This window comes from Flavobacterium arsenatis, assembly GCF_031456785.1.
Classification (GTDB): Bacteria; Bacteroidota; Bacteroidia; order Flavobacteriales; family Flavobacteriaceae; genus Flavobacterium; species Flavobacterium arsenatis.
Window position 1 is genome coordinate 1 of sequence record NZ_JAVDVI010000009.1, and the last position, 57,671, is coordinate 57,671.

Sequence of the window (57,671 nt, forward strand, 5' to 3'; positions counted from 1 at the left end):
GTGGTTTCCGACTGCGAAAATGGAGAGCAATTCATGGTGGATGTAAATGTGACCAGCTTGGGAACTGCATCTTCGGTTACCGTTTCGGACAACCAGGGAAGCCTTCCTCAAAGTGCAACTGCAACGGGAGTGCTAAGTTTCGGACCTTATCCTAATGGAACAGGTGTTGTCTTTACAACAGCAAACGATGATGATGCAACTTGTGTTTGGACGAGTGCAGCTATAAATCAGCTTGCATGTCCTCCGGCAAATGACTCATGTGCTAATGCCATTGAACTTACTCCAGGAGTTGCATTTGCTGATTATGCCGTTGTAGGATCAAATACCAGTGCCACTAGAAATGCGGCTGATCCAATTCCAACATGTGATAATTTTAATTTTACTACCAATGGTAAAGATGTTTGGTATAGTGTTGTAGCCCCTGCTTCAGGATCATTAACATTTGAAACCAAAACAAATGCAGGTACCATACTTACCGATACAGGTCTGCAGGTTTACTCAGGAACATGTGGATCAATTGTTTCACTTGGATGTAATGAAGACGATGGAGATGGTTTCTTTTCCAAGTTAACGCTAAATAATTTGACTCCTAATGAGGTTCTTTTAGTGAGAGTTTGGGGATATAATGGATCTTCGGGAACATTTATGGTTTCGGCTTACCATGCTTCTTTGTCAGCATCTGAATTTGAAGTAAGCGGATTGAAAATATATCCAAACCCAGTTAGAGATGTGTTGAATTTGTCTTACAATCAGAATATATCTAATGTTGAAGTGTTTAATATGTTAGGACAACAGGTAATTGCTAAATCTGTTAATGCTACTAATGGTCAAGTTGATATGTCGCATTTAGCAACAGGAACTTATTTAGTGAGAGTTGCAACTGATAATCAAGTAAAAACTATTAAAGTGATAAAACAATAATTTTAAAATAATAATTTTTATATAAAGCCACCGGAAGGTGGCTTTTTTATTTATTAAATTGTAAAAAGAAGGTTTTTAGGTTTCTTGGTAACGACTGTTGTTTTTAAAACAATATTTGTTTAACCTCAGTATTTTTTTAAAAATATTTTTTATTTGTTAATGATGTGACAAAAGAATAATAAAACACATTTTGAGTTTTATTAATATTGTTTACTGTAATATTGTTTTTTTTTAACGAAAAAAATAAAAAAATAAATTTTATTTTAATTGGATTTTTAATCAACATCGGTAGGATACACTAAATTTATGCCGATAACAAAAACCATTTTTCATTATGAATAAAATTACTTTCTCACTGTTGCTATTTTTAGCAATGGTGTCGGGGACTTATTCCCAAGTCCAAATTGGAGAGGGAACCAATCAGGCCCAAAACCTTCCTTTCGAACCTTATTATGAGTATACGTATGCTCAAACCATTTATCTCGCAAGTGAAATAAATGCCTCGGGTTCTATCACCGCTATCAAATGGTATTATTCAGGCGAAAGTACTTTGCCAAATAGCCAAGGATTAGTTATTTATATGGGACATACTGACAAGGAAACTTTTGATACCGATATAGACTTTGTTGGTATTGGAGATTTGACACAAGTTTATTCGGGAGGTATTACAATACCAACACCAGTAACTCCAGGATGGGTAACTATTACACTAACTACACCATTTGCTTATGATGGCACGAACAATTTAGTAATAGCTGTAGATGAGAACTTGATTGAGTATGATTTTGGTGCTGATGATTTTCATAATACGGCTGTTTCAGGAGAACGCTCAATTTATGCATATTCTGATACTGTAAATTTTGATCCAGCAGACCCTTCAAATAATCAAGGTGCAAATGATGGTTTCACTAGAGGAACTGCTGCATTTATTCCTAATATAATTTTTGAAGGAATTCAACAAGAATGTGCCAATCCATTGGGTCTTGGCGTTAATAATTTAACAACAATGTCGGCTGACTTAAAGTGGGCTTTGAATCCTTCCACTACTCAATATAACGTACAATACGGTGATATAGGTTTTGAATTGGGGTCGGGTATAGGAACAGGAACAGGAGTTGGAAACCCATATTCAATCTCCGGACTCAATGCTCAAACGGAATATGAATTTTATGTTCAGGCATCATGCGAAAGTACCACAAGTAACTGGTCTGGTCCCTTTAAATTCACAACACCTTGTGATGCAATCGGAGACTTTTTTGAAAACTTTGATCAAGTAACAGAAGGCGATTTGCCAGATTGTTGGTCAAAAGTTGTCAATTCAGCAAATGAGTATGCTTATGTAAATCTTGTTAGCTATGATTCTTTCAGTCCTACCAAGCATATTGAAATGGGGAACTCTGATGATAATAACGCACAGTTATTGTTGGTTTCACCAAACATACTAACCTTTGATGACATGAGGGTGAAGTTTAGAGCTTTTGGTAATGAGACAGGATACACAGTGCAGGTTGGTACAATGAACAATCCAGCCGATCCTTCAACATTTGTGATGGTTGGAGAGCCAATTACCTTGACTAATTCTTATCAGGAATTTAACAGAACTTTAGATGGTGCCGCTGGAAATTTTGTAGCCATTAAGCATGGTTTAGGAGGGAATTATAGAACAGTTCATATAGATGATTTTATTTTAGAACCTGTTCCAACCTCTATTCCAGAATGTGTTGATGATATAAATGTTACACCAAATGATAGTTGTGGTAATTTTGCTTCTCTTTTTGAATGGGCCTCTGCGGAAGGTGCAGATGGTTATAGATTATCTATCGGAACAACCTCTGGAGGAAATGAAGCAATCAACAATACTGATTTAGGAAATATAACAACTTATTCATTCGTTGGAAACTACAATACGACATATTATTATACATTAACTGCCTATAATGCATTTGGTGATGCCACGGGTTGTTTTACCGATAGTTTTATAACGGCTCCAGATGGGTGTTATTGCGAATCTATTCCTGATCCAGAATCAAACAACGGAGACGGTATTACAAACGTTAGAATCGGGTTCACTGATTTTTCAATCGAAAATGTTACTTATTCGGACAATAGTGAGATTGAAACTGTAGATTTGCCTCAAAACGTTACCGCAAATGTGCAAATTACTTTCGAAACAGGTACTACTTTTGATACCCACATTTGGATCGACTTTAACGACAGCTACACATTTGAAGAAAATGAAAAGGTTTTCTCTGGTACTTCTAATGCCACTAGCCCAACCATTTTAAATGCAGTCTTTCAGGTAGCAGAGGATGCTCCTTTAGGAAACCATAGAATGAGAATCGGAACTGCTGATTATGGTCAAAATATTCCCGACCCATGTTATAATGGTTGGAATGGTATTACATTAGATTTTACCGTTAACATTGTACCGGCTCCAAGCTGTTTGCCTCCAACAAATCTATCTGCAAATACTATTCTATCTAATACGGTAAATTTAGCTTGGGATTCTAATGCTACAAACTTTAATGTTGAGTATGGAGAAGGAATGTTTTTACCGGGTGAAGGAACACTGGTGCAAAATATAACAGATACAACTTTGGGTCTCACTATTTTAAACGCTAATACAGCTCACCAATTTTATGTTCAAACCAATTGTGGAGAAGGATCCCTAAGTCCATGGGTAGGACCATATTCATTCACAACAGCATGTGATCCTTTTGGTGATTTTGAAGAAGATTTCTCAGTGGAGAATTATGTTGAGGCTCCTGAATGTTGGACATCAATTATTGAATCAAATAGTATTTATCCTTATATTGAAGTTTCTCCATGGAACGGTAATGTAGAGCTTTTTAATTCAGACGATGCTAACGCAAATCTAATGCTTATAACGCCAATACTCACAGACTTGCCTAATGGAACTCATAGGATAAAATTTCAATCCTATACTTATAGTAGTGAAACAGCATTAATTGTAGGGACATTGTCTGATCCAGCAAACCCAAGCTCGTTTACTCCAGTTTCAACTATTCCATTTTCAGGCGATGGTGTTAATACTGAATATATAGTTCCCTTTTCATCTGCAACGGATCATAATTATGTAGCTTTCAAACACGGAGGTGGTGGATTATACAAGAGTGTTTTTATTGATAACGTAATTTGGGAGCCAATTCCAACTGTTGTGCCTTCTTGTGCAGAGGAGATTAATATTACGGTAAATCCTAATTGCGGAAATTTTGCCACTTTGTTTGAATGGTCTGAAGTAGAAGGTGCAGATGGCTATAGAATTTCAGTTGGAACAATTGAAGGAGCAACTGATGTTATTGACAATGAAAACGTTGGAAATACAACAGAATTTGATTTTACTGGAAACTTCAATACTACTTATTTCTATACCTTCACTCCTTTCAACTCTGTGGGAGATGCAGTTGGATGTACAGGAGGAACTTTCACTACTACAGAAACAGGATGTTATTGTACATCGGTGCCAACAAGCGTTGATGGTGAAGGTATTACTAACATTCAATTTGGTAATACGGATTTCCCAAATCAAAGTTTATACACTGATAATACTGGGCAAGGTAGCATTAATGTTGTTCAAGGAGAATTAACTAACCTTCAAATTACTTTTAACACCATTACTGATTTTGGTAGTAGTTATGGATATGACACTAATGTTTGGATAGATTTTAATAATGATTTTGTATTCGATAATGAAACTGAATTAGTGTTTAGTGGAGAATCTGAAGCTGTAAGTCCAACAATTTTTGACGCTTCTTTCACAGTTCCAGCAGATGCGGCTTTAGGAGTTCACACAATGAGAATCGGTTCTGCTGATGGAGGTCAGTATGATCCAAACCCATGTTATTCAGAATCTTATGGAATGACAATTGATTTCAGTGTCAACATACAAGAAGGGTTATCAGTACATAATTTTGATAGCACTAACTTAAAAGTCTATCCTAACCCAGTATCTAATATTTTGAATCTTTCTTATACTCAAAACATTACGAATGTAGCAATATTCAACGTTTTAGGGCAGGAAGTAATTACTAACAATGTAAATGCTACTCAAGGTCAGATAGATATGTCAGATTTGGCAAGTGGTACTTATTTAGTGAAAGTTACCGCTGGTGACCAAACTAAAACAATAAAAGTATTGAAAAAATAAGTTTTTAATTAATCAGTTTTTTAAAGCCACCTTCGGGTGGCTTTTTTTATATATGCTTTATCTTTGTTAAAAATTATAAACATGTTTTTCTCTCTCGTAATTCCTGTTTTCAATCGGCCAGACGAAATAAATGAACTACTGGAAAGTTTGGTTTTGTCTGATTTTAAAGAAGATTTTGAAATTGTCATAGTCGAAGACGGTTCAACAATTCCTTGTAAAGACATAGTTGATGCTTATCAAAATAAATTAAACATCACTTATTTTTTCAAGCCAAATTCTGGTCCCGGCGATTCTCGTAACTTCGGGATGAGAAATGCAAAAGGCGACTATTTTATTATTTTCGATTCAGATTGCATTATCCCAAAACACTATTTAACAGAAGTTTCAAAAGCTTTAAACGCTAAATATGTAGATTGTTTTGGAGGTCCGGATAAAGCTTTGGATAGTTTTTCGGATGTTCAAAAAGCAATCAATTTTGCAATGACTTCTTTCCTAACAACAGGAGGAATTCGAGGTGGTTCGGAGAAGTTGGATAAATTCCAGCCTCGAAGCTTCAATATGGGAATTTCAAAAATTGCTTTTCAGAAATCGCAGGGTTTTGGAAACATTCATCCGGGCGAAGACCCAGATTTATCCATCAGGTTATGGAATTTAGGTTTCGAAACCCGATTGTTTCCCGATGCTTATGTCTATCATAAAAGAAGGATCGATTGGTCTAAATTTTACAAACAGGTCAATAAATTCGGGAAAGCCCGACCTATTTTGAATACTTGGTATCCAAAACACAACAAACTAACTTTTTTCTTTCCAACCGTTTTCATACTTGGATTTGTGGTTTCTTTGTTGGGTTTGATAATCGGATTTCCATTTTTAATTTATGGATATGGGCTGTATTTCGTGCTTTTATTTCTATCTTCAATCATAGCAAACAAAAGCTTGAAAATAGCAATACTATCAATAATTGCCGTAATAATTCAATTTTATGGCTACGGAATTGGCTTCTTGAAATCTTTCCTATTGGTTCAAATGTTGAAGAAAAAACCTCAAGAAGTTTTCCCAGAATTATTTTTTAAAAAATAAAAAGATGACAAAAATAATTGGACTAACAGGTGGAATTGGAAGCGGAAAAACAACTGTTGCAAAACAATTTGAAGCACTCGGTGTTCCTGTTTATATTGCAGATAGCGAAGCCAAAAAAATAATGGATCTTCCAGATACGATCCAATTGATTAGGAACGAATTCGGAAATTCAATTTTTGAGGATGATATCTTAAACCGCGAAAAACTAGCCAAGATTGTCTTCGAAAATCCTGAAAAACTTCAAAAACTAAATGGTATTATTCATCCTTTAGTGAAAAATCATTTTCTGCAATGGTTTCAAAAAAATAAAAATGCTGATTTTGTAATAAGGGAAACCGCCATTTTATTTGAAAGCGGAAGTTATAAAGACTGTGATAAAATTATTTCCGTTGTGGCTCCTTTAGAAACAAGAATTGAAAGAGTTGTCAAAAGAGATGATTCTGATTATGAATCGGTTATGAAAAGAGTCCAAAACCAATGGACAGACGAAATGAGAACTGCAAAAAGCGACTACATCATTGAAAACATAAATCTTGAAAACACTATAAATCAAGTCAATATACTCTACAAAGAATTGAAAGATATGTAAAAAACAGGAAAGATGTTAATGTTTGGTTAATGTATTAATAGACCAAGTGTTAAAATGTTAATTTTGTGATGTATGAATAAGACATTGTTTCGATTGTTGGTTTTTTTGATGAGCCTATCCCTAATAGGAATTATTCTTGTACAATTGTATTTAATTAATACATCTTTCAAGAACAATGAAGAGCAATTCAAATATCATGTTAAACAAGTTGTAGGCAATGTAGCCGATAATTTGAAAGAACAAGAAGCCTACACGATTCTTAATCAATACAATATTTTAAAGGAAACCAAAGGTAAAGACCCAACAGAAACCGAGTTATTGGATTTCATTTTGGTTCAGAAAAACAGGGTTACCAATAAGACTATAATTTATTCAAACAGCATAACGTCTGAAGATTATAATATAAATCTTTCGTTCTTTGATAAAAAAAGCGATTCCTTGAAAAAAGTTCAGAGTTTTGTTTCAAAAAGCAAAACTGAAATCTATTCCGGGAACTCAATTGATAAATCGGACATCCAGCACAGTACAGTTCCTGATATTACAATTCAGCAATCCGGGAGCATGGAACTTTTGGATAAGGCTCAATTTGAAATATTTTTCAAGGCCATTACCGAAACAAAACCGTTGAAAGACAGGATAACAAAGGAAAAACTACAACAAATGCTCAAGAAAGAATTGAAGCTATATGATGTAGAAACACCTTTCGAATTTGGGATTTACAGCAACGGTCTTGCAACAAAAATTAAATCCGATAAGTTTAAGTTTGATAAAAGTTCAACTTTTTCAATACCGGTTTTTGGTGATACCGACGGAAAAAGCAAGTTTCAATTGTTGGTAAGTTTCCCTGAAAAGAAGAAATTTTTATTTTCAGAACTGATAGGAATTACAACTTTATCAATCGTTTTTACGTTAATAATTATAATTGCATACAGCAGTGCATTGAACCAATTAATCAAGCAACGTCAGATTTCCGAAATCAAAACCGATTTCATCAACAATATGACGCACGAATTCAAGACACCAATCGCAACAATAAATCTGGCTTTGGATGCCATAAAAAATCCAAAAATCATCGAAGATAGGGAAAAGACACAACGCTATCTTCAAATGATTCGGGACGAAAACAAACGAATGCATGCCCAGGTCGAAAATGTGTTGAGGATTTCAAAACTCGAAAAAAGAGAATTGGATATCAGCAAGGAATCAACCGATATTCACGAAATTGTAGAAGATGCAATCGAACACGTGAACCTCATTATCGAAGACAGGCAAGGTGTCATAAACACACACTTTGACGCAAGCAGAAATACCGTTCTTTTAAATGATGTTCACTTTACAAACGTAATCGTAAACATCTTGGACAACGCCATAAAATATTCGCCAGACACACCAATCATTGATGTTTATACAGAAAACGTAAAGGATTTTGTCATCATCAGAATAAAAGACCAAGGAGCCGGAATGGGCAAAACAGCCCAAAAAAGAATTTTCGAGAAATTCTACCGGGAACACACAGGAGATATACACAACGTTAAAGGGCATGGTTTAGGACTTGCCTACGTGAAGAGAATAATAGACGACCACAACGGTCAAATTGCTGTAGAAAGTGAAAAAGGGAAGGGTAGCACCTTCATAATCAAATTACCCTTAATAAATTAAGATATGGAAACTGAAAACAAAAAAATCCTTTTAGTAGAAGACGACCCCAACTTCGGATCAATTTTGAAAGATTATCTAATCTTGAACGACTTTGAAGTAACGCTTGCTAAAAACGGAATGGAAGGGTTTGAAAAGTTCAAAAAAGACACATTCGATTTGTGCATACTTGACGTAATGATGCCATACAAGGACGGATATACGCTTGCAAAAGAAATCAGAGAAAAAAACAAAGAAGTGCCAATTATTTTCCTAACAGCAAAGTCAATGAAAGACGATGTTTTGAAAGGATATAAAGTGGGTGCCGACGATTACCTCAATAAACCATTCGATTCAGAAGTTCTATTGATGAAAATCAGAGCCATCATTCAAAGAAAAGCATCCGAAACAAAAACCGATGCAACTAAATTTGAATTCCAAATTGGAAATTTCCATCTCAATTCAAAACTTCGTTTCCTAACCTTCAAAAAAGAAGAACCAATAAAACTATCTCCAAAAGAGAACGAATTATTGAAAATGTTAGCCATCTACGAAAACGATTTGATGCCAAGAGAGCTTGCACTAACAAAAATCTGGAGAGACGACAACTACTTCACATCAAGAAGTATGGACGTCTACATCGCCAAATTAAGAAAATATTTGAAACTGGACGAAGAGGTAGAAATCCTCAACATCCACGGAGAAGGATTCAGATTGGTCGTAAAAAACAAACCTGCAGTATCAGAATAAATCACAAGAAGCTTCGAGAAATCGGAGCTTTTTTTTGCTTTTTTCAGAAGCTATTTCCAGCTTTCCGTTACAAGCTTTTGCTAAAAAAAACTTTTTTTCTAAGAACTTGCAGGAGCTTCCGCTGGTCGCTCTGCAACTTCAAGAAAAAATAGTTTTTTTTAGCAAAAGGCTTTCCACTACAATCTGGGCTAGTGAAGTTGATTGCTATTAAACACGAATTGCACTAATTTTCACAAACCGATTTGTGAAAATTAGTGCAATTCGTATGATGGATTAATTTATTTAAACCCCAATTCCAAAGCAAAGCAAGCCTTTCCTTCTTTCAAAATCGCAAAAACACTTTTATCCTCCACTTGAAATTCATCAATAGCAACTTCGTCATCCAACATCAATTCCTTCATGAAATTCATATCAATGCTCGAAATTTTCTGCTTCAAGATGGTCTTGTAATCTACCAAATCTAAACACCATTCAAGATATTTCACATTATTAACGTGATTCACAATATCCAGATCTGATAGCACGACCTTTCTTTGATTGATGTTTTTCATCTCCTCATACAACTCCACTTTCTTCACCCTTCCCGAAGTTGAAAGAAGATCAGGGAATTTCTCAAAATGTTCGTGAGGCAAGGCCAAACCTTCTGGTCTTCGGATTTTAGTGTTGAAAACCGCCCAAAAAGTTTCACAGCCAATCAGTTTTTTATCCCCAACATAAACCTCCAAAGCCCTAACCGAACGCGAATTTTCTAGTGAAATAATCCAGGTTTTTACGGTTACAACATCACGCCATTTTGGTAAAGCTTCAATTTCCAGTTTCATCCTGCTCAAAACCCAAGCCTGGTTGAATTCCTGCATATCGTTAAAGCTGATTCCGCCAACTTCAGCATGATCGCCAGCCGTCAATTGCAGAATATTGCACAAATCAGTGTATTTCAAATAACCGTTTGGAGTGCATTGCGTGAAATTGATTTCCCAGTCCTTGCTGAAAACAGAAGTGAAATTTGAGGCTATTGGCATTTTATGTGTTTTATCGTTTAATGTATTTTTATCCCAAGAGTAAATTGAACTTGTTTAGATTTTCCAAAATAATCTTCATAAGCTTGATTGGTCATAATCTTATACTGCGAATTTATGTAATGAATGCCTATAAAAAAAGCAAAATGTTTATTCATGGCATAATCTGTAATCAACCCTATTCTAAAATGTTCGCCATATTGATTTGCGTTTCTTTCAGATCTCCACCTCTGTCTTATATAATTGTATCCATATCCTAAAGATGGAGCTATCATAAAATGATTATTCAATTTAAAATCGTAGGAAAGAGCTCCATGGATACTGGTGCTATTAGTAGTTTTGAAATTGCCCGCTTTTGAAATATCATCAACACTATAAAAAGCTTTTTCAAAACCACCAGTAAATCTAATTTTTTTATATTCTAAAAGGCTCAAGCTTGTTCCGATACCGCCATCGGTTGAATGTGCATCAGCCAACATGTGATCGCCATATTGGTTTGGTAGAATATAATATACCCGAGAAACAACATTAAAAAGCAACTGTCGGCCTTTTTTTGGTTGAAACTTTTCGGATCTTATAGTGTCTGTTTGTGTTTCTGTTTCAGTTTCTTGAGCAAAGTTTTGTAATACAAATGAAAGCATCAATAATGTAAATATTTGTTTCATGTCTCGATTAGTTTAGGGCACATTTATATTTCAATTAAAACTCTAATTCGTAGATTAATGGATCGTTTCCTATAGAAACATTCACGGAATATTCCGTTAAAGTTGAGGGATGGGTTCCATAATGTCGGAGAGAATAAAAGATGGTAAAAGTTTGATTTTTAAGAATATTATAATAGGTTTCCGGATAATAATATCCTTCTTCCTCGTCGTCTTCATTGTAATTTACAAACTCTTCGATAGAAATAGCATTGATTTCAAGACTTTCAAGAATAACATTTTCACTTACCTGATTTAAGTTAATTCTAAAACTAGTAATGTCTTCATTCTTAAATAGCATTATACTTCCTAAATTTAATTTGTAATCTTCAAAATCAGATTCTTCAATATTTGATATAACTTTGTTTTGATAAATGTTTCTATCAGGATTTATACTCACACTAAAAGTACCTCGACGACTCCGAGATGGAAATATCTGAATTGAATAACCGTTTTTATCAGTGTTTTGATTAGAAATATTATCATCACCAGCATCAACTTCAATTTTAATTCCTTCCAAAGGATTTCCGTCTTGATCTACAACTGTTGTTTCTGCTATGAATCTTCTTTTTCCCTCATATTGAATCTCGCAAGACAAGGATAGTAACACGATGAGCAAGCAAATAATTCTTTTCATTTTGAAATTGATTTTATTTAGAATAGTAGGCATTTTGTTTTAGTACTTGTGAAAACAAAAGTTAAGTACCGCATTTAAGATGATAGTCAGCTGTTTAAGTTGCGTTAAGAAATTGTTGTGTTTATGTAGTCAATAATTTCTTGTTGGTATGTTTTATAATCAAACCACTTCGTTTTTTCAGTTCTTTTGAACCACGTCATTTGACGTTTTGCAAATCGTCTTGTATTTTTTTTAATTTCTTCAACGGCAAATTCTAAAGAAAAATCGCCATCAAAATAACTGAATAATTCTCGATAGCCAACAGTTTGAAGCGCATTCAAATCTTTATTAGGAAATAGATTTTTAGCTTCTTCCAATAAACCAGCTTGCATCATTAAGTCAACACGAAGATTAATTCTGTCGTACATTTCTTGTCTATCCGCTTCTAAACCAATAATAATTGGAGTAAAATTTCTAGTATTTTTTTTCTGATTTAAAAAGGAAGAATAGGGTTTCCCAGTTCCGATGCAAACTTCTACAAATCGCATCATCCGTTGAGGATTTTGCAAAGTTTGCGGATTTTCGTTTGAAATTTTTGTGAAATAATCTGGGTCTAATTCCTGTAGTTTTTGCTGTAAATAGTCAATTCCGAAGTTTTCATAATTTTGATTGACGTCTTCGCGAACAGAATTGTCGATTTCTGGAAAATAATCGAAACCTTTCAAAATGGCATCAACATACAAACCTGAACCGCCAACAAGAATTGCATAATCATTGGTTTGGAATAATTCATCTAGTTTTGAAATAGCTTCTCGCTCGAAATCGCCAACGGTGTAATTTTCAAAGATAGACTTGTTTTGGATGAAATGATGTGTTGCCGAAGTCAATTCATCATCTGAAGGAACAGCAGTTCCGATTTTCATTTCCTTGAAAAACTGACGCGAATCGCACGAAATGATTTCGCAGTTGAAATGATTCGCCAATTTGATGCTCAATGCAGTTTTGCCAATTGCTGTTGGGCCAATGATGGTGATGAGATGCTTCATTACCGCAAATTTAATTTTTTTGAGGCAGTTGGTTGTTGTTTTTTGCAATAATGTTTTTCGAAATGCCTAATGATATTTTTCTAAACTAGATAGTCCCGTCCCGAAACTTCAGCATCAGGAGAAATCCTTTTTTTTCAATAGCCTTGGGTTTTAACTTGAGGCTATTGAAAAAAAAGATTGAAACGGATAGCTGGAAAATCCTTCTGAAAATTGCTAATTACCAAAAAAGAACTAACTTGTCGTAAGTTTTTTAAAGTATCACTAAATTTGACAACTGATTTTTAACGAAATACCACTATATGTACAATTCAAAAATAACGGGACTTGGCTATTATGTGCCAGATAATATTGTTACCAATGATGATTTAAGTAAAATTATAGAAACCACTGACGAATGGATTCAGGAACGGACCGGTATTCAGGAACGAAGGCATATTGTTAGAGGAGAAGACACGACGACAACGATGGGAGTGAAGGCGGCGAAAATTGCCCTCGAACGTTCTGGTGTTGCCAAAGAGGATATCGATTTTATAATATTTGCAACCTTGAGTCCGGATTATTATTTTCCAGGACCAGGTGTTTTGGTACAGAGGGATTTGGGTCTGAAAACCGTTGGAGCTCTTGATGTCAGGAACCAATGTTCGGGTTTTGTATATGCGGTTTCAATTGCCGATCAATACATTAAAACAGGAATGTACAAGAATATTTTGGTGATTGGTTCCGAAGTGCATTCGGTTGGTTTGGATATGACCACCCGAGGACGTGGCGTTTCAGTAATTTTTGGAGATGGAGCAGGAGCGGCAGTTTTGAGTCGTGAAGAAGACAATTCAAAAGGAATTCTTTCAACACATTTACATTCAGAAGGACAACATGCCGAAGAATTGATTGTAAAAGCTCCAGGAATGGGCGGTCGTTGGGTGACGGATATTTTGAATGAGGAAGATAAAGCGAATGACGAAAGTTATTTGCCCTACATGAACGGGCAATTTGTTTTTAAGAATGCCGTAGTTCGTTTTGCAGAAGTCATCAATGAAGGTTTACAGGCTAATAATTTGGAGGTTTCGGATATTGACATGCTGATTCCGCATCAGGCAAATTTGAGGATTTCGCAATTCATCCAACAAAAATTTAAATTGACCGACGATCAAGTTTATAATAACATCCAAAAATACGGAAACACAACTGCTGCTTCTATTCCAATTGCTTTGACTGAAGCTTGGGAACAGGGGAGAATCAAATCGGGTGATACGGTTGTCTTGGCTGCCTTTGGAAGTGGTTTTACTTGGGGAAGTGTGATTATGAAATGGTAGTTTTTAAATTCCAAAAAACAAATAAACTCCAAATATCAATCTTTTAAATTCCAAACCTTTTCGACTTCTGGAAAGGTTTTGAAAAATTGAGATTTTAGGAATTGGTATTTATTTTTAGGAATTTGTGATTTGGAATTTTTTATTGTTTGATGATTTTCTTAATAATGGTCGTTTCGTCAGAAAACAATTTTATCAGATACACACCACTTTCAAAATTTGATAGGTCGATCGTTTTTGAATTTTGAATCATACTAATTTTTGCTCCTAAAATGTTGTAAACTTCTATTTTATGAAGGTTGACTTCGGCTCCAAACGTTCTATTGACTTTCAAGGTATAAAAACCAGGGGCACTTGTTAACGGATTTAGGATATACATTTCAGAAAATTGATGCTCTCTTCCTTTACCATTATCGACTTTAATAGATTGTATATCTGAAGCTGTTAAGATTTAAATAATTTTTGAATACTTTTAATTTAACATTTTATTAAATTAGGCGATAGGTTAAAGTAAAAAAGAAATGATGTAATTTTGTCAGCGAATGGACAAATCATTAATGAAACAGTTGCTTTCTTTTTTCGTATTTTTCTTGTTGGGATGTGTGAAGCTTTCGGCCAACACAGCTAACAATTTTGAAATGATTGCAACCGATACTTCAGATACGGTAGCCGAGTATAATTATTCTCACGCTTTATTGATTCCTCAGCATTTTATCTTTACTTCCGTTCACACTACTTTTGAGTCCAACTACAGAACGGTTTATGCCACCGATAACGAAAAAGTAGAGGAGGAAGAATCCATTACTACAAAAAAAGCAACAAGTGTTGCAACATTCCCTAAAGTTCTTTATTCAGAACAAGTTGTAGCTCTTCAGCTTACGCCTAAAAAAGAAATTTCGTCAAGGAATTATTTCGTTTATTTTTCTTCTAACACTATTCAAATCCTATTCTGTACTTTCCGGATTTGATTTCCCTTTCTTCACGCAAAGTAAAATACTGAACCTTTGTTCGGCTATTTTTCGATGCCCTAAATCGGTTTGCATTCGTCAAGCGGATTTATTGGTGTAGGACTTTCGTCGTACATCTTTCCCAAAAATTTAAAAAATATATCGTTTAAAATCATAAGAATTATGAAAAGAATACTCATGTTGATGAGCCTTTGTGCCTTGCTGTTAAATGCAAGTTGCAAGACCGAGCATAAAGAAAAGGAAAAAGAAGAACAATTTTTAGTGACCAATCCAATCAGGAAAGATACCGTTGTCACCAAGGATTATGTGTCGCAAATTCAAGCCAGCCGTCACATTGAATTGAGGGCTTTGGAGCGTGGTTATCTGCAAAAGATTTTTGTAGATGAAGGACAATTTGTAAAGCAAGGACAGCTCCTTTTTCAAATTATGCCAAAATTATATGAAGCCGAAATGGAAAAGGCCAAAGCCGAAGCCAGTTTTACCGAAATCGAATACAATAACACTAAAAAATTGGCCGAGAATAATGTTGTTGCTCCAAACGAGCTGGCAATGGCAAAAGCCAAATTGGATAAGGCGAAAGCCGAATTATCGCTGACACAAGTACATCTCGAATTCACACAGGTGAGAGCTCCGTTTGATGGTATTGTCGATCGCTTCAATGTTCGATTGGGGAGCCTTGTTGAAGAAGGCGATTTGCTGACCAATCTTTCCGACAACAGCAAAATGTGGGTCTATTATAATGTTCCCGAAGCCGAATATTTGGATTTCAGGCAGAACCAAAAAAGCGATTCCAAACCTGTTGTGAAATTGCTAATGGCCAATAATCAATATTTTGAAAATTCTGGAATTGTAGAAACCATCGAGGCCGACTTCAACAGCGAAAATGGAAACATCCAGTTCAGGGCTACATTTCCAAACCCGAAAGGTTTGTTGCGTCATGGCGAAACCGGAAATGTTCATGTGACCTTGCCTTTGAAAAACACTTTATTGATTCCGCAGAAAGCAACGTTTGAGGTATTGGACAAGAAATATGTTTTTGTAGTCGATAAAAACAACACCATACAATCACGTCAGGTTACGATTGAAGCTGAAATGCCTCACATTTTTGCCATAAAATCAGGCCTTTCTGAAGGTGACAAGATTCTTCTCGAAGGTTTGCGATTGGTTAAAGAACACGACAAGATCAAATATAAACTCATAGCTCCTCAAACCGTGTTGTCTAATTTGGAACTTTATGCTGAGTAATCGCATTTCCTTAAAAAAAGAAAACCATGTTTAGCAAGTTTATACACAGACCCGTTTTTGCGATCGTGATATCCATCATCATCGTTTTTGTTGGCTCCTTGGCCATCAAGCAACTGCCTATCTCGCAGTTTCCACCGATTGCACCTACAACGGTGAATATCTTCATAGCCTATCCGGGTGCCAGTGCCGATGTTTTGGTCAAATCAACCCTTATCACACTCGAAAATTCCATCAATGGAGTAGAAGGAATGCGCTACATCGCCACCGATGCCACAAGTGCAGGAGAAGCAACTTTGAGAATCATATTCGAGCCCGGAACCGACCCCAACGAAGCGGTTATTCGTGTCAAGACAAGGGTAGATCAGGTAATGCCACTCTTGCCCGAACTGGTGCAACGAGAAGGCGTTGTCATTACGCCAATCCAACCCAGTATGTTGATGTACGTGAATCTTTATGCCAAGGATAAAAGTATGGATGAGAAATTCCTCTACAATTATGCAAGTGTGAAGATGATTCCAGAAATCAGCCGAATCAAAGGTGTGGCAAGGTCTCAAATCTTAGGAAGTAGAACCTATGCCATGCGGGTTTGGTTGAATCCAGACCGAATGAGGGCCTATAATATTTCTGTTGATGAAGTCATGAAAGCTTTGGGCGAACAGAGTATCATCGGTCGTCCGGGAAGAATCGGACAGAGTTCGGGTATTGCCGCCCAATCGCTAGAATATGTGCTGACGTATAAAGGAAGGTTCAACAAACCCGAAGAATATGAAAATGTGATCATCAGGGCGAATTCAAAAGGACAGAGCATCCATCTGAAAGACATCGGGAAAGTAGAACTAGGAAGTGAATTTTTCGACATCTATTCCAACCTCGACGGACATCCTTCGGCAGCGATTGTTTTGAAACAAAATTATGGCAGTAATGCAAGCGATGTGATCGAAAGCGTAAAGGTCAAACTGGAAGAAATGAAGGAAACTTTCCCACCTGGAATGGATTATAAAATCAGCTACGACGTTTCGCAATTCTTGGATGCTTCCATCGATCAGGTAATCGATACCTTGCGGGATGCCTTCATCTTGGTAGCCTTGGTGGTGTTCATCTTTTTGGGTGATTGGCGTTCAACATTGATTCCAATTTTAGCCGTTCCCGTTTCGCTTATCGGTGCCTTTTTTGTCATTCAATTCTTTGGACTTTCCATCAATCTAGTAACGCTGTTTGCCTTGGTATTGGCAATTGGTATCGTGGTCGATGATGCCATAGTCGTGGTCGAGGCAGTCCATGCCAAGTTCGAGGAGTTTCCGCACATCTCGCCTTACAACGCGGTTAAAAAAGTATTAGGTGAAATCAGTGGCGCCATCATTGCCATCACAGCGGTTATGGTTTCGGTATTCCTTCCCATCTCTTTTATGACGGGACCTGTAGGAACTTTTTACAGGCAATTTTCCATCACGATGGCAAGTTCCATCGTAATTTCAGCTTTGATTGCCTTGACGTTGACACCAGTTTTGTGTGCGATGTTATTAAAAAACAACCACGGAAAACCAAAGAAAGGTAATCTGCTGACCAAAAGTTTGGATGCCTTCAATAGAATGTTTGACCGATTAACAGGCAAATATGTAATACTCCTAAAAAAGATTGTCAGCAGAAGATGGCTTACTTTCGGAATCCTTTTGGCTTTCTGTGCCGGTATCTTTTTTGAAAACCAAATCCTGCCTTCCGGATTTATTCCGAGTGAGGATCAGGGAACCATTTATGCCATCATCCAAACGCCTCCAGGAGCAACATTGGAACGCACCAACCAAGTATCGCAAAAACTGCAAAAAATATGCGAGAAGATCGATGGAGTAGAATCGGTTTCGTCTCTAGCAGGATATGAAATCATGACAGAGGGTCGTGGTTCTAATGCAGGAACCTGTCTAATCAACTTAAAGAAATGGTCGGACAGAGAGCATACCGTTAAGGAAATCATGGAGGAACTCGAAGAAAAATCACAGGGACTTGGAGCCGTGGTAGAATTCTTTGAACCACCTGCAATTCCCGGATTTGGTTCGGCTGGAGGTTTCTCGATGCGATTGCTCGACAAGAATACCGAAACCGATTATCAGGATTTTGATAAAATCAACAAGCAGTTTATGACTGATTTGGGCAAACGTAAAGAACTTTCAGGATTGTTCAGTTTCTTTGCCGCCGATTATCCTCAATACGAATTGGAAATCAACAACGAACTTGCCATGCAAAAAGGGGTTTCTATTGGTAATGCGATGGAAAACCTCAACATCTTGATCGGAAGCACCTATGAACAAGGCTTTATCAAGTTTGGACGTTTCTTTAAAGTATATGTACAATCCGACCCGAAATTCAGAAGGCTGCCGTCGGACATCTTGAACCTTTATGTGAAAAACGACCAAGGCGAAATGGTTCCGTATTCTGCCTTTATGACTTTGAAGAAAACACAAGGGCCTAATGAAGTAACACGCTACAACATGTACAATTCCGCCGCGATCCAAGGTGCTCCTGCAAAAGGCTATACGACTGCAGATGCCATCAAAGCGATAAAAGAAGTTGCCAGTGAATCTCTGCCAAAAGGTTATGACATTGCCTGGGAAGGTTTGTCTTATGATGAAGCAGGCCGAGGTAACGAGTCGCTATACGTTTTCCTGATTGTTTTAGTGTTCGTCTATTTTGTCTTGGCCGCCCAATATGAAAGTTTTATCATTCCGTTGGCTGTGGTATTTTCATTGCCGGTTGGGGTTTTCGGATCGTTTGTCTTGTTGCAGATGATGGGACTTCAAAACGACATCTATGCCCAAATCGGACTCATCATGCTCGTTGGATTGCTCGGTAAGAATGCCGTATTGATTGTTGAGTTTGCTGTTCTCAAACGACAGCAAGGGTTTTCTATTCTGGAAGCCGCCATTGAAGGAGCAAAAGTGCGTTTTCGCCCTATTTTGATGACTTCTTTTGCCTTTATTGCCGGATTGATTCCGTTGATTGTTGCCACTGGAGCAGGAGCCATCGGTAACCGAACCATTGGAGCTTCGGCACTTGGAGGTATGCTTTTCGGAACCATCTTTGGGGTCATCATCGTGCCGGGATTGTACTTTATTTTTGGCTCGTTGGCCGATGGTCGAAAGCTCATCAAAGGAGAGGAAGAGGGTTCTTTGTCAGAAGGATTCGTACATCAAATAGATAATTTTGAAAACACAAACGAACATGAATAATATGTTTAAATATATACTGCTAGTAAGTCTGACTTTGAATCTCACGGCATGCAAAACTCCGTCATTGGTTCAAAAAACAGAGAATAAAGAAGTGCCTTTGAGTTATAGCAACTCAAAGGATACTTTGAACACCGCCACCTTCAAATGGAAGGAGTATTTCAAGGATGTCTATCTCGATTCGCTCATCGATACGGCTTTATCCAACAATCAAGAGCTTAACATCACCTTGCAAGAAATCGACATTGCCAAAAACGAAATTCGGGCTAGAAAAGGAGAATACCTTCCTTTCGTAGGACTGAAAGGTGGAGCAGGAGTAGAGAAGGTAGGACGCTACACCAGCCAAGGTGCCAATGATGCGAATACCGAAATCAAACCCGGAATTGAAACGCCAGAACCACTTCAGGATTATGGCTTGAAAGCCTATGCTACTTGGGAATTGGACATCTGGAACAAGTTGCACAACGCCAAGAAAGCCTCCGTTAGCAAATATCTTGCTACTGTAGAAGGCAAGAACTTTATGGTTACAAATCTTATTGCCGAAATTGCCAATTCCTATTATGAATTGTTGGCCTTAGACAGCCAGTTGGCCATCGTGAAGCAGAACATCGATCTTCAGGACAATGCCCTCAAGATTGTAAGGTTTCAAAAGGAAGCCACAAGAGTAACCGAACTTGCTGTAAAACGTTTTGAGGCACAGGTATATAATACGAAAAGTCTGGAGTTCAATATCCAGCAGCAGATTGTAGAAACCGAAAACAAGATCAATTTCTTGGTGGGAAGGTTTCCGCAACATGTTAAAAGAAGCACCGAAAACTTTACCGACCTGGTTCCGAATGCCATCAGTTCCGGTATTCCTGCCCAGTTGCTTGAAAACCGTCCCGATGTGAAGCAGGCCGAAATGGATTTGGCCGCTGCCAAACTGGATATAAAAGTTGTAAAGGCTAGATTCTATCCTTCGCTGGGAATTTCGGCAGGTATTGGCTTGCAGGCTTTTGATTCTAAATACTTGTTCAAGACACCGGAGTCGTTGCTGTATTCCCTTACGGGAGATTTGATCGCACCACTCATCAACCGGAATGCCATCAAGTCTAGTTATTATTCGGCGAATGCCAAGCAGATCCAGGCAGTTTATAATTATGAAAAAACCATCTTGAATGCCTATATCGAAGTGGCCAATCAGTTGGCGAAGATTGATAATGTGGCAAAGGCTTATAATTTAAAATCCAAACAGGTGGAAGCCCTAAATATCTCAGTTTCGATCTCAAACGACCTTTTTCAATCGGCTCGGGCAGATTATATGGAAGTGCTGTTAACGCAACGCGATGCACTCGAATCAAAGTTTGATTTGGTGGAAACAAAATTGCAACAGATGAACACGATGGTGAACATCTATCATGCCTTGGGTGGTGGTTGGAAGTAATATGCTGACTATTTAAATGCAAAAATCCCTTTCAAACGAAAGGGATTTTTTTGTTTTATCCTGAAAAGTGTACTGCTAAACTTCAATAAAGGCTATAGTACTCCTGAAGCATTATTTATTAGTGACTATAATCTTCTCTGTCATATTTACATTTCCATACGCTACATTAAGAATATAAATCGCCGAGGAAAGACCGCCAAGATCAATGCTGAAGTGTTCATCCGTTATCTTAAATTCCCTAACAAGCCTTCCTTGAAGATCATACATTTTTGCTTTAGCATTTTCTCCAGTTGCAGAACTTGGTATCTTTATAAACAAACGATCAGATGCCGGATTTGGGTAAATTAAAACTTTTTCCTTGTTGAAATCATCTTGGGTTAGAAAACTTCCCGAATACATAACGGAGCTTGGAGTTGGGATGCTGTTTTGTCCTACAGCTACAAATATTCCGTTGCCATAGATGACCGACTTCCACATTCTCGAATAAGCTAGCGAATTGGTCCAGGTGATTCCGTCGGTGCTTTTCATCACCTGATTTACTGTCCCTCCATCACTGACTGCAACAAACAGTCCGTTTCCAAATGTTACAGCATTCCAAGGATTTGTATTTGGAGATGCAGTCGCCGTCCAGGTAATGCCATCAGGACTGGTCATGATCTTATTGGCAGTTCCGTTGTCGCGTGCTACCGCAACAAATAAATTATTGCCAAATGCTACAGAACGCCAAGTTTTGTCAGCCGCCGCCGTTTGACTTGTCCAAGTAATTCCATCAGGACTGGTCATAACGCTGTTAGTTCCTGTTTCTGCAACGGCAACAAACAAATTGTTGCCAAAAGTTACTGAACTCCAATTAGCATCAGAGGCCGAAACTCTTGAAGTCCAAGTGATCCCGTCAGGGCTGGTCATTACACGGCTGCCTGTTCCGGAAGAAGCGACTGCCACAAATAAATTATTACCGTAGGTTATGGAAGTCCACGAATTATTTATCGCTGCGCTGCGGCTTGTCCAAGTGATCCCGTCAGGACTTGTCATCACCCTATTTGCATTGGCATTTCCTGCACTATAACCGGCAATTGCAACAAATGTTCCGTTGCCGTACGTTACAGCATTCCATTTGTTGTCTGCGGCGGAAGTCCTCCCAGTCCAGATAATTCCGTCGGGGCTGGTCATTACTCGGTTTGCAGTTCCATTTGTGGATACTGCAACAAATTGTCCGTTTCCGTAGGTAACGTTGCTCCATTGGTTGTTTGATGGTGCATTAGCGGTTGTCCATGTCGTGCCTGTTTGGCCGTTGGAAAGTAAGGAGAGGCTTAATGCTAATAAAATAATAAGTTTTTTCATGATTCGATGTTGTGTTTAAGGTGTTTTAGTTGCAAGAAAAATTCACAGTGCTTTCAAGAGCATTTGTGGTTGGGGTGACAAGGAGCACAGTGCCTCCAAATGGGGTTGGCACATAACGGCGGGTAACATTTTCATAGTTGCCTCTCTGAACAGTTGGAAAACCATCCGTATCATAGTCATACGAATAGTCGATATGGGTGGTGTCTTGGGTGCTGTAGCGGTATGCTATAATTTCAATGTTTTTCAGCATCTTTGTTTCAGAAGGGGTTTCCCGGGCAAATGCCAACTGATGGATAGGGCTTTTTGGAAGATATTGCAACGATTCCTGATTGGACAGATTGGAGATAAAAAGCAATCCCAATGGACCTTCAAAATAAGGTTCTACTTTGTTTTCCTTGTCAAGGAAGTAGGTATAGGTGTAATCTGCGGTATAGTATTCTTGCGAATCGAGATCGAAAAGGTTCTGAACGGATTTTTTTACCAGATTCCCATCCAGATATTGATAGCTGCTTGTCACTTCTATAGATGTGCCTTCCTTATGTGTGGTGATGTTGGTCAAGACACTGTTGGCATCGTATTGCGGCGTGGTGTAGGCAACCAATGCACCTTGAGCATTGAACTCGGACTGTTTTGCTAGCTTACCGCTTGGGTCATATTCCAACTGGTAGTACAATTCCAGCTGATTGTCTATGGATTTGGATACTTTGCTGGCATTTCCCTGTGCATTGTACTCTATTGTATATTCCGAAATCACGGGTGGTTGTGTCGGAGCGGCTATGTTATAATCGGATTTGGTTATTTTTATAAGCTGGTTCTCGGTGTTGTAAGCGATATCGGTTATGTCTCCACCAAAGGAAATACGGTCGGGTCGGGTCTTGCAATCAATTGAAACAGGAGGTGTCTGCTGCACATCATCATCGTTGCAGGATGATAATGTAACCATGAACAGTGTTGCAAGGACAAGGCATCTAAAAGGAAACGGGATGCTTTTCTTTATTGATTCAGATGCATTTGTGGCATTAATTTTTAGTGTGGTTTTCATTATGGGTTTTGTGAGTTGGTTAGGTTGGCATTCCCTTTTTAGTGAACGGGATGTTACTGGAATGGAATTATCGCGCAAATGTACTTCATAAAACTGCCCCGGTCGTTATTATACTTAGACCTGTCACACTATTGTCCAGAGGATAATTTTGAGAAATGCTTTGGGGATGGTTGTGTTTTAAAGGATGTAGTGTTGCATTTTTTTATTTTGAAATCGTGTGAAGGCTTGTCCTGTTTGTCCGGAAGCGTTCCCTTTGTGCCACGGAGCATTCTCTTTGTGTCGCGGAGTATTCTCTTTGTGCTTCGGAGCGTTCTCTTTGTTTCACGGAGCGTTTTCTTTGTGTTTCGGAGTGTTCCCTTTGTGTCGCGGAGTATGCTCCTTGTTTCGCGGCGCATTTCCTTTTTGCATCGGAGTATTTCCTTTGTTTTGGTTTTTTAGTTGGAGTGGGGAGTTATTTTTGGTGGATTTGTAAGTGTGGTTGTTGTATTGGGATTGGGTATAAAAAAGGGCTTGGCGTTGATGCCAAACCCTTTTTTGTTGTTATGAAATGCTTTTACTGTTTATTCTACTGCTATCTGGTGTCCTTCGATTTGGCCGTTTACGTTGATGTTGAGGACGTAGATTCCCATTGGCAGTCCTGCTACCGAGAAGGTTGCCTGGTTGTTGTTGATTTGAACGGTTGTTTTGGTTTGTCCGTTCATGTCTACCAATTCTCCTGAAACTGCTGTATCGGTTGAAGGGATGTTGTTTTGATCCCGCAGGGAAATGTTTACGATATCGGTGGCAGGGTTGGGGTAAACGGTGTAGATGGTTTCGCTTGCCATTCGGGATGCAATTGGTCCAGGGCAGTTTACAACGGTATAATTTTGTATAAGCCACGGTGTCCAGCCACAGGCGTTTTTGGCACGTACTTTAAACACCACAGGTCCCGTTTGTGAGGTTTGTATCCTGATGCTGCCATTGGCTCCAACCGTGTTCCAGTTGAAGTTGTTGGAGATCTTGACCCACTCCCAATCGAGGTAGGTAGAGTTCTGGGCAAGGCCTACGGCTTCTATACGGATGAGGTTGTTTACCAAGTATTCGTTGCTTTTGCATAATGTTAGGGTACAGCTTGGATCATTGAGTGGATTGGTTGCACAATCCAGTGGTTGGCGGATGGTTGGGAGGCCTACCCAAAGTCTTTTGGTGAAATTTTTTGTACCGCAGGCAAGTGTGGTAACAAATAAGTCTATTGTAATGTATCCAGAACCAATATTTCTATTAGTTACGGTAAAACTTTGAAGATTGGTTGCAGAGCCTATTACTAAGTTGTAACCTTCGCTTATGCTCCAAGTATAAGTAGCGTCTGATATAATTACAGGGCTTGTGAACATTTGTGAAGTGCATATAGAATCTGCCCAATTAGGTTCTCTAGTGGAGCACATATAACTACAATCTGTTGGTATTGATAATTCTTCGGTCAAATGTCCGGCGAGCCAATTACCGTTTCGGACTTGAAATGAAATGTGTTCATTGTTAATGAAGTTATCAGTATAATCCACTATAAAAGCATGAAAACCGCTTGTCAAGGCAGGCTCAGGGGTTGTTCCTGCAGCATATTTTTTTAAATAATCTACTTCAAGTACTGGCTGATTATTTCTTCTGATATCAAGAGCACTCACAACAGGAATAAAACCATATCTTCTATTCACAACAACATTACTACTAAATGGGAGTTCTTCTATAACATTGCCTATATCATAATAGCCACCAGAGTAAGTGTCAAAAGGTAAATAGCCTAGGGGAACTGTTTTGTTTCGTTCCATCATTGTATGAGTCATTTTCACTATCCACAGAAATTTTTTTTCATATCTCACCTTACCTGCATACACTTGTCTTTCTGATGCAAAAGTAAGTGGATTGGCATGTAGGTCAAAATCGTAAAAGTATTTGCTAGATCCAGGCAAAGTACCAAGTATAGCTAATGAAAAGTCATTAATTTGGTCACCAATAATAGGCGTTATAAGCATGTGCACCAAGTCGCCAAAAAAATCGGGATTATCGGTATCATGCAAACTAATGAATTTAGCTCTCGGACCAAAGCCATGGTCTACTGCACATTCATTACCGTTGCTTATCGCGATATTTATTGATTCCTCAGGATAGCCCATGGCATCAAATTCATTTTGCCAAACCGAATGCACAGCCGTTGTAGGGTCACTAGCAAGGTCAACATAATGATAATTCATTTGCATCGCTGCCGGTGTGTCTTGTATGGTGAGTATATCATCAAGTGAAGGGAATTTAACGGCAAGATTCGTTGAAAGCATTAAATCAACAAAATTTAAAATAGAAGGGATTACATTTTCCATGAAGCCATACAGTAAAGGAGCCGATGTATATTCGTCGTATATATGACGGCTAAAATATTGTGTGCTTACCGGTGTGTTGGCGCCCTGCATTGGAGAATCGTGGGCAATGAATAATCTTACATCATGGTCTTCGTTATAGTCTTTCTCCATTTTGGCTAATGTATAACGACCTATTAAACCACCCATACTTTGTCCTATCAAAACATTAGGTTCGGTACTACCAGCCTGAAGTTTCTTGGCGTTTACCCATTTTATAACATTGCGGAGCACCTCGCTGTTGTGCTTGATGTTGTGCATGCCGTTTTGCCAATCGATATAGATGATGTCGTATTCTTGGGTGTTATCAAATAAAAGGAGGTCTCTTAGATCTCCAGAATTCGGTAAATCTCCTTGATCATTTAGGAAATTGTTCAAACTTCGCTCTCCACCCTCCGTTTCAGGTTCCGTAACACTACCGGGATCAAAACCTTCTGCCACAATAAACGGCTTTCTAATCTGTCCATTATGAGCAGGGGCATAGTCGATACGTAGTATGGCACCAGCTTGTGCTACAAAAAGAGGATTGGTTGGATGGGGAACAAAGACATTGTTGGCATAATCGTTGGTTCCCATGGGTTGAGGTGGAGGTAACACAAGAGGTGCATCGATTTTAACCTTGGTATGGGAATACAGAATTGTTCCGTTGGTGAGTGTAGTTTTGAACACCCAATTATAGGTTCCGTTCTGTGCATAATTGGCATATATTTTTTGATTGATGGAGAGCAGCTTGTATCCTGAACCGTCATTAAGGTTGACCTCTATTTTTTGTATCAAGTTGCTACTGTTGCTCAACATCAGATCTTGAGGAAGCACCACACCAAAACTCTTTTTATTGTAGCTGTTGATGGCTGGAGTGAAGGCAATAGCACTCATCGTTTGGTAAGGGTTCTGCCAAACGCTCTTTACAAATTTATCATAATATTTGTTGTTGCTGACTGTTATTTTGCTTGAAGATTGCGGATTGATCCGGGAATACTGGTAGAACAATCCTGCAAGAACAAGTGTGCTCTGTTCGGTTTGATTATAGCTTCTCCGGTGTGTTGCCCAATTGTTTGCAACGTTTTCTATAGTAGGAAAATATTGTGTTGTGGTAGTTACCTTTCCCATAAACAGCGTTTTATAGATACTCCCCAATACATTTGGATCTATAAAAGTACTATCGGTTAGGGTTCCATTATAGGCAGGAACATTGGTAAACTCCATTGCATAATCGTTCAAAATTCCATGTGGAACACGCGTCTTGTCTAGTCCCTGAAAAATAGGGTTGACCTGATTTTTCCATTCATTGTTGATATGAATTGGACGGATGATAGCTTGGGTACTGTTAGTTTGCTGTTGGCTATGGCCCAAGATAGCATAAAGCACACACAGTAGGGTACTGATTTTTTTCATGTTTTTGTTTTTGGTTGTTTTTTTATTGTGTAAATAGAGTATCAAATCTTCCTTCCCTTATTTCTACAGTTTCTCCAGTAACCGGGTGCTTGATGTCAAACCAGAAGGTTCCAGAAACGATGTGATTAGTAAAATCGAGTTTCGTAATGGTTAATTCACCTGAATAATTTGAATTCGTGTAAGATTGATAATTTTCTGTGATTGAATAAGAGAAGCCACAGCCAGCATATGCATTACCGTCAGATAATTGTAATAATTGATAACTTCCTCCTTCAAAAATTTGTTTTTTATCTGTTTGGATATATATGTTTTGAGGTAAATTATTTGCACTATTACCTCCTATGCTAAAATAATACTCCCCATCTACAACCTGATAAAAGCAATTGAACCATCCGCCGCTTTTGTCAATAAAAGGCTTGCCGTCTACATAGCAGGCAAAGGTTCCTTTGCCAGATTGTGTTGCTGGAGGTAGTGCTTGTGTTGTAGTATTGTCGTCTTTGTCGCAACCAAAAGCGATTGCTAGTAGAAGTAGTAGGATGGCTTTTTTCATAGTATGAATTTTAGTAAATGTAAATAAAGGACGGGTAAATGTAGGAAAATAGTTAGTTATCAAAAGGTTATGGTGAAATTATTTTATAAATGCAAATATTCTATAGGCTATAGCTCATAAGGACATAGAGCACAGTAAGGTACTGATTTTTTTCATGTTTTTGTTTTTGGTTGTTTTTTATTGTGTAAATAAAGTGTCAAAGCGACCTTCGCGGATTTCTACTGTTTCTCCCGAAATTGGATGCTTAACATCAAACCAGAAGATTCCAGAAACTATGTGGCTGGTATAATCAAGTTTGGTAATGGTTAATTCTCCTGAATATTGCGAGTTTGTGTAAGAGCCTTCTGCAGTATTGTTCGGAAGATTAAATCTGCCACCTCCCCAAGCGTTACCGTTTTGATTAACCACTAAAGGTAAAACTTCTCCTTGGGAAATAGTTTTATCAGTTGTAGCGATAATCACAGTTCGCATGCTGTTATTCTCATTTCTTCCCTGAATTGAAAAGAAATACTCCCCATCTACAAACTGATAAAAGCAATTGAACCATCCGCCGCTTTTGTCAATAAAAGGCTTGCCGTCTACATAGCAGGCAAAGGTTCCTTTGCCAGATTGTGTTGCTGGAGGTAGTGCTTGTGTTGTAGTATTGTCGTCTTTGTCGCAACCAAAAGCGATTGCTAGTAGAAGTAGTAGGATGGCTTTTTTCATAGTATGAATTTTGGTAAATGTAAATAAAGGACGGGTAAATGTAGGAAAATAGTTAGTTATCGAAAGGTTATGGTGGAATTATTTTGTAAATGCAAGTATTCTATAGGCTATAGTTCATAAGGACATAGAGCACAGTAAGGTACTGATTTTTTTCATGTTTTTGTTTTTGGTTGTTTTTATTGTGTAAATAAAGTATCGAATCTTCCGTCTCGGATTTGAATTGTTTCACCGGTATTAGGATGAATTACATCAAACTCAAAATTTCCTGATACTATTTTATTGTCAAAGTCTAATTTTGTTATAACAAGAGTGCCGTAATTAGTATTACAGGTTGTCGTGGTTAATAGTTGATTAGTAAATGCTACTTCCGCATAATGGTTATTTGTCTGATTGCATAAAAGAGGATATTCCTTGCCTCCTTCAATTTCTGAAGAATTTGAGGCTATTGCGATAAAGTCAAAAACAGGATGATTTCTATCTTCACCTCCAATTGCAAAATAGTACTGACCATCCACAAATTGATAATAGCAATTGAACCATCCGCCACTTTTGTCAATATAAGGTTTACCGTTTACATAGCAAGCAAAAGTCCCAGCTCCTGTTTGTGTTGCTGGTGGAAGTGTTTCGTTATTGTTGTCATCGTTATTGCAACCGCATACTATTAGTAGAATTGCAAAAATTAAAATTATTTTTTTCATATCATTATGTTTTATTGAGTAAATAACGTGTCGAATCTTCCATCTCTAATTTGAATAATTTCACCACTATTAGGATGAATTACATCAAATTCGAAAGTTCCTGATACTATGTTATTATCAAAGTCTAATTTTGTGATAGTCATAGTTCCAAAAGAAGAGTTACAAGTTGTAGCATCTAATAATTGCCTTGTAAATGCTACTTCGCCATAATGATTGTTAGGTTCATTACAACTCAACTCATATTGTTGGTCATTTGTGATTTCTGAAGCATTTGTAGCCAATGCAACTGCACGAAAGATACTATGATTATCATCTAATCCACTAATTCCAAAATAATATTCCCCGTTCACCAACTGATAAAAGCAATTAAAATAACCGCCACTTTTATCAATAAATGCTTTGCCGTTTACATAGCAAGCAAAAGTCCCAGCTCCTGTTTGTGTTGCTGGTGGAAGTGTTTCGTTATTGTTGTCATCGTTTTTTTCGCAACCAAAAAATGTTAGTATAACTGCAAAAATTAAAATTATTTTTTTCATATCATTATGTTTTATTGAGTAAATAACGAATCGAATCTTCCATCTCTAATTTGAATAATTTCACCACTATTAGGATGAATTACATCAAATTCGAAATTTCCTGATACTATGTTATTATCAAAGTCTAATTTTGTGATAGTCATAGTTCCAAAAGAAGAGCTACAAGTAGTCGCTCCTAATAATTGGTTTGTAAATGCTACTTCTGCATAATAGTTACCAGGCTCGTTGCAGGTCAATAGATATTGTATGTTGTTCTCAATTTCAGAAGCATTAGAGGAAAGTACTATTTGATCCAACAAATTATGATTTTCATCTTCACCTCCAATACTAAAATAATATTCCCCCTCCACAAATTGATAATAGCAATTGAACCATCCTCCGCTTTTGTCAATATAAGGTTTACCGTTTACATAGCAAGCAAAAGTCCCAGCTCCTGTTTGTGTTGCTGGTGGAAGTGTTTCGTTATTGTTGTCGTCGTTTTTTTCGCAACCAAAAAATGTTAGTATAACTGCAAAAATTAAAATTATTTTTTTCATATCATTATGTTTTATTGAGTAAATAACGAATCGAATCTTCCTTCTGTTATATGGATAGTTTGATTTGTTATTGGATTTATAACTTGGAAATTAAATGTTCCGGATACAATAAAGTTGTCTAAATCTAACTTTGTTATGTTTAATGTGCCGGGAAGAAGTGCAGTTGTACTGACATTTAAAAAGCTATTTTTCATAAAAACTAAACCAGATATGGAAAAATCTTCGTAGTTTTTTAATTCATACATTCCGCCTTCCTCCAGTTGAATCTTACTTGAATATAGTGTAATTTCATCGATATCATCAACTATATCATTGGCAGTAATGTGAAAATAATATTCACCATCTACAAACTGATAAAAACAGTTAAATGAGCCACTTTTATCAATAAAAGGTTTGCCGTTTACTTTGCAAGCAAAAATTCCTGCACCTGTTTGTGTTGCTGGAGGTAGTGCTTGTGTTGTAGTATTGTCGTCTTTGTCGCAACCAAAAGCGATTGCTAGTAGAAGTAGTAGGATGGCTTTTTTCATAGTATGAATTTTGGTAAAGGTAAATTAAGGCTGAGTAAATGTGGGAAATATTTTTATTATTAAAGGTAAGGGAAAATTAGTATTTCGCTATTTTAGTGTCAGTTAGTGTATTGCATATCAAAGCGTCCTTCAGTAATCTCTATAATCTCACCTGTGCTTAATTCTTTTGCTTTAAAATTAAAAGTCCCTGAAATAATAAAATTTACAGGATCAAATCTTGTAATTACTAGATTGCCAGGTTGCTGAGAAAACGAAGAGCCATCAAAAATAAATCCAGCTGCTTTTCTGTATTCTCCAAAATAATTACCAGAAATAAACTCCTTTAGAGTGTAGCTGTTTACTGTCATTATAGGCATATCAAGACATCCAATGTTTATTGATTTAAGTTCAGTTCCACCACCAGTTGCAGCATTTATACCTAAAGTATAAGCACCACCAACAAACTGGTAAAAAGCATTTGGAGCGTTGCTGCCGAATTTTGGTGGTACAAACGCTTTACCATCAATTAGACACCCGAATGTTTGTGCTCCAGTTTGTGTAGCGGTTGGTAGCTGGTCTACGGGGTTACCGGGATTGTTGTCATCGTCTTTGTCACATCCGAAGGTGAGTGCTAGGAGTAGTAGTAGGATTGTTTTCTTCATAAACTATATTTAAGTAAAGGAAATTAGGAATTTTAAATGTAGGAAAATATTTTATTATTGGATGTTAAGTGAAAACTATTTAAAAATGAATATCACATTTAATGGCTGAAAATTAAGTAGTTGATGTTTTTTTAAGTCAATTTATTAGTGTTTTAATAAATAATTTAAAAATATAAAAGTATTTTGTTTGTTTTTTGTTTAATAATTTTTTAGTTTAGTTAAATATTTATTTATAAAAACAATTCTAAAAACAAAATGCTATGGAAAGAATTCAGGAAGCAAAATTAAGTTCTTATTTGGTAACGGCTGATGGTTTGCACGATGCACCACAGGAAATCAAGGACAAGATTCCGAAGTTTGGTGACTATGAGAAGGCCCTTGATGAAAAGATTGAGGCGATCATGGAGCAACGTGAGATTCAGGAACGCGACAGCAAGGGAACTACCGCCAACAAGTATCGGCTTAAGGATACTTTGATTTTGTCGGCCTTAGAGGTTTCGCGAAAGGTTAGGGCTTTTGCGATTGAAGAGGAGAATGAGGAGCTGGAACATTTGGTTGATTACAGCAAATCGGATTTGGAGCGTAGTGCGGATACGGTTTTGAGGGATAAGTGTATGGTGATTCATGATGCGGGTGTTGAGTATCTGGACAAGATGGTTGCTTATGGTTTGAAGAAACCGATGTTGGAAACGTTGGTGAAAGATATTGAAAGCTATAAGGCTGTGATTCCGAAACCGAGGGAGAAGGTGGTGACTAAAAAGGATGCTACGGCGGAATTGGCGGTTTTATTTTCTGACACGGACAAGTTGCTAAAAAAAATGGACAAGGTTTTTGAGATGGTGAGGGCGGATCATTTTGATTTTTATCGCAACTACAAAAATAACCGATTGCTGACGGATCCGGGTTATAGAAAATTATCTGTGATGGGGAAAGTAAAGGATGAAGCAGGCAATCCTGTTGCGAATGTGGTGATTGAGGCGGCAGAAGCGAAGGTTCAGGTTTTTACGGGTGTTGAAGGTCATTTTAGAATCAAGACGCTGGAGGCTGGAACGTATGATTTTATGTTTAAGAAGAAAGGATTTTTGGAACAGCTGGTTCGTGTGGATGTGAATGATGGTGAACGAACAGAAGTGGATGTTGTTTTGAAAAAGTAATTTAGGAAGAGCCGGGGTTTTTAAATTCCAAAAAGCAAAAGAAAAATTCCAAAAAGCAAATAAGCTTCAAATATCAATCTTTTAAATTCCAAATCTTTTCGAAGTCTGGAAAGGTTTGAAAAATTGAGATTTTAAGAATTGGAATTTGTTTATATTTTATAATTTGTGATTTGGAATTTAAAGAAGACCCCGTCTTGTTTAAAAAACTAGACGGGGTTTTCTTTAACTAACTCCAATGTATAACCTTAAAACATTCCTCCGCCACCTTGCTTGGTGTTGTCGTCGCGGTATTTTCTTTGCAACGCCCTGTTTTTTCCGCCACCAAACATGTAGTTGATTCCGAAATAAACCGAGTGGCTTTCCCAAGTAAATTGTCCACGGCTCGGATAAGGATTTCTAGAATCAAAACCATATTTCATCTGGTCGAAGATGTCGTTGAAACGAATACTGATCGACATCTTGTTGTTTAAAAGCGAATATCTTCCTCCAGCATCAATCTTATACATTTCTTTGCTGTCGTTTTGAATTCCGTCAACTCCGCCTCTGTAGAATCCGAACAAAAGGAAGCTCAAGCGTTTATTCACCTTGAAATTACTGTTCAAACGGGCATTGAAAGCGGCAACATCAACTTCTCTTTCTACGAAATCAAATTCATCTACCGTTCCTTCTCTCAAAACCGAAACCAATCCTTTTTGGGAAATATTAGAATAGTCGATGGCAGGCTGGATGTCCCACCATTTTGCAATTTTATAATTCGCAGACAATTCAAAACCAAAAGCGGTATTGTTGTCGAAATTGTCCCAGCTCATGATCAAATCGTTAGGGTTTTCTGTTGTTTCGTCATTATACAAGACACGATTGATTTCATTGTCAATCACTCGGTAGAAAACTCCAGAAGTAAAAGAAGAACCTTTTCCGAACATTTTGGTATAATTTACCTCTACCGAATTCGTGAACTGTGGTTCCAATTCAGCGTTTCCTAAACCTGTAACCAAAGGCGTCGAGAACTCCCTGATTGGTTTCGTTTGCTCCAAACTTGGTCGGTCAACACGACGGCTGTAGCTCAATTGGAACATGTTTTTCTCGTTCAAGTTATACGTCAAATAAGCCGATGGATAAAGCGTCAAGTAATCGTCTTCGAAAGTGGTTTGACCTTTATTTAAATTGGCTTTCGCCTTATAACTCTCAAAACGGGCACCAACTTGGTAGCTGAACTTTTCAAATCGCTGACCAAAAGTGGCATAAGCCGAATAGATGTCAATATCATACGTATAATTTGAAAGACGATTTTCAACAGGAAGTAGAAGATTTCCAGTAGTATAATCGTTTGAACTTCTAACGATTCTGGATTCGGCACCAAGTTCAAGCGTTGTTTTCTCGTTCAACGGATTCACATAATCCAAATTCAATGTTGTGTTTTCTCTTTTATCAATGATTTTATCGCTAAAAATAATGCGTTCGTCTAAAGTTCCCGGATTTCCAATTTCAAAAGTCGAAGTATCAAAATTTGCATTCTGGGTTTGTTTATAATCGTTGAAGTTCCCTTCAAAATCCAAGGTATGCCCGTCTTTTGCAAACAAATGCTTGTAGGCCAAGTTATAAGCACCACTTCGGTTATTGGTCAGATAGTTACCCAATTGCAATACGTTTGGTTCATCATTGTTCAAATAACGAATGTCTGTATTCACATTTCCGTCGCCATCTATACCGTTTTGGTTGGTATAAAACGACACTGTGTTTTTATCGTTGATGTAAAAGTCCATCCCGATTTTATACAAATAGGATTCGTTATCATTGACGATATCTAATATTTGTTGCGAATTATTGTCGAAACGCTCAATAAAACCTTCATTGAAATTTTCACCAAAATTACTTCCAACATTCCCGAAAAAATTCACTTTTCCAGTTCGGTAGTTCATGTCTAGCGAGTTGTTGAATTTTGGCGTTTCCCCAAAAGTGATTCCAGCATTAAGGCTTCCGTTGAAACCGTCATTGGCATTTTTGTGCAAGACAATATTGATGATGCCCGACATTCCTTCCGGATTGTATTTCGCACTCGGATTGGTAATCAGTTCGATTTTCTTGATCGAAGTTGATGGAATTTGTTTCAGCAATTGAGCAGGATCCACATTCGTAGGTCGTCCGTCCACCAAAACACGAACGTTTTGATTTCCTCTCAAGGAGATTTTTCCGTCCTGATCTATATTCACGGATGGAATGTTGTTCATGATTTCCGATGCAGTAGCTCCGGCAGTCGTCAAATCGCGACCCACATTAATCACCCTTCTGTCGATTTTTTGCTCTACAGTCGAACGTTCCTGAACAATTTCAACACCTTGAAGCTGGGTAGCTTCTTCTAATAAAGTAATTTTAGGAAAGGAAATGCTTTTTTGATTGGTCAGATCGGCCTTTGTGCTAAAAGTGTTGTATCCGATGAATTGCACTTCAACCGTATAATTTTTTAAGGCTAGGTTTTTAATTTGAAAATCGCCATTATCATCTGTAATTCCTCCAGTGATAACCGCTTCGCCTTCTTTTATAGCAACAGTGGCATAAGAAATTGGCGCATTTTTTTGATCCACAACTTTTCCTGAAATTGTTCCTGCATTTTGGGCATGCATAGAAAACAGTGTCCCAAAAAGGAACAGGAAGAGCAACTTAATTCTCATAACGTTTGTTTTTTGATTGATGATTGATGTTTAACTTCAATGAAAATATCATTCAAGTTCTCTAATAGACTCCCGTTTTTGGATTATGTTACATTTATTTTTTAAAAAAAGATAAATTTTAGATTATTATAAATGAAAAACAACCCATAACCCTTGATAATAAAAGTAGTAGGGTTATGGATTGCTTATAAAAAAAAGTTCAACAAATCTTAATGTCCCGGTTCGTAAATGAGTCGTAAAAAAGAACTAAAGCGTTCGTTTTCGCGACTAATCGGAATTCCTGTTACAATTCCTATAAGGATATTTTCAGCAACACTAACTCTCATTTGCGGTCGGATGGTCATATCAAAATCAGTTTTGGTAACCTCTTTATTGAATTCAATTCCAATAAAATTTCGTGTTCCAGGAATCATATAGTGAAAATTGCTGTTGATTTGCCAAGAAGTGAACGAGCTGTTGTCGTGAAAATGATGCTGGATTGCAGGTCCTGTATAAAGAAGTGTATGGATGTTGTTTCCCCAACGTTTTGCTGCTACAAAAAAAGGATTGTAAATGTTTCCCGTAAACAATTTTGCATTGCCATAGCTGCTAAAATCGGTCAATTCAAATTCATGAATGTATCCAATTGCCAAAGAAGTTTTGCATTTTTCCGAAACAAAAAAGGAATATTGGGCTGCCAATTTCAGTCCATTTAATTTACTTGCAGGTGTATTTGCATTTTTATTGGAAGGATAAAAAGTGAAAGGAAGTTCCACTTCAAGGCCCAAACGATCGATTGGAGCCCATTCATATTCAACCAAAGCCAAATATTCATCATAGTTGTTGTTGTCTGTTAGTCCGAAACCAACATTCCATTCCTTTTCTCCTTTTCGAGCTCCTAAATCACGAATCAAATCGATGTACAAAGGTTCAGCATGCAATACTTTTGCTGGGCCTTTTCTGTCTTGAATTTCTTCGATATAAAGGCTGTCGATGGTGGTTTTTTCTTCTTTTCCAGTTTGGGCTGTCGTCAAATTGACGCTCATGAACGTCATTAATAGAGTGAAATAAAGCGTTCTTGAAAGTATATTTTTCATTGATGTTTTGATAATTTGTTAAACCAAGAGCTTGTTGTCTTTCCTGTTTTGGAAAACAACAAAGCATAAAAAAACGCGATAACAAATTAAATCTCGGGTGGAGGAGAGTGAATCTCAAAATAGGTTTGCAAACGGGATGATTTACTAAAACCTATGTTTTTTGAAGTTGAAGCAACTTGAAAGTTCTTCAGCTCTAAAGCACAATTTGGAAGGATAAAGAAATCAGCTATTGATGTTTTTTTTAAGGTCGAATGGTTTTCAGCATCCGAATCATCCATTTCAGGTATGGCATTTTCAAATCCCAAGACCTTTTCGATAATTAATTCCGCCACACTTTCCTGATGGTTGATGCTCAAATTTTTCTTAGCACCATTTCGATAGAGGTCGCTCGTGTCAATACTGCAATTGAGGATGTAGAGTGCCAAAAAAGCACAAACTAAACGTAAATAGTTACTATTTCTCAAAGATTTTATCACGCGTCAAAAGTAGAAATTTTTATTGTGAAGAGGTTTGTTATTAGCGTTTCATTAAGACAAAAATCCGTTTTAAAAATAATGAGAGATATTGTGAATTTTGATACTTCAAATTAACGAATTCCAATTATCTTTGCACTCTTAAAAAAAAGAATATTATGTCGCTAATTCAAACACTTACCCCGGAAATCCAGAAAGCAATTCAGGTTGTATTTGATACAACTATTGAAAAAATCGAATTTCAGGCAACACGTAGGGAATTTGAAGGCGATATCACAATGGTGCTTTTTCCGTTATTGAAGCAAATCAAGAGCAATCCGGTGGAGTTGGGAAATAAAATCGGAACTTATCTTGTTGAAAATGTAGAAGAAGTAAAAGCTTTTAACGTTGTTTCAGGTTTCTTGAACATCGTGATTTCAGATGCTTATTATTTGAATTTTTTCAATGCGATTAAAGAAGATAAAAACTTCGGGTTTGTCTCTCCAAAAGAAGATGAGAAGGCGGTAATGGTTGAATATTCTTCACCAAACACCAACAAGCCTTTGCATTTGGGTCACGTTCGAAACAATCTTTTGGGTTATTCGGTTGCCGAAATCATCAAGGCTTCGGGAAAAAAAGTATATAAGACACAAATCATCAACGATAGAGGAATTCATATCTGCAAATCGATGCTGGCTTGGGAGAAATTCGGAAACGGAGAAACTCCAAGTAAAGATTTGAAAGGCGATAAATTAGTGGGTAAGTATTATGTTGCTTTTGATAAGGAATATAAAAACCAAATCAATGAATTAATCGCTCAAGGCAAAACCGAAGAAGAAGCTAAAAAGCAAGCTCCGATTATTTTGGAAGCCCAACAAATGCTTTTGGATTGGGAAGCCGGAAAACCAGAAGTTATTTCCCTTTGGAAAAAAATGAACCAATGGGTATATGATGGTTTCGCTTCCACTTATAAAAATATGGGAGTTGATTTTGATTCTTATTATTACGAAAGCAATACCTATTTATTAGGAAAAGACGTTGTTCAAATCGGACTGGAAAAAGGCATTTTCGAGAAAGACCCAGATGGTTCGGTTTGGATTGATTTGACCGATGAAGGTTTGGATAGAAAAATCGTGCTTCGTTCAGACGGAACAGCGGTTTATATGACACAGGATATCGGAACAGCTATCCAACGTGTGAAGGATTTTCCAGATGTTGGCGGAATGGTGTATACGGTTGGAAACGAACAAGATTATCACTTCAAAGTGTTGTTCTTGATCTTGAAAAAACTAGGATTCGACTGGTCTAAAAACTTGTTCCATCTTTCCTACGGAATGGTAGATTTGCCTTCCGGAAAGATGAAAAGCCGTGAAGGAACGGTTGTAGATGCAGATGATTTGATGAACGAGATGACTGAAACAGCCAAGACTATTTCGGAAGAATTAGGAAAGTTGGACGATTATTCAGACGAAGAAAAAGCAAAATTATACAACACGATTGGGCTTGGAGCCTTGAAATATTACATCCTAAAAGTAGATCCTAAAAAACGAATCTTGTTTAACCCTGAAGAATCTGTGGATTTTCAAGGAAATACAGGACCGTTTATTCAATATACGTATGCCAGAATCCAATCGATTATCCGTAAAGCTAATTTCGAATTCAATGACGTAACATTTTCAACATCAGAAGTAAACCTGCACGAAAAGGAAAAAGAATTGATCAAGCAATTGGAATTGTATCCAGAAGTAATCCAGAATGCCGCTCAAAACCACAGTCCGGCTTTGATTGCGAATTATACCTATGATTTGGTTAAGGAATACAACTCTTTCTATCAAATGGTGCCGATTTTAGGTTCGGATAATTTGACGGAGAAAACATTCAGAGTACAATTGTCTCAAAAAGTAGCCGATACTATTGCTTCTGCATTTGGTTTGTTGGGGATTTCGGTTCCGGAAAGAATGTAATTCAAATGCAAGTAAATCGTCAATTTTGTCATTCCGACGAAGGAGGAATCTCAACACGAGAAAGTAAGTGCTAAGCCAGAATTAAAAAAGAAACAATCAGAATATACAAGTATGAAAATGAAGCTGTGGAGTTACTAAAAATAATACGAAGCATTATTGTCACAAGTAAAGCAAACTCATAATTCATAACTCATAATTTATAACTTTCTAAGTGGAATCAACTAAATCCTATTTCCTTCAATCCTTCCTAATTGTGCTTCTCTCGGCAATTTTCTTTTTAGGTGTAAAAAAAGTTTTACCTAAAAGATTGTTTTCCGAAAAACCAGGAGCCACAAAAAACGTATTAATTGACAGCATGTTGATTGATGCTTTTGAAGCCGAAAAGGAAACCTCAAAGGCCGATATTGGCGATACGTTGGCGAATCAACCCATTGTTTATTATGAAACAAACGGCGTTACTTTTCCGGAAGAAAATTATGAAAATTACAAGGGAAACCAATATTTGATTGCATTTTACGAAAAATTATACCAATTGGAAACCGCCCAAAAAGGAAACGTTCGAATTGCCTATTTTGGCGATTCTATGACCGATGGCGATATGATTGTGCAGGATTTCAGAAGCTACTTTCAAGAAAATTTTGGAGGATCCGGAGTTGGTTTTGTGGCAATAACTTCGGAATCGGCAGGGTCAAGAAGTTCAATCGAGCATCAATTTTCGGGCAATTGGAAAACACAATCCTATTTGAACATAAAATATCCCAGAAGACCTTTTGGAGTGAACGGTCATGTGTTTTTTGCCAATGATACAGCAAAAGTGGAATGGGTGAAATACAAGGCTGGAAGATTCAAATTCACTTCACAGCTCGACAATCCGACGTTATTCTACGGAAGTGCAAAAAATAAAAATGGCGAGATCCGATATACGATTGGGAAAGATACACTCCATAAAAAACTGCTTCCAAATAATATTTTAAACACGCTAACACTTTCAAAATTACCTTTAAAAAATTTGAAAGTCGATTTTATTAAAGCCGATTCAATTCCAATATACGGATTTAATTTTGACGATGGAAAAGGCGTTCACGTTGATAATTTCTCGCAAAGGGGAAATTCTGGAATCCCGATCTCCAAGTTTGATGTAGCGACAATGAGGGCTTTCCAAGAGAAGTTGGATTACGATCTAATCATTCTTCACTACGGAACCAACGTCTTGAATTACGGAACTAAAGATTATACCTGGTACGATAAAAGCATGACCCGAACCGTTAACCGACTGAAGGAATGCTTCCCAGGAGTTTCAATTTTGATTGTTTCCACTGCCGATAAATCTTCGAAATATGAAACAGAAATGAAAACCGATTCGGCCGTTGTTCCCTTGACAAATGCCCAAAAAAGATATGCCGTTAAGACAAAATCAAGCTACGTGAATCTTTATACCTTGATGGGTGGCGATGGTTCGATGGTGAAATGGACAGAGGAGGAACCGGTTATGGCCAATAAAGATTATACCCATTTCAACTTTCGAGGAGCGAAAAAAATTGCCGGACTTTTGTACGAACAGTTGAACGATGGCTACAAACAATATAAAGAGTTAAGAAAAAAACGAAAAGAACCAGAAAAAGAAAAAGAGAAATCTATTTTGGATACTCTTTTCCAAAATAGCGAGGAGGAAGAAAATGCAAATTAATCGGATTTATATATTTTTTTGGTTGCTTTTTGCTTATGTAAGTCAGGGCCAAACCATCGATTCTTCTTATGTAGAAATCGATTCGGTTTCAATTGATACGATAGAAGTTGATATTCCAAATAACGGCATTATCAACTCGAATGCAATCCGTAAATTCTATCAAAAACTGGCAAATCTGGAGGGCGACACCACTTCACAAAAAGTAAACATTGTTCATATTGGCGATTCACACATCCAAGCCGATTTGATGACCAACGTTGTCCGTGAAAAACTGCAGGATACTTTTGGAAACGGAGGTCGAGGTTTGATTTTTCCACATAATTTAGCTCGTACAAATGGTTCTTGGGATGTGAAGTTTTCATCGAACGAAAGTTGGAACAACCATAGAATTGTTTCTCCTGTAAACGGAAGCAACGTTGGTTTGAGTGGGATTTTACTGTCTTCCCGAAATGACGATTTTGCCATCGAAGTAAATGCCAAAGAAGCCGATAATTTTTTCAATCTAATAAAAATTGTCACGCCAAATAATGAAAATATGTTCCAAGTTGCAACCGCCAAAAAGACAATTGTTTTAGAATCGGATGTGCCAAAAAGCATTACCCACAAGATAAAAAATGGTGAGGCTTTATCGATAATTGCCGACAAATACAATGTTTCGGTTTCCGAAATTAAAAGAGCAAATGGTTTAAAAAGCAACAACATCCGAGCTGGAAAAACGCTTAAAATTCCAACCAACCAAATGCAGAAGCGTTCGATTTCGCGTTCAGAATTTATTCCTTTGGAAATGATGGCTGATGACAATTCCCATTTTTACAGAAGTGAAGAAACATTGGAAAAAATTTACCTGATCCCGAACAAGGAGCAAAAGCAATTCGAATTGAATGGCGTTGTTTTGGAAAACGACAAATCGGGAATTTTATACCACAACATCGGTGTCAATGGTGCTAAACTTTCGGATTATAATAAATATCCCATGTTTTTCGAGCAATTGAAATCCTTGCAACCCGATTTGATTGTGGTTTCTCTGGGAACAAATGAATCGTTCGACCACATGAAATCTCAGGATTATATGCAACAATTGGATGTTTTTATCCAAAGTGTAAAAGCCCAGAATCCAAATGCCGAAATCCTGGTTGCAACACCGCCACCATCTTTATTCAAACGAAAATATCCGAATACATTTTGTGCAGATTATGCCCAAAAAACAATTGAGAAAGCCGAAGAATCCAACTATGCCGTTTGGGATATGTATTCGCAATTAGGCGGATTGTATGGAGTTGCAAAAAACGCAAAAAAAGGATTGATTGGTAGCGATAGGGTGCATTATACCAAAGCAGGATATGTAAAACAAGGCGAATTATTGGCTGAAGCTCTATTAAACGCTTTTCAAAATTATAAAATTACTAAAGAGTGATACTTTTATCCCAAATGCCAAATTGGTTCACCGAAATTTTTGGAACGGTTTCAAGGGAAACCGTCCAAGGTTGGTTTACCTTCAATCCAAAGGAACCGATATTATTCAATTCAGCCTTGTTTTTGGGGATGTTCCTGATATTTTATCCGCTTTATATCTTAACCACAAAAGCCAGAACATTTACATTAAGGAACATCTATGTATTGGCTTTTTCGCTGTTTTTCTATTACAAATCCAGCGGATCCTATTTTGCATTGCTCGTTTTCACTTGTATTGTAGATTATAATTTGGGCAAGCTTCTCTACCAGGAAACAATCCAGAGCTACCGAAAATTCTATCTGATTTTAAGCGTCATCCTGAACCTTTCTTTTCTTGGCTATTTCAAATACACCAATTTCCTGATTGACAATTACAACGGAATTTTTGACAGTAATCTTGCTTTTCATGACATCATTCTTCCTGTTGGAATTTCGTTCTACACTTTTCAATCCATGAGCTACATCATCGATATTTACAGGAAGGAAATTGAACCAACCCGAAACATCATCGATTATATGTTTTTCGTGTCCTTTTTTCCGCAACTTGTGGCTGGACCCATCGTTCGGGCTTCGGAGTTTATTCCGCAAATATATTCCAAACTAAAGCTCTCTCGGGAAGATGTCAATAAAGCCTTATTCCTCATCATTGGCGGACTCATTAAAAAAGCCGTTATTTCAGATTATATTTCCATCAATTTTGTAGATCGTGTTTTCGATTCGCCAAATACCTACACTGCTTTCGAAAATTTAATGGCTTCCTATGGCTATGCGATTCAGATTTATTGTGATTTTTCGGGCTATTCCGATATGGCCATTGGTCTTGCCTTATTGATGGGATTCAAGCTTTCGGTCAACTTTAGAACACCATATAAATCGGCATCCATCACCGAGTTTTGGAGAAGATGGCACATTTCACTTTCAACCTGGCTTCGCGATTACCTCTATATTTCCCTTGGCGGAAACCGAAAAGGGAAAATCAGGATGTATTTCAATCTTTTTATCACCATGTTGCTTGGTGGATTGTGGCATGGAGCTTCGTGGAAGTTCGTCATTTGGGGTGTTCTCCACGGTTTGGCTTTAGTAGTCGAGCGTTTCTTTAAGGACTACATCAAATTACCGAAGAACAAAGTCACATGGTTCATCAGCGTTATTCTGACGTTCCATTTCGTGGTTTTCTGCTGGATTTTCTTCCGTGCAAAAGATTTCAAGACCGCTTTTGAAGTCATCCAAAACATCGGAAAACTACAATTCCATTTCAACGAATGGCTCACGATTATTCAAGGATATCAAAACGTATTTATCGTAATGGCGATAGGTTTTGCATGGCATTTCCTTCCAGAAAGATTAATAGGATTCATGAAAATGTCGTTTGATAAGATGCCGATTGTAATCAAGGCATTGATCTTGGCACTCACATTTTGGGTGGTGTATGCAACTTCCACTAGTGGACCACAGCCGTTTATTTATTTTCAGTTTTAATAGTAGGAGCGAAACTTTCGGGCTCAAAATGAAACCATGTTCCCGCTTTCCTTCCAAATCTTTTCTTTTTTTAAAGAAAAAAAAGAAAAGGATTTTCCCTCCAATCGGGGCTATATAAAAATCTATTCGCCTTTTGGAAACTTGGGAAGCGTTCGGATGTATAGATTTTCGACCTTCGTTCTGGCCCAATCCGTTTTCCGCAAGAAAGTCAAGCTCGATTTTACACTCGGATTCTCCGTAAAGCATTTGATTTTTATCAACTCACCCAAAGTGTCAAATCCATAATAATCGACTAATTGCTCCATCATTTTTTGAAGCGTAATGCCGTGAAGCGGATTGTTTTTTTGCTGATTTTCCATACTGCAAATGTAACGAATTCAAAATTTAATTAAATTTATATAAAATTAAAACAATGAAAAAAATCTGTATCATCCTCATGGGATTATTCTTTCAAAGTATGAATGCACAATCAGAAACAACCATCTATCTAATACGTCATGCCGAAAAAGCTGATAGCTCACCAAATACAGCACTTTCAGCCGAAGGAAAAGAACGTGCCGAGAATTGGGCAATTTTCTTCAAAGACACACCAATAGATTTTTTCTACAGCACTTCTTATTTGCGAACCGAAAGTACGTGTTTGCCAATAGCAGTTTCCAAGCAAAAACAAATCATATCCTACAATCCCAAAGAAATTAATTTAAAAAAAATGATTGCCGAAAATCAAGGAAAAACTATTCTGATAGTCGGACACAGCAATACAATTCCAAAACACATCAACCAGCTCTTGGACGAAGAGAAATACCCAGAAATTCCAGAGTCTGAATTTGGGAACTTATATACTATCAAAATTAAAAATGGAGTCATTTCACATACTTTGACCAAACCATAAAAGTTCTTCAGGAGCGTCAAAATGATTTGGTAAGTATTTTTCTTTCTGAATTGTGGTTTTAGCAATTAGTCACTACATTTGCAACCCTATGCTAAAAACGGTCAACATATTAAATAAAAGAGCCCGATTCGATTACGAAATAATCGAAACCTATACTGCTGGAATTGTTTTGGCTGGAACCGAAATAAAATCTATCAGGATGGGAAAAGCCAATATAACGGAAAGCTTTTGCGAATTCAGTAATAATGAGCTTTTCGCCATCAATACTTATATTGAAGAATATGCTTTCGGAAATCAATTCAACCACAAATCCAGAAGCGAGAGGAAATTACTTTTGAATAAAAGAGAACTCAAAAGCTTGGCAAAAAGTGTCCAAGCAAAAGGCTTGACAATTGTTCCACTAAAGCTTTTCACTAACGAAAAAGGAATGGCAAAGCTAGAGATTGGTTTGGTCCGAGGTAAAAAAACTTATGATAAAAGAGAATCACTAAAAGAACAAGATACGAAAAGAGATATTGAACGAATTAAAAAAGCTTTTTAGGAAAAAGTTTTTTTTATTTAAAAAAATGACTAAATTTGTCAAGACAATAAAAGTCATAATAAAAAATGAAAACGCTTTTAAAAAACGCAAGGGAGAAAAAAGGCCTGAAATCAAGAGAGCTTGCACTTCTTCTTGATGTTGATCAAGCCTTGATAAGCAAATTCGAATCGGGTTCTAGAAAGCCAACTCGGGAACAAGTTGTAAAGCTTGCTTCAATTCTAGATATAGATTTGGAAATCCTTATGGTTGCTTGGTTAAAAGAAAAAATCCTTTACGAACTAAAAGACGAAGAATTTGCAATAAAAGCTATGATGGTTGCCGAAGAAGAGATGCGATATTATGCAACTCCAAAAAAAAAGGTCTCAACTTCTTTGAAAAAAATGTTGGATGAAATTGACAACTTAAAATCAAAATTAGATAAGTTTAGAGAGTTTGATAGTTACAGGATTGCTCAAGCATTGGAGCTTGAATATACTTTTGAAAGCAACAGAATAGAGGGTAATACTTTAACTTTAAGAGAAACAGATTTGGTTATTAATGAAGGCTTGACTGTTTCGGGAAAAAGCATGCGGGAACATCTTGAAGCGATTAATCATCAAGAAGCGATAGGGTATATCAAGCATTTGATGGAAAAGAATTCAAATCTGAACGAGAGAGAAGTTCTGTCAATTCATAATTTGATTTTGAGAGGCATTCATCCAGAAGATGCCGGAAGATATAGGAAAGTTCAAGTTATGATAAAGGGAAGTTCTCACATGCCACCACAGCCTTTTATTGTTGCAAAACAAATGGAAGATTATTTTTTTTGGTATGAAGCCAATAAAAAAGCATTACATCCGGTTGTTTTGGCGGCCGAGATGCACGAACGTTTGGTCACGATTCATCCTTTTATTGATGGAAACGGGAGAACTTCAAGATTGGTGATGAATTTGATTTTGCTTTCGCATGGTTATATTATAGCCAATATCAAAGGTGATTATGAATCTAGGATGGAGTATTATCAATCGCTGGAAAAAGCTCAAACTACTTCTAATAAAGAAGATTTTTTATTGTTTATTGCTAAAATAGAGAAAGAAAGCCTTGAGCGATATATCTCTATAATTGGAGTATAAAATTTCAAAGCTTAATTTGTTTCAATTCTGATTTTAAATCTTAAAATTAATCAAAAAAAAACCCATCAATTAAGATGGGTTTTTCTTCGCACTAATAAACTAAGTTTATAGGTTTATCTCAATCGATCCACAGATTTTACGAGATCTTCATCCTTTTTGATGGCTTTATTGGCCAAAACCAAGAAAACGATAGCAACAATAGGGAGGAACATTCCAATACCTTTCTCTGAAACCGTAACAGTTTCTCCAGATAAATTTAGTGAACGGTAAACAAATAATCCTAATAAAATTAAATTCAATATGATGTTCAGCCTGCCAATAACAAACTGATTTTGTCTCTTTTTGTATGAAATGATGCTCAATAAGGATAATGTTGTGCTTAAACCAAAAGCGGTAACATATTTAATATCAAACATAAAGAAAAAATCTTTTTCATCACTTGTTGTCCATAAAGGAAATACAAATGGTAAAACGCCAGTGATGACCAGTGCAATCAGCAAATAAATTGTTTGAACTCTTTGTAGCATCTCTTTAATTTTCTTCCACAAAAATATATTTTCTTTTTTAGAAATACTATTGTATGATTAAATTTTATTCGTAATATTGCATAGCAGATCCTTAAGTACTTCATTCTTTGAGGAATTGACATCAAAAAAATTGCACTACATTATCTCACAACAACTTTCCAAACTAATTAATTCAAATAAACTACATGTTTGATATTTCTGTATTAAAAGAAATGAAGCTTTCTGAGCTTCAGGAAATCGCCAAATTGGCTAAAATAAAATCTACAGGCGTTAAAAAAGAGACTTTGATTTCTCAAATTATAGAGCGTCAGTCTGCTTCTGAAAAAGTTGCAGAAAATGAAAATACTATTGTTGCTGAAGACAGTTCAAAATCAAAAAGGGTTAGAATTGCTCCAAATAAAAAAGAAACAACTGCCGAAAATGCTGATTTGTTTACTAGATCTGAAGTTACTTCGGAAGCCAATGAAATTGTTCAAGATCAAGAAGCTCCAAAGGAGCGAAAAGTAATCAAGTTTAATAAGGCTAAATATGAAAACAAGGTTAACAACGCTATTCAGAAAGAAAAAGTAGAGAACGTTAACGAAAGCCAATCAGAAGAAAATAGCACCACTGGTGAGAAATCGCAAACAGTAAATGCTGAACAAGTAAAGATTCAAAAACCTCAAAATCCTGTACAAAAGCAGAATCCTGCACAAAAGCAGAATCCAAATCCCAAACAAAATTTAAACCAAAATCAAAACGGAAATCAGGTGCCAAACGGCAACCAGAATCCAAATTTCAAAGCAAAGAAAAATAATTTCCGCGATGCCGATTTTGAGTTTGATGGAATTATTGAAAGTGAAGGTGTTCTTGAAATGATGCCGGATGGATATGGTTTCCTTCGTTCATCAGATTATAATTACCTAGCTTCTCCGGATGATATTTATTTATCAAATTCGCAAGTTCGGTTGTTTGGTTTAAAAACCGGAGATACCGTAAAAGGAGTGGTTCGTCCGCCAAAAGAAGGAGAGAAATTTTTTCCTTTGGTGCGGGTTTTAAAAATAAACGGACATGATCCTCAAGTTGTTCGCGACAGGATTTCTTTTGAACACTTGACTCCCGTTTTCCCTTCGGAAAAATTCAGATTGGCAGAAAAGCAAAGTACAATATCTACAAGAATCATTGATTTGTTTTCTCCAATTGGAAAAGGACAACGTGGTATGATTGTGGCACAGCCAAAAACAGGAAAGACAATGCTTTTGAAGGATATTGCGAATGCAATTGCAGCAAATCATCCAGAAGTGTATTTGATTGTACTTTTGATTGATGAACGTCCTGAGGAGGTTACCGATATGCAAAGAAGCGTTAGGGGAGAAGTAATTGCTTCTACTTTTGACAGAGAGCCTCAAGAACATGTTAAAATTGCGAATATCGTCTTAGAAAAAGCAAAACGTTTGGTAGAATGTGGTCACGATGTTGTAATCCTTTTAGATTCGATTACACGTTTGGCAAGGGCTTACAATACTGTTCAGCCTGCTTCAGGAAAAGTATTGAGTGGTGGTGTTGATGCAAATGCGCTTCAAAAACCAAAACGTTTCTTCGGAGCCGCAAGAAATGTAGAAAATGGAGGTTCGTTGAGTATCATCGCGACAGCGTTGACAGAAACGGGTTCAAAAATGGACGAAGTTATCTTTGAGGAATTCAAAGGAACAGGAAACATGGAATTGCAGTTGGACAGAAAAATTGCCAACAAACGTATTTTCCCGGCGATCGATCTTACTTCTTCAAGTACAAGACGCGACGACATGTTGCTTGATGAAAAGACGTTACAGAGAATGTGGATCATGAGAAAGTATCTTTCAGATATGAACCCTGTAGAAGCAATGGATTTCATCAACGATCGTTTCAAGAAAACTAGAAACAATGAAGAGTTTTTGATTTCTATGAACGACTAATCGTTTGAAATCAATACACATAAAAAAATCCGATGGTTAATTATCATCGGATTTTTTGCTTTATAAAATGAATCAATTTTTAATTTACAATTACTTTTTTAGTTATTGATTGGTTGTCAGAACTTAATTTTAGGAAATAAAAGCCAGAGTTCAAGTTTTCAAGCGTGAAAGTATTGTCGTTGAAAGCTGGGTTTTTAATCTGTTGCATGATTTGTCCGTTAATGTTGATCAGTTGAATTTCATTCAAGGCAACTTCACTTTGAATATTGATTCTATGGTTGTTTGATGGATTTGGATATACAACCACATTAGCCAATGTTTCAAATTCTTGAGTAGAGAGGAATACATTCGGCCAACGGTTTTCTGCAACGGGACCACCCCAGATGACAGTTGCCAAATAAGGATTATCGATAAAAGGATTTCTGTTTCCTTGTCCATAGGCATTTGATGCATTTCCTAAATACGTATTTCGTTTGTCTTCAAATAATGAAACTGGATCTTCGGCATTCCATTGAAGGAATAAATCGATCATATTGGTATCTGTAGCAACTGGAGTTCCAATACCAACATTTATTGGTAAACATTGACTTCCGTAACGCAGATACATATACATCATCATTCTTGCCACATCACCTTTCCACTCATCTCCGGGATACCAAAACAAGCCCGTTTCAAACGAATTTCCGGTTCCATTAAAAAACTTATCATTGTCTCTATCGGCATTTCTCTTTTTGTCGCTAGCTCTCAAATGATGAGCATCTCCACCAGGTCCGGTAGTTCCTAAATTGGGAGTTCCAAGTCCTCTAGGATAGGTATGTTCTCTGTTCCACAAACATGAAGCTGCTGTGCCATTATCATCAAAAGCTTTATTTCGTGTTCTATGGTCCTTGTCATCAGTTGTAGATGTTGGGCAAGTGGTATTACTAAAGCCATAAAGCAACAATAAGTTTGTATTGGTAGCATCTGTAGGATCCAAATCAGTGATCATTATAGCATTTTTTGCTTCTGCATAACTCAAATTGTTGGTATGGGTAGTAGTTATTTTTGTAGTTAATGTTGCTTTCAACGAATTGCCGGTTAGCGACCAATTGAAGCCATTGTAATAAGCGGCAGGAGCTCCCGCTTGGGAAAAACCTGCAGTAAGGACTAACAGGTTAAGTAAAGTAATTAATTTCTTCATTTTTAAATTTTAAGGACGACAAATGTATGCGATTATTTCATTCACAGAAATTATTTAACAGAAATAGAGATGTTTGTAATAAAAGAAAGCCAAAGTTTGGTTGCTTTGGCTTTCTTGGTTGTATATAGACAATAATCTAATTGACTATAATTTTCTTTGTTACTGATTGGTTTTCAGAACTTAATTTTAGGAAATAAAATCCTGAGTTTAAATTCTCTAATGTATAGGTATTGCTGTTAAAGACAGGTTTTTTGATCTGTTGTATAATTTGTCCGTTTACATTAATCAGTTGTATTTCGTCCAAAAGGGTCTCACTTTGAATGTTGATTCTGTGATTGTTTGTAGGATTTGGATAGATAGCAATGGTATTTTCTAAAGAAAAAGAACCTGATGAAAGTGCGGCACATTCAGCTGACCATATTTGGCACACATAATTAGGATTATCGATGAATGGATTTCTGTTTCCTTGAAAGGTATAGATGTAATTATTAAAATCGATTTCTTTTTGACTTACAGGATCGTTATTGTGCCAGGTAATAAGGATGTTTAAGAATGTATTTGAGAAAGCTTTGTTTTCGCTACCGTCAAACATTGCAATAACTGCCGGTGTACTCGTAGAATTGGTGGCACTAGTGAAAAACTCATCCATTTGTGTTTCATATCTCGTAGCAAAGTAAAAGAAACTCCTTGCTACATCACCTTTGAATTCATCTATAGGCTCAAAAACAATTCCAGTAAAGCCTGCAGAATAGCCCGTATTTGCATTGTTTCCTTTCTTGGATCCATTTTGAGAATTGCATGGAATATTGGTAGCGCCATTATTGCAAGGACTAGAAGTGGTTCCTACAACAGGTCCGAAAGGATAATTATCTCTCCAGCCATTTACTTTTCCGTCTGAAGGAACAACATGATGTGCATCAGAATACATGGGCATTTCACTATTAAAATAAGATTGAGGTATTAAATGCTCTTTGTTGTAGCATACTCCTTCAGCATTGTAATTTCCGCATTGTTGAGAAACTGTTGTATAGTTATAAGGGTCTGCACTATCAGGATTTTCAGAATAAATATCCAATAATGAGTTATCATTTTCATAATACTGATCTCTCAAGCTTGTAGAATATAAACTCCAAAGCCCTGTTCCATACGGTTGTCCAACATGTCCATTGCTAATGATATTTTTTAGTTGAGTTTTCAAAGCATAGCCCGTTCCTGTTGCATTATTGTAATAATTTGCAGGGGCTTGTGCGAAACCTATAATTGTAAACAGCAAAAAAAATAAAGAGTAATTCTTTTTCATAGTTTTAGTTTAAGCTTTTCTTTCTAACAAAGCCATATAAAATCCATCAAATCCTGAATCGGAAGCTAGAATCTTTGAATCTTTTACAAAGGTAAAGTTTTTGCCGTTTTCTGTGGTTAAGAAATGCTTAACTTGTTCCTGATTTTCAGAGGGTAATACCGAACAAGTGGCGTAAACTAGTTTTCCTCCAGGCTTAACAATTCTTGAATAGCTTTCTAGAACTTCAGCTTGCACTTTACGGATGTTGTCGATAAATTCAGGTTGAAGTTTCCATTTTGCATCTGGGTTTCTTTTCAAAACACCCAATCCGCTGCAAGGTGCATCAATCAAGACTCTATCTGCTTTTTCTTGTAGTTTTTTGATGACTTTCGTCGAATCGATGATCTTATATTCGATATTGAAAGCACCATTTCTTTTGGCTCGAAGTTTCAATTGCTTCAATTTACTTTCGTATAAATCCATTGCAATCAACTGGCCTTTATTTTCCATCAAGGAAGCCAAATGCAAGGTTTTTCCACCAGCACCAGCACATGTGTCAACGACTCTCATTCCAGGTTTAACATCAAGAAAAGCGGCAACTAATTGGGAATTTGCATCTTGAACTTCAAAAAAGCCTTCCTTGAAAGCATCTGTCAAGAAAACATTTGCTCTTTCTTTCAAAACCAAAGCGTCAGGTTGGTCTGTCAAATAATCAGTTTCAATATCCAAATCCATCAAGATTGCTCTTAATTTTTCTTTGGTGGTTTTCAAGGTGTTTACTCTTAAAATCACTTTTGCAGGTTGGTTTTGAGCCGCAATTTCTTTTGCCCAAGCTTGTTCTCCTAATTCTTTCACACCCAATTCGTCCATCCAATCTGGAATAGATTCCTTGTAAACGCGAACTTTAGAAAGCTCATCAAAACGTCCTTTTATTTTACGTTCAGGTGTTCCTTCCAGCTGCCTCCAATCGGGAATTGGATATCCTCTCAATACTGCCCAAACGGCAAATATTCTCCATAAATCATCTCTGTCAAAAGGTTCCTTTACATCGGCAATTTCACTGTATAATCTTTTCCAACGTACTATTTCATAGATGGTTTCGGCAACGAATTTCCTGTCGTGGCTTCCCCAACGTTTGTCTTTTTTCAAGGCTCTTGCCACCACTTTATCAGCATATTCTCCGTCATTGAATATTGCATTCAAGGAGTCAATCGTGGTGTAAACTAAATTTCTGTGTAATCTCATTTTTATTTTAAATAGGGGTGCAAAAGTAGTCTTTTTTAGCCAATAGTTATAAGTAAATAGGCAAAAGTCAACAGATTAACTATAATTTAATCATATTTTCCATTAAAATAAGCCATCCATTTTCCTTGAACTCTCATAACTTGCTCGATAACATCTCTTACTGCACCTCGACCCCCTTCTTTATGAGAAATATAAGTTGAAATCCCTTTGATTTCTGGGCTTGCATCTTGGGGACAGGTTGGTAAACCTACCAATTGCATTACGTGATAATCAGGAATGTCATCGCCCATATACAAAACTTGTTCGGGTTTGATGTTGTAGATTTTAATATATTCGTTGAAATTCTGAACCTTGTCCGGACAAGCCAAATGAATGTCGGTGATGCCAAGATTTTGCAAACGAACACGAACTCCTTCATTGCTTCCACCCGAAATGACGCAAACATGATAGCCGCTTTCAACAGCCGCTTTCATTGCATATCCATCACGGATGTTCATCGTTCTGAGCATTTCGCCCGCTGAGGTAATATGAACAGAACTGTCTGTCAGAACGCCATCAACATCAAAGATAAAAGTTGTGATGTCGTTCATTAATTCCTTATAACTTTTTGCCATGGTCTTGAATGGATTGCGTTAGTAGTTTATATATGTTTTTATGATTATCATCTGATAAGAAATCAAGATGGGATTCAATAGTAGTTTGATCATTCCTTTTTGCGGGACCTGTTTGGGCTTCATCTGGCGAAAGCGACATAATTTTATCGGCAGTTTCTTTTATTAATGGTTGTAAAATATCAAAAGGAACTTGATGTGCATCACAAATGTCATTTCCAATTTTATAAAGATGATTGACAAAATTATTGACGAATACGGCCGAAACATGCAACGATCTTCTCTGTCCTGAATTGATGGTGAAAACTTTATCGGATATAGAATCGGCCAGCTTTTTCAAGACATTATAATCGTCGTTGAATTGGCTTTCGATGCAAATAGGAATATCTTTAAAATCAACTTCCTTTCCTTTTGTAAAAGTTTGCAACGGATAAAAAACACCTTTTCTGTTGTTGTCATCCAAGCTTTCCATCGAAGCACTTCCCGAAGTATGCACCACCAAACGGTTCTTGAAAGGCAACTGCGAAGCGACTTTGGCAACAGCATCATCCGAAACGGCAATGATATATACATCGGCTTCCGCCAAATCCTCAAAGCTATTCGTGATTTTATCAATGGAAATAAGATGTGAAACGGATTCTATCTTTCGAGAATATACTTGAATTATTTGCACAGCATCACTTTTATTGAAAGCCGAAAGCAAATGCTGGGCCACGTTGCCCGAACCGATAAGGGTTATTTGTATCATCCGACAAATTTATTCAAAAAATGGGACTTTATGGAGTATGCAACTACGTTTGCAACAATTGAATGAATAAAAATTAGACACGAATTGTACTAATTTACACCAAATTTTATCTGCCAAAATCATTTTCGTGAAATTTCAGAGTATGTATTCATGTAAATTGGTGCAATACGTTTCTGTATAATCTGTGAAAATCTGTGTAATCTGTGTTTATTTTTTAATATTGAAATTAGCACTCTGTTCTGGCAAAGGCACAAACTCTGTTTCTCCTGGAACTTTTGGAAAAGTTTGGTCGAGCCATCTTTGTTTCGCATCCTCAATCAGTTCTTTTGTTGAGGCTACAAAGTTCCAGTAGATGGTTCGTTCTTCGGGGAAAGGTTCGCCACCAAAGATATAAATTGTGGTGTTTTCATTCATTTCAAACGAACAAAGTTTGGAGTCTTTTGCAATCAGGATTTGTTTTGGTCCAAAATTATTGCCTTCGCTTTCGATGCTTCCTTCTAAAATATACAATGCACTTTCGCCAAACAAATCATCGCCTAAAGTAACGGTTTGCTTGGTGGTTGATTTCAATTCGAGAAAATAAAGCGGACTATAAACCGGCACTCCAGATTTTTTTCCAAAGGCTTCTCCGGCAATTAGCTTGATGTCGATTTCGCCAATCTTCCAGTGCGGAATATCTTTCTCTTCGATGTGGCAAAAGTTAGGTTCCATTTGTTCAAGGTGTTTTGGTAGAGCCACCCAGATTTGCAAACCATGTAAGGATTTGTCAGAAGTTCGAAGGTATTCTGGTGTTCTTTCAGAATGAACGATGCCATTTCCGGACGTCATCCAGTTCACGGCTCCTGGTTTTATCTCGATTTCCGAACCTAGGCTGTCACGGTGCATAATGCTTCCTTCGAAAAGATAGGTAAGCGTCGAGAGTCCGATGTGTGGATGTGGCGGAACGTCGAAATTCTCGTATTCGGTTAATTTTATAGGTCCCATGTGATCGATAAAGGCAAAAGGACCCACCATTCTCTTTTCGCGGAAAGGCAATAAACGGCCTACCATGAAATTCCCCACGACACTTGGTCGTTCTTCTATTATAAGTTTGATGTTTGACATTGTGGTTGTTTTTTAGTAGCTCAAATATAAGAAAAAATAGAAAACGATAAAATGTAAGAAAAGTTAGTTGATATCCAATTAAGGGTTTGCTTTGTAAACGAGGCAAGAAAAACTATCTTTAAAGCATCAAATAAAACAAGGATTATGAAATTATATAAAAATTTATCTAAAATACAGTTTTTAAAAAAGAGCTATGTTGCAAAATTTTTATTCGTGGCCTTTCTAGGTATCCATATCCCCTTGATCGGGTTGATTATTTTTATCTTATACTTTAATGATTCGTGTTCACCCACAACTATTTTTATCCTCACTTTGGTATTGACACTGCTTGCCACAGCCATAACGCTTCTAATTTTAAAAAAACTCATGAAGCCTATGGAAGTAATGTCTAAAGCTTTGGATAATTATCGAAACATCAAAATAATTCCAAATTTGCCACAGGAATTTTCCGATGAAGCAGGAAAGTTAATGATCAACATACAATCTACAATAGATGAAAATGAAAATCTGTTGCAAGCAAAACAGGATTTGATTTATCTCTTATCCCACGATTTGAAAAATTATATCGACAATGCCTCTTCATTGGCAAAAGTGATTTCGGAAGAGGATGTATCTGCAATTACCAAAAATTATGCAAACTTGATTGTAGAAAACACTCACAAGCAAACAGCTTTTATCGATAAATTTATTAATTTTTTGAACGAGGAGGATAAAATTATCAAGCAAGATATTGGAGTCATAAAGATTGATTTTAATGAAATAGTTACTTCACTTGAAGAACATTTTGCTCAAAAATTAATCAATAAAAAGTTAGAACTAATCGTTGAGAAGAATATTGATTACGCTAATTTGAAAGTTGATAAGGAATTGTTGATGCGAGTCTTGACGAATTTGATTGGAAACGCCATCAAATTTTCATTTCCCGAAAGCAGGATTGCTTTAAGTTTTCAAAAGCAGGACCAGCATTTGAAAATTGCCGTTCAGGATAATGGAATTGGTTTCGAAAATTCAAAAAGTGAGTTGTTATTTGAGAAATTTACCAAGATGAGTAGGAGGGGAACTCTGGATGAAAAGTCAACCGGGATAGGTCTTTATCTGTCCAAACAAATCATAAAGAAGTTTGAAGGAAGCTTCACAGCTCAAAGCGAGGGCATCAATACAGGTTCAAGATTTACGGTTAGCTTGAAAATTAATGAATGATAGTGACCAAGATTGAATATGCAACCGACTTGCCTAGACTTTATTCCTGCTCCACTCGCTCCAAGAACCCACATACAATTTCGGAATTTCCAATCCTGCAGAAGCTATCGCTAGAAGCGTATGGCAAGCCGTTACCCCTGAACCGCAATGCACGATGATATTTTCAGGTGAAATGCCATCAAAAATGTTCAAGTATTTTTCCTTTAATTCATCTGAAGAAAGGAACAAACCGTTTTCGTCCAAGTTTTTGGTAAACGGAATATTGATGGCTCCTGGAATATGTCCGGCAATCAAGTCGATGGGTTCTTTTTCGCCACGATACCGTTCACTGTCGCGAACATCAATCACGATGTGGTTTTGGTCTTGGGATGCTTTTTCAACTTCAGCCATTGCGGCAACGGGAAGTTTCCAGCCTTCTATTTTGTACGGTTGTGTTTTATGGATTGTCACTTGATTTGCATTTATAGGAAAACCCACTCGTTCCGCTTCCTGAAATCCACCATCAAGCACTTGTACTTTTTCATGTCCAATGGCTTTGAGCATCCACCAAAACCGTGCTGATGCATTTGATCCATTTTTATCATCATACACCACAACATGGCTGTCCTTCGAAATACCTAATCTTGATAAAGTTTCTGAAAATTGTTTTATTGTTGGTAACGGATGCCTTCCGCCATCAGCGAAATCTTGTTTTATATCGGCAAGGTCTGTATTTAAATCAATAAAAATAGCTTTGTCCAGATGTTGATGGTGATAGTTTTCATAAGCGTTTTTGCTATTGCTTGCATCAACTAGGATTAGGTTTTTTGAATTATATAAAACTAATAATTCTTTTGCTTGGATTAAGGGAGAGGTGGGTTGGGTCATTTATTTTTATGATCAATTATTTGTCTTAATATACTATCTTCCACTAAAGTAATAATTTAATTCTATAATGATAAATTCCTAAAGGAAAAGTCTAAAATCTTACAGGAAGCTTCTAGAATCAAATGGGAAAAGTCGCTAACCTCGCATCAAACTTTAAAAAATAAGAATGCAATCCTACAGTCCGTTCATTCCCGAAATTCTTAAACTTCAAAACTAAATTCATAAATCAAAAAAATGTATATTTGCTTCTTTATTTTTAATGACCGATGGACAAGAAGACCGAAGAATTTTATGAAAGGCTAAAAGTGGAGCTCGACAACAGCAATACTTGGCCGGCCGAATACCTATTTAAATTTATTGTACCTACTGATGAGGCAAAGATCGAGGCAGTGAAAGAGGCTTTTAATTGCCTTGGAGCCGTGATCAAAACAACTCAATCTAAAACGGCTAAATTCACAAGCCTTTCGGTTGATGTGCAAATGAAAAGTGCCCAAGAAATCGTTGATAAATACATAGAAGTTTCTACAATTGAAGGTATAGTTTCCCTATAAATATGACTGAAAAATATATAAAAGAAAATGCGAATGATGTGGTGTTCAACTTGGAATATAATTCTGAAAGACAACATTTGATCATTCCTGAATATGGTCGACATTTGCAAAAATTGATCGATCAGGCTACACTTATTGAAGATCGTGAACAGCGAAACAAGGCGGCAAAATACATCATTCAAGTAATGGGAAGTTTGAATCCGCACCTGCGTGATGTGCCTGATTTTCAGCACAAGCTTTGGGACCAGATTTTCATCATGTCCGATTTTAAATTGGATGTAGATTCTCCTTATCCGATTCCTTCGCGTGAGGTCCTGCAGCTAAAGCCGGATGTTTTAAGCTATCCACAGAATTTTCCGAAGTACCGTTTCTATGGCAACAACATCAAATACATGATTGATGTGGCCAACAAATGGGAGGAAAGTGAGTTGAAAGATGCGTTGATAAAGGTGATTGCCAACCACATGAAGAAATCCTACCTGAGCTGGAACAAGGATACGGTTAAGGACGATGTGATTTTTGAGCACCTGTATGAACTTTCAGCCGGAAAAATCAATATGTTGGGCAGTACCGAGGAGTTGCTCAACACAAACGACTTGATGAGGACGAACCAAAGGATGTCGAACAAGATTTCGCCAACCGGACCTCAGAAACCAAAAATAATGAAGAAGGGAAAACCAAGTGCCCCAATTCATAAAAATCAAAATAGAAAACCATAGAAACGTTCTAGGTTGTAAGTATATGTTTAAACGTAGAACCTACAACTTACAACGTATAACTTATAACTAAAAATAATGGGAGTTTTTAAAATCGAAGGTGGTATCCGTTTAAAGGGAGATATAACGCCACAAGGAGCAAAGAACGAAGCATTACAGATTTTGTGTGCGGTACTTCTGACTCCAGAAA

52 protein-coding genes (1 of these 52 running past the window's edge) are annotated in these 57,671 nt (G+C 37.0%); 24 read left to right on the forward strand and 28 right to left on the reverse strand.

Annotation, left to right across the window (positions count from 1 at the left end; all coding sequences use genetic code 11):
* The 6 genes from J2X31_RS10890 to J2X31_RS10915 all read left to right on the forward strand — a co-directional run.
* A partial coding sequence (locus J2X31_RS10890; RefSeq protein WP_310026705.1) for a T9SS type A sorting domain-containing protein occupies positions 1 to 921 on the forward strand: 921 nt, incomplete at its 5' end.
* Between the two features lie 334 nt (positions 922 to 1,255).
* Positions 1,256 to 5,089: a GEVED domain-containing protein gene (locus tag J2X31_RS10895; protein ID WP_310026707.1), complete on the forward strand. Its 3,834-nt coding sequence runs from the start codon at positions 1,256 to 1,258 to the stop codon at positions 5,087 to 5,089.
* Positions 5,090 to 5,170: 81 nt separating this feature from the next.
* Positions 5,171 to 6,169, forward strand: coding sequence for a glycosyltransferase family 2 protein (locus J2X31_RS10900; RefSeq protein ID WP_310026709.1), 999 nt, complete (start codon positions 5,171 to 5,173; stop codon positions 6,167 to 6,169).
* A gap of 4 nt (positions 6,170 to 6,173) precedes the next feature.
* Positions 6,174 to 6,758: a dephospho-CoA kinase gene (gene coaE, locus J2X31_RS10905; RefSeq protein ID WP_310026712.1), complete on the forward strand. Its 585-nt coding sequence runs from the start codon at positions 6,174 to 6,176 to the stop codon at positions 6,756 to 6,758.
* 72 nt (positions 6,759 to 6,830) lie between these two features.
* Complete coding sequence (locus J2X31_RS10910) at positions 6,831 to 8,417, forward strand: sensor histidine kinase (protein ID WP_310026715.1); 1,587 nt, start codon at positions 6,831 to 6,833, stop codon at positions 8,415 to 8,417.
* 3 nt (positions 8,418 to 8,420) lie between these two features.
* Entirely contained in the window at positions 8,421 to 9,143 is a 723-nt protein-coding gene (locus J2X31_RS10915) for a response regulator transcription factor (RefSeq protein ID WP_310026716.1), read from the forward strand.
* A gap of 278 nt (positions 9,144 to 9,421) precedes the next feature.
* On the opposite strand, the gene J2X31_RS10920 is transcribed toward J2X31_RS10915, so the two are convergent.
* From J2X31_RS10920 to miaA, 4 genes are all read right to left on the reverse strand, one after another.
* Positions 9,422 to 10,162 carry an acyl-[acyl-carrier-protein] thioesterase gene (locus tag J2X31_RS10920; protein WP_310026718.1) on the reverse strand — a complete coding sequence of 247 codons (741 nt, stop codon included), beginning with the start codon at positions 10,160 to 10,162 and terminating at the stop codon, positions 9,422 to 9,424.
* A gap of 17 nt (positions 10,163 to 10,179) precedes the next feature.
* Positions 10,180 to 10,824 (reverse strand): hypothetical protein, encoded by a 645-nt coding sequence (locus J2X31_RS10925; RefSeq protein ID WP_310026719.1) that lies wholly within the window; start codon positions 10,822 to 10,824, stop codon positions 10,180 to 10,182.
* A gap of 34 nt (positions 10,825 to 10,858) precedes the next feature.
* The gene (locus J2X31_RS10930; RefSeq protein WP_310026720.1) at positions 10,859 to 11,530 is read right to left on the reverse strand and encodes an Ig-like domain-containing protein; all 672 of its coding nucleotides are present in this window, start codon (positions 11,528 to 11,530) and stop codon (positions 10,859 to 10,861) included.
* Between the two features lie 71 nt (positions 11,531 to 11,601).
* Positions 11,602 to 12,522, reverse strand: coding sequence for a tRNA (adenosine(37)-N6)-dimethylallyltransferase MiaA (miaA, locus tag J2X31_RS10935; RefSeq protein WP_310026721.1), 921 nt, complete (start codon positions 12,520 to 12,522; stop codon positions 11,602 to 11,604).
* A 299-nt stretch (positions 12,523 to 12,821) separates the two neighbouring features.
* On the opposite strand from miaA, the gene J2X31_RS10940 reads away from it, so the two are divergent.
* Positions 12,822 to 13,832, forward strand: a complete 1,011-nt coding sequence (locus J2X31_RS10940; protein ID WP_310026722.1) for a 3-oxoacyl-ACP synthase III family protein — start codon at positions 12,822 to 12,824, stop codon at positions 13,830 to 13,832.
* Between the two features lie 139 nt (positions 13,833 to 13,971).
* On the opposite strand, the gene J2X31_RS10945 is transcribed toward J2X31_RS10940, so the two are convergent.
* A complete protein-coding gene (locus J2X31_RS10945; RefSeq protein ID WP_310026725.1) occupies positions 13,972 to 14,208 on the reverse strand; it encodes a T9SS type A sorting domain-containing protein in 237 nt (78 codons plus the stop codon).
* A 163-nt stretch (positions 14,209 to 14,371) separates the two neighbouring features.
* Between J2X31_RS10945 and J2X31_RS10950 the strand changes: the two genes are divergently transcribed.
* The 4 genes from J2X31_RS10950 to J2X31_RS10965 all read left to right on the forward strand — a co-directional run bounded on the left by J2X31_RS10950 (position 14,372) and on the right by J2X31_RS10965 (position 20,683).
* On the forward strand, positions 14,372 to 14,797 hold the full coding sequence (locus J2X31_RS10950) for a hypothetical protein (RefSeq protein ID WP_310026727.1): 426 nt from the start codon (positions 14,372 to 14,374) through the stop codon (positions 14,795 to 14,797).
* Between the two features lie 162 nt (positions 14,798 to 14,959).
* On the forward strand, positions 14,960 to 16,042 hold the full coding sequence (locus J2X31_RS10955; protein ID WP_310026728.1) for an efflux RND transporter periplasmic adaptor subunit: 1,083 nt from the start codon (positions 14,960 to 14,962) through the stop codon (positions 16,040 to 16,042).
* Positions 16,043 to 16,068: 26 nt separating this feature from the next.
* Positions 16,069 to 19,263, forward strand: a complete 3,195-nt coding sequence (locus J2X31_RS10960) for an efflux RND transporter permease subunit (protein WP_310026731.1) — start codon at positions 16,069 to 16,071, stop codon at positions 19,261 to 19,263.
* A 1-nt stretch (position 19,264) separates the two neighbouring features.
* Entirely contained in the window at positions 19,265 to 20,683 is a 1,419-nt protein-coding gene (locus tag J2X31_RS10965; protein ID WP_310026733.1) for a TolC family protein, read from the forward strand.
* Between the two features lie 111 nt (positions 20,684 to 20,794).
* Here the strand turns inward: J2X31_RS10965 and J2X31_RS10970 are convergent, their stop codons facing one another.
* The 11 genes from J2X31_RS10970 to J2X31_RS11020 all read right to left on the reverse strand — a co-directional run bounded on the left by J2X31_RS10970 (position 20,795) and on the right by J2X31_RS11020 (position 31,041).
* The gene (locus J2X31_RS10970) at positions 20,795 to 22,024 is read right to left on the reverse strand and encodes a WD40/YVTN/BNR-like repeat-containing protein (RefSeq protein WP_310026734.1); all 1,230 of its coding nucleotides are present in this window, start codon (positions 22,022 to 22,024) and stop codon (positions 20,795 to 20,797) included.
* Between the two features lie 25 nt (positions 22,025 to 22,049).
* Entirely contained in the window at positions 22,050 to 23,066 is a 1,017-nt protein-coding gene (locus tag J2X31_RS10975; protein WP_310026735.1) for a hypothetical protein, read from the reverse strand.
* A 128-nt stretch (positions 23,067 to 23,194) separates the two neighbouring features.
* Positions 23,195 to 23,461, reverse strand: coding sequence for a hypothetical protein (locus J2X31_RS10980; protein ID WP_310026737.1), 267 nt, complete (start codon positions 23,459 to 23,461; stop codon positions 23,195 to 23,197).
* A 165-nt stretch (positions 23,462 to 23,626) separates the two neighbouring features.
* A complete protein-coding gene (locus tag J2X31_RS10985) occupies positions 23,627 to 26,848 on the reverse strand; it encodes a T9SS type A sorting domain-containing protein (protein WP_310026739.1) in 3,222 nt (1,073 codons plus the stop codon).
* A gap of 22 nt (positions 26,849 to 26,870) precedes the next feature.
* Positions 26,871 to 27,398, reverse strand: coding sequence for a Riean_0653 family protein (locus J2X31_RS10990; protein WP_310026740.1), 528 nt, complete (start codon positions 27,396 to 27,398; stop codon positions 26,871 to 26,873).
* Between the two features lie 177 nt (positions 27,399 to 27,575).
* Positions 27,576 to 28,103 (reverse strand): Riean_0653 family protein, encoded by a 528-nt coding sequence (locus J2X31_RS10995; RefSeq protein WP_310026741.1) that lies wholly within the window; start codon positions 28,101 to 28,103, stop codon positions 27,576 to 27,578.
* Between the two features lie 176 nt (positions 28,104 to 28,279).
* Entirely contained in the window at positions 28,280 to 28,801 is a 522-nt protein-coding gene (locus J2X31_RS11000) for a Riean_0653 family protein (RefSeq protein ID WP_310026743.1), read from the reverse strand.
* Positions 28,802 to 28,812: 11 nt separating this feature from the next.
* Entirely contained in the window at positions 28,813 to 29,337 is a 525-nt protein-coding gene (locus J2X31_RS11005) for a Riean_0653 family protein (protein WP_310026744.1), read from the reverse strand.
* Positions 29,338 to 29,348: 11 nt separating this feature from the next.
* On the reverse strand, positions 29,349 to 29,873 hold the full coding sequence (locus J2X31_RS11010) for a Riean_0653 family protein (protein WP_310026745.1): 525 nt from the start codon (positions 29,871 to 29,873) through the stop codon (positions 29,349 to 29,351).
* Between the two features lie 11 nt (positions 29,874 to 29,884).
* A complete protein-coding gene (locus J2X31_RS11015) occupies positions 29,885 to 30,400 on the reverse strand; it encodes a Riean_0653 family protein (RefSeq protein WP_310026746.1) in 516 nt (171 codons plus the stop codon).
* A gap of 98 nt (positions 30,401 to 30,498) precedes the next feature.
* Entirely contained in the window at positions 30,499 to 31,041 is a 543-nt protein-coding gene (locus J2X31_RS11020) for a Riean_0653 family protein (protein WP_310026748.1), read from the reverse strand.
* Between the two features lie 260 nt (positions 31,042 to 31,301).
* Between J2X31_RS11020 and J2X31_RS11025 the strand changes: the two genes are divergently transcribed.
* Positions 31,302 to 32,195, forward strand: coding sequence for a carboxypeptidase-like regulatory domain-containing protein (locus tag J2X31_RS11025; protein WP_310026750.1), 894 nt, complete (start codon positions 31,302 to 31,304; stop codon positions 32,193 to 32,195).
* 245 nt (positions 32,196 to 32,440) lie between these two features.
* On the opposite strand, the gene J2X31_RS11030 is transcribed toward J2X31_RS11025, so the two are convergent.
* The 3 genes from J2X31_RS11030 to J2X31_RS11040 form a co-directional block, all read right to left on the reverse strand.
* Complete coding sequence (locus J2X31_RS11030) at positions 32,441 to 34,864, reverse strand: TonB-dependent receptor (RefSeq protein ID WP_310026752.1); 2,424 nt, start codon at positions 34,862 to 34,864, stop codon at positions 32,441 to 32,443.
* 209 nt (positions 34,865 to 35,073) lie between these two features.
* The gene (locus tag J2X31_RS11035) at positions 35,074 to 35,889 is read right to left on the reverse strand and encodes an HAEPLYID family protein (protein WP_310026896.1); all 816 of its coding nucleotides are present in this window, start codon (positions 35,887 to 35,889) and stop codon (positions 35,074 to 35,076) included.
* A gap of 137 nt (positions 35,890 to 36,026) precedes the next feature.
* On the reverse strand, positions 36,027 to 36,404 hold the full coding sequence (locus tag J2X31_RS11040) for a hypothetical protein (protein ID WP_310026754.1): 378 nt from the start codon (positions 36,402 to 36,404) through the stop codon (positions 36,027 to 36,029).
* A gap of 167 nt (positions 36,405 to 36,571) precedes the next feature.
* Between J2X31_RS11040 and argS the strand changes: the two genes are divergently transcribed.
* The 4 genes from argS (at position 36,572) to J2X31_RS11060 (ending at position 42,974) form a co-directional block, all read left to right on the forward strand.
* Positions 36,572 to 38,356, forward strand: a complete 1,785-nt coding sequence (gene argS / locus J2X31_RS11045; protein ID WP_310026755.1) for an arginine--tRNA ligase — start codon at positions 36,572 to 36,574, stop codon at positions 38,354 to 38,356.
* Positions 38,357 to 38,567: 211 nt separating this feature from the next.
* On the forward strand, positions 38,568 to 40,043 hold the full coding sequence (locus tag J2X31_RS11050) for an SGNH/GDSL hydrolase family protein (RefSeq protein ID WP_310026756.1): 1,476 nt from the start codon (positions 38,568 to 38,570) through the stop codon (positions 40,041 to 40,043).
* Positions 40,033 to 41,457 carry a GDSL-type esterase/lipase family protein gene (locus tag J2X31_RS11055; protein WP_310026757.1) on the forward strand — a complete coding sequence of 475 codons (1,425 nt, stop codon included), beginning with the start codon at positions 40,033 to 40,035 and terminating at the stop codon, positions 41,455 to 41,457. The genes J2X31_RS11050 and J2X31_RS11055 overlap by 11 nt, the downstream gene beginning before the upstream one ends.
* Before the next feature lie 14 nt (positions 41,458 to 41,471).
* Positions 41,472 to 42,974: an MBOAT family O-acyltransferase gene (locus J2X31_RS11060; RefSeq protein WP_310026759.1), complete on the forward strand. Its 1,503-nt coding sequence runs from the start codon at positions 41,472 to 41,474 to the stop codon at positions 42,972 to 42,974.
* 122 nt (positions 42,975 to 43,096) lie between these two features.
* Here the strand turns inward: J2X31_RS11060 and J2X31_RS11065 are convergent, their stop codons facing one another.
* Positions 43,097 to 43,333, reverse strand: a complete 237-nt coding sequence (locus J2X31_RS11065; RefSeq protein ID WP_310026761.1) for a VF530 family protein — start codon at positions 43,331 to 43,333, stop codon at positions 43,097 to 43,099.
* A gap of 53 nt (positions 43,334 to 43,386) precedes the next feature.
* Here J2X31_RS11065 and J2X31_RS11070 point away from each other — a divergent pair, with 53 nt between their 5' ends.
* The 3 genes from J2X31_RS11070 to J2X31_RS11080 all read left to right on the forward strand — a co-directional run bounded on the left by J2X31_RS11070 (position 43,387) and on the right by J2X31_RS11080 (position 45,519).
* Positions 43,387 to 43,866, forward strand: coding sequence for a SixA phosphatase family protein (locus J2X31_RS11070; RefSeq protein ID WP_310026763.1), 480 nt, complete (start codon positions 43,387 to 43,389; stop codon positions 43,864 to 43,866).
* An 88-nt stretch (positions 43,867 to 43,954) separates the two neighbouring features.
* On the forward strand, positions 43,955 to 44,407 hold the full coding sequence (gene smpB, locus J2X31_RS11075) for an SsrA-binding protein SmpB (protein WP_310026764.1): 453 nt from the start codon (positions 43,955 to 43,957) through the stop codon (positions 44,405 to 44,407).
* Positions 44,408 to 44,472: 65 nt separating this feature from the next.
* Positions 44,473 to 45,519, forward strand: a complete 1,047-nt coding sequence (locus J2X31_RS11080; protein ID WP_310026766.1) for a Fic family protein — start codon at positions 44,473 to 44,475, stop codon at positions 45,517 to 45,519.
* A gap of 113 nt (positions 45,520 to 45,632) precedes the next feature.
* Here the strand turns inward: J2X31_RS11080 and J2X31_RS11085 are convergent, their stop codons facing one another.
* Positions 45,633 to 46,046, reverse strand: coding sequence for a DUF4293 domain-containing protein (locus tag J2X31_RS11085; RefSeq protein ID WP_310026767.1), 414 nt, complete (start codon positions 46,044 to 46,046; stop codon positions 45,633 to 45,635).
* A gap of 185 nt (positions 46,047 to 46,231) precedes the next feature.
* Here J2X31_RS11085 and rho point away from each other — a divergent pair, with 185 nt between their 5' ends.
* Positions 46,232 to 47,980 carry a transcription termination factor Rho gene (rho, locus tag J2X31_RS11090; RefSeq protein ID WP_310026769.1) on the forward strand — a complete coding sequence of 583 codons (1,749 nt, stop codon included), beginning with the start codon at positions 46,232 to 46,234 and terminating at the stop codon, positions 47,978 to 47,980.
* A 79-nt stretch (positions 47,981 to 48,059) separates the two neighbouring features.
* Here the strand turns inward: rho and J2X31_RS11095 are convergent, their stop codons facing one another.
* The 6 genes from J2X31_RS11095 to J2X31_RS11120 form a co-directional block, all read right to left on the reverse strand.
* Positions 48,060 to 49,160 (reverse strand): endonuclease, encoded by a 1,101-nt coding sequence (locus J2X31_RS11095; protein WP_310026770.1) that lies wholly within the window; start codon positions 49,158 to 49,160, stop codon positions 48,060 to 48,062.
* A gap of 136 nt (positions 49,161 to 49,296) precedes the next feature.
* On the reverse strand, positions 49,297 to 50,460 hold the full coding sequence (locus J2X31_RS11100) for an endonuclease (protein ID WP_310026772.1): 1,164 nt from the start codon (positions 50,458 to 50,460) through the stop codon (positions 49,297 to 49,299).
* Between the two features lie 9 nt (positions 50,461 to 50,469).
* Complete coding sequence (locus tag J2X31_RS11105; protein ID WP_310026773.1) at positions 50,470 to 51,684, reverse strand: RsmB/NOP family class I SAM-dependent RNA methyltransferase; 1,215 nt, start codon at positions 51,682 to 51,684, stop codon at positions 50,470 to 50,472.
* Between the two features lie 86 nt (positions 51,685 to 51,770).
* Positions 51,771 to 52,298, reverse strand: coding sequence for a KdsC family phosphatase (locus tag J2X31_RS11110; protein ID WP_310026774.1), 528 nt, complete (start codon positions 52,296 to 52,298; stop codon positions 51,771 to 51,773).
* The gene (locus tag J2X31_RS11115; protein WP_310026776.1) at positions 52,282 to 53,043 is read right to left on the reverse strand and encodes a Rossmann-like and DUF2520 domain-containing protein; all 762 of its coding nucleotides are present in this window, start codon (positions 53,041 to 53,043) and stop codon (positions 52,282 to 52,284) included. Before J2X31_RS11115 ends, J2X31_RS11110 begins: the two co-directional genes overlap by 17 nt.
* A gap of 207 nt (positions 53,044 to 53,250) precedes the next feature.
* Positions 53,251 to 54,147, reverse strand: a complete 897-nt coding sequence (locus J2X31_RS11120; protein WP_310026777.1) for a pirin family protein — start codon at positions 54,145 to 54,147, stop codon at positions 53,251 to 53,253.
* 144 nt (positions 54,148 to 54,291) lie between these two features.
* Between J2X31_RS11120 and J2X31_RS11125 the strand changes: the two genes are divergently transcribed.
* Positions 54,292 to 55,347 carry a sensor histidine kinase gene (locus tag J2X31_RS11125; protein WP_310026778.1) on the forward strand — a complete coding sequence of 352 codons (1,056 nt, stop codon included), beginning with the start codon at positions 54,292 to 54,294 and terminating at the stop codon, positions 55,345 to 55,347.
* Between the two features lie 33 nt (positions 55,348 to 55,380).
* Here the strand turns inward: J2X31_RS11125 and J2X31_RS11130 are convergent, their stop codons facing one another.
* A complete protein-coding gene (locus tag J2X31_RS11130; RefSeq protein ID WP_310026780.1) occupies positions 55,381 to 56,214 on the reverse strand; it encodes a sulfurtransferase in 834 nt (277 codons plus the stop codon).
* A 266-nt stretch (positions 56,215 to 56,480) separates the two neighbouring features.
* Between J2X31_RS11130 and J2X31_RS11135 the strand changes: the two genes are divergently transcribed.
* From J2X31_RS11135 to murA, 3 genes are all read left to right on the forward strand, one after another.
* The gene (locus J2X31_RS11135; protein WP_026706356.1) at positions 56,481 to 56,765 is read left to right on the forward strand and encodes a DUF493 family protein; all 285 of its coding nucleotides are present in this window, start codon (positions 56,481 to 56,483) and stop codon (positions 56,763 to 56,765) included.
* 2 nt (positions 56,766 to 56,767) lie between these two features.
* Positions 56,768 to 57,484 (forward strand): DUF4290 domain-containing protein, encoded by a 717-nt coding sequence (locus tag J2X31_RS11140; protein ID WP_310026781.1) that lies wholly within the window; start codon positions 56,768 to 56,770, stop codon positions 57,482 to 57,484.
* A gap of 75 nt (positions 57,485 to 57,559) precedes the next feature.
* Positions 57,560 to 57,671, forward strand: partial view of a UDP-N-acetylglucosamine 1-carboxyvinyltransferase gene (gene murA, locus J2X31_RS11145; protein ID WP_310026782.1) — the 5' end (the start) only. Its footprint extends 1,202 nt past the window's final position; the window shows 112 of its 1,314 coding nt (coding positions 1-112); its start codon is at positions 57,560 to 57,562; the stop codon falls past the right edge of the window.

What these genes read in the sequence shown, in the direction of transcription:
- J2X31_RS10895 (WP_310026707.1), top strand. Translation starts at nt 1,256, where the DNA reads ATGAATAAAATTACTTTCTCACTGTTGCTATTTTTAGCAATGGTGTCG.
- J2X31_RS10900 (WP_310026709.1), top strand. Translation starts at nt 5,171, where the DNA reads ATGTTTTTCTCTCTCGTAATTCCTGTTTTCAATCGGCCAGACGAAATA.
- coaE (WP_310026712.1), top strand. Translation starts at nt 6,174, where the DNA reads ATGACAAAAATAATTGGACTAACAGGTGGAATTGGAAGCGGAAAAACA.
- J2X31_RS10910 (WP_310026715.1), top strand. Translation starts at nt 6,831, where the DNA reads ATGAATAAGACATTGTTTCGATTGTTGGTTTTTTTGATGAGCCTATCC.
- J2X31_RS10915 (WP_310026716.1), top strand. Translation starts at nt 8,421, where the DNA reads ATGGAAACTGAAAACAAAAAAATCCTTTTAGTAGAAGACGACCCCAAC.
- J2X31_RS10920 (WP_310026718.1), bottom strand. Translation starts at nt 10,162, where the DNA reads ATGCCAATAGCCTCAAATTTCACTTCTGTTTTCAGCAAGGACTGGGAA.
- J2X31_RS10925 (WP_310026719.1), bottom strand. Translation starts at nt 10,824, where the DNA reads ATGAAACAAATATTTACATTATTGATGCTTTCATTTGTATTACAAAAC.
- J2X31_RS10930 (WP_310026720.1), bottom strand. Translation starts at nt 11,530, where the DNA reads ATGCCTACTATTCTAAATAAAATCAATTTCAAAATGAAAAGAATTATT.
- miaA (WP_310026721.1), bottom strand. Translation starts at nt 12,522, where the DNA reads ATGAAGCATCTCATCACCATCATTGGCCCAACAGCAATTGGCAAAACT.
- J2X31_RS10940 (WP_310026722.1), top strand. Translation starts at nt 12,822, where the DNA reads ATGTACAATTCAAAAATAACGGGACTTGGCTATTATGTGCCAGATAAT.
- J2X31_RS10945 (WP_310026725.1), bottom strand. Translation starts at nt 14,208, where the DNA reads ATGTATATCCTAAATCCGTTAACAAGTGCCCCTGGTTTTTATACCTTG.
- J2X31_RS10950 (WP_310026727.1), top strand. Translation starts at nt 14,372, where the DNA reads ATGGACAAATCATTAATGAAACAGTTGCTTTCTTTTTTCGTATTTTTC.
- J2X31_RS10955 (WP_310026728.1), top strand. Translation starts at nt 14,960, where the DNA reads ATGAAAAGAATACTCATGTTGATGAGCCTTTGTGCCTTGCTGTTAAAT.
- J2X31_RS10960 (WP_310026731.1), top strand. Translation starts at nt 16,069, where the DNA reads ATGTTTAGCAAGTTTATACACAGACCCGTTTTTGCGATCGTGATATCC.
- J2X31_RS10965 (WP_310026733.1), top strand. Translation starts at nt 19,265, where the DNA reads ATGTTTAAATATATACTGCTAGTAAGTCTGACTTTGAATCTCACGGCA.
- J2X31_RS10970 (WP_310026734.1), bottom strand. Translation starts at nt 22,024, where the DNA reads ATGAAAAAACTTATTATTTTATTAGCATTAAGCCTCTCCTTACTTTCC.
- J2X31_RS10975 (WP_310026735.1), bottom strand. Translation starts at nt 23,066, where the DNA reads ATGAAAACCACACTAAAAATTAATGCCACAAATGCATCTGAATCAATA.
- J2X31_RS10980 (WP_310026737.1), bottom strand. Translation starts at nt 23,461, where the DNA reads ATGCGCCGCGAAACAAGGAGCATACTCCGCGACACAAAGGGAACACTC.
- J2X31_RS10985 (WP_310026739.1), bottom strand. Translation starts at nt 26,848, where the DNA reads ATGAAAAAAATCAGTACCCTACTGTGTGTGCTTTATGCTATCTTGGGC.
- J2X31_RS10990 (WP_310026740.1), bottom strand. Translation starts at nt 27,398, where the DNA reads ATGAAAAAAGCCATCCTACTACTTCTACTAGCAATCGCTTTTGGTTGC.
- J2X31_RS10995 (WP_310026741.1), bottom strand. Translation starts at nt 28,103, where the DNA reads ATGAAAAAAGCCATCCTACTACTTCTACTAGCAATCGCTTTTGGTTGC.
- J2X31_RS11000 (WP_310026743.1), bottom strand. Translation starts at nt 28,801, where the DNA reads ATGAAAAAAATAATTTTAATTTTTGCAATTCTACTAATAGTATGCGGT.
- J2X31_RS11005 (WP_310026744.1), bottom strand. Translation starts at nt 29,337, where the DNA reads ATGAAAAAAATAATTTTAATTTTTGCAGTTATACTAACATTTTTTGGT.
- J2X31_RS11010 (WP_310026745.1), bottom strand. Translation starts at nt 29,873, where the DNA reads ATGAAAAAAATAATTTTAATTTTTGCAGTTATACTAACATTTTTTGGT.
- J2X31_RS11015 (WP_310026746.1), bottom strand. Translation starts at nt 30,400, where the DNA reads ATGAAAAAAGCCATCCTACTACTTCTACTAGCAATCGCTTTTGGTTGC.
- J2X31_RS11020 (WP_310026748.1), bottom strand. Translation starts at nt 31,041, where the DNA reads ATGAAGAAAACAATCCTACTACTACTCCTAGCACTCACCTTCGGATGT.
- J2X31_RS11025 (WP_310026750.1), top strand. Translation starts at nt 31,302, where the DNA reads ATGGAAAGAATTCAGGAAGCAAAATTAAGTTCTTATTTGGTAACGGCT.
- J2X31_RS11030 (WP_310026752.1), bottom strand. Translation starts at nt 34,864, where the DNA reads ATGAGAATTAAGTTGCTCTTCCTGTTCCTTTTTGGGACACTGTTTTCT.
- J2X31_RS11035 (WP_310026896.1), bottom strand. Translation starts at nt 35,889, where the DNA reads ATGAGCGTCAATTTGACGACAGCCCAAACTGGAAAAGAAGAAAAAACC.
- argS (WP_310026755.1), top strand. Translation starts at nt 36,572, where the DNA reads ATGTCGCTAATTCAAACACTTACCCCGGAAATCCAGAAAGCAATTCAG.
- J2X31_RS11055 (WP_310026757.1), top strand. Translation starts at nt 40,033, where the DNA reads ATGCAAATTAATCGGATTTATATATTTTTTTGGTTGCTTTTTGCTTAT.
- J2X31_RS11060 (WP_310026759.1), top strand. Translation starts at nt 41,472, where the DNA reads ATGCCAAATTGGTTCACCGAAATTTTTGGAACGGTTTCAAGGGAAACC.
- J2X31_RS11065 (WP_310026761.1), bottom strand. Translation starts at nt 43,333, where the DNA reads ATGGAAAATCAGCAAAAAAACAATCCGCTTCACGGCATTACGCTTCAA.
- J2X31_RS11070 (WP_310026763.1), top strand. Translation starts at nt 43,387, where the DNA reads ATGAAAAAAATCTGTATCATCCTCATGGGATTATTCTTTCAAAGTATG.
- smpB (WP_310026764.1), top strand. Translation starts at nt 43,955, where the DNA reads ATGCTAAAAACGGTCAACATATTAAATAAAAGAGCCCGATTCGATTAC.
- J2X31_RS11080 (WP_310026766.1), top strand. Translation starts at nt 44,473, where the DNA reads ATGAAAACGCTTTTAAAAAACGCAAGGGAGAAAAAAGGCCTGAAATCA.
- J2X31_RS11085 (WP_310026767.1), bottom strand. Translation starts at nt 46,046, where the DNA reads ATGCTACAAAGAGTTCAAACAATTTATTTGCTGATTGCACTGGTCATC.
- rho (WP_310026769.1), top strand. Translation starts at nt 46,232, where the DNA reads ATGTTTGATATTTCTGTATTAAAAGAAATGAAGCTTTCTGAGCTTCAG.
- J2X31_RS11095 (WP_310026770.1), bottom strand. Translation starts at nt 49,160, where the DNA reads ATGAAGAAATTAATTACTTTACTTAACCTGTTAGTCCTTACTGCAGGT.
- J2X31_RS11100 (WP_310026772.1), bottom strand. Translation starts at nt 50,460, where the DNA reads ATGAAAAAGAATTACTCTTTATTTTTTTTGCTGTTTACAATTATAGGT.
- J2X31_RS11105 (WP_310026773.1), bottom strand. Translation starts at nt 51,684, where the DNA reads ATGAGATTACACAGAAATTTAGTTTACACCACGATTGACTCCTTGAAT.
- J2X31_RS11110 (WP_310026774.1), bottom strand. Translation starts at nt 52,298, where the DNA reads ATGGCAAAAAGTTATAAGGAATTAATGAACGACATCACAACTTTTATC.
- J2X31_RS11115 (WP_310026776.1), bottom strand. Translation starts at nt 53,043, where the DNA reads ATGATACAAATAACCCTTATCGGTTCGGGCAACGTGGCCCAGCATTTG.
- J2X31_RS11120 (WP_310026777.1), bottom strand. Translation starts at nt 54,147, where the DNA reads ATGTCAAACATCAAACTTATAATAGAAGAACGACCAAGTGTCGTGGGG.
- J2X31_RS11125 (WP_310026778.1), top strand. Translation starts at nt 54,292, where the DNA reads ATGAAATTATATAAAAATTTATCTAAAATACAGTTTTTAAAAAAGAGC.
- J2X31_RS11130 (WP_310026780.1), bottom strand. Translation starts at nt 56,214, where the DNA reads ATGACCCAACCCACCTCTCCCTTAATCCAAGCAAAAGAATTATTAGTT.
- J2X31_RS11135 (WP_026706356.1), top strand. Translation starts at nt 56,481, where the DNA reads ATGGACAAGAAGACCGAAGAATTTTATGAAAGGCTAAAAGTGGAGCTC.
- J2X31_RS11140 (WP_310026781.1), top strand. Translation starts at nt 56,768, where the DNA reads ATGACTGAAAAATATATAAAAGAAAATGCGAATGATGTGGTGTTCAAC.